The following is a 54,989-nucleotide window of genomic DNA, read 5'->3' as shown; positions in this document are numbered from 1 at the left end:
GCGGCTATCGCGCGGCGATGGAGGACGCGGGTATGGCCGTCGAGGAGTCCTGGGTGTCCCTGGGCCCGACGGATCCGGACCGGGTACGGGAGGCGGTCACCGCCATGGTGTCGGGGCCCGAGCCGGTCACCGCGCTCTTCGCGGGCAACAACCGGGTGACCGTCACCGCCGTCCGGGCCCTCGCCGGCCGCGAACGCCCGGTCGCCCTGGTCGGGTTCGACGACATCGAGCTGGCCGATCTGCTCGGGATCACCGTCATCGCCCAGGACGCGGCGGCGCTGGGCCGCACCGCGGCGGAACGGCTCTTCCGCCGTCTGGACGGCATCGACGACGCGCCCGCCCAGGTGGTCCTGGAGACCCGGCTGATCGCGCGCGGCTCGGGCGAGATCCCGCCCCCGCCCGCGTAGCCGGGGCGCGGGCGGTGTCCGGCGCCTGCGGTCAGCAGACGGGCAGGCCCGGCAACGGCGCGTCGTTGTCGCCGCCCTTGATGTACACGACGCTGACGTAGACGTTCGTGTTGCCACTGTCGTCGTCCGTCCTGGCCCACCAGACGTTCGTCCACTGCCCGTACGTCTCGCGTCGGCCGAGATCGACCTGGCAGTAGAAGTAGTTGGTGCCGGCGTTGAGGATCCCCATCTCACCGCCGTCGTGACGGTACGACTTCGCGGTGCGCCACACCTCGCAGTCGTACTTGCCCCCGCCGACGGCGTGGCAGGCGGGCGTGGGCTCGGCGGGCGAGCCGCCGCCGGTCGTGGAGGTCGATCCGCCGCCGGTCGCCGTACCGCCGCCGGTGCCCCCACCGGTGGTGCCGCCGGCGTCGGCGCCGGGCACGGGCGCCTTCGAGGGGGTCGACGGCGTCGGGGTGGCGGGCTTCTTCGTGGCCGGCTTCGAGGGCGTGGCCGACGCGCTCGTCGAGGCGCTCGGGTCCTCCGGGGTGCCCGGGGCGCCCTGGTCGAGGACACGGCCGGGGCCCGTGCCGGAGGCCGTCGGCGATCCGCCGTCGGCCAGCTGCTTCTGCTCCGAGCCACCGTCGCGGTCGGTCAGCGCGTACGTCACACCGCCGCCGACCAGCAGAACGCCGGCGACCGCCGCGGCGACCAGCGCCGGCGTACGGGACTTCCGCGGCGACCGCGGGCCCTGGGTCTGCGTCGGCGCCGGGGCGGCCTGCTGCCCGGCGGGCTGCGCGTAGGGGGAGGGCACCGCCGGATGACCGTCCGGCCCGGGTGTTGCGGCGAGTCGGCCGTCCGGCCCAGGTACGGCGGCGGGTCGGCCGTCCGGCGCGGGTGCGGCGGGTCCGAAGGCCCCGGCCGCATGCGGCTGCGCGGGCCCGAATCCGTCCGCCTGATGCACCCCCGCCGGCCCGTGGCCCTCGGCCGCGGGCCCGAATCCACCCACCGGGCCGAAGCCTCGGGGCGCGGAGCCCGGAGAGGCCGGCCCCTCGGACCCGAAGCCCTGAGCCGCGACACCGCCCGGCGTCCCCACGCCCGCCGGGCCGAAGCCCTGAGCCGTCGCCCCTTCGGATCCGAAGCCCTGCGAGACGGCGCCGGCTCCCGGCGCCACGCCCGCCGCGCCGACCGCGCCGCCCGCCGGACCGGTCCCCTCGGTGCCGAGTCCCCGCGTCGCGGCATCCGGGCCGTGCGGCACGGTGTCGCGTTCGGTCGGTGTGCCGAGGTGGGTCGGCGCGGCGCCCTGGGCCACGGCCGTCAGGAGGCGGGCCGCGGCGCGGGCGTCGGGGCGTCGGGTCGGGTCCTTCTCCATCAGCTGCCGGAGTACGGGACCGAGCGGGCCGGCCCTGTGGGACTCCGGGAGCGGTTCCACGACGATGGCGTTCAGCGTCGACCAGGTCGACGTGCGGCGGAAGGGTGAGGAACCCTCGACGGCCGCGTACAGCGTGGCGCCGAGCGCCCAGACGTCCGAGGCGGGGCCGGGCTGCCGCCCCTGGGCCCGCTCGGGCGCCAGGTAGTCCAGCGAGCCGACGATCTCCCCGCTGCGGGTGAGGTGCGTGGTGGAGCCGTCGCCGGGGTCGTCCATCGCGGCGATCCCGAAGTCGGTGAGGACGACCCGCCCTCCCTTGTCGAGGAGGATGTTGCCGGGCTTCACGTCACGGTGGAGCACACCGACGTCATGGGCGGCGGCGAGCGCCTCCAGGACAGCGGCGCCGATCGTGGCGGCCTCTCGCGGCTCCAGGACCCCGCGTTCACTCAGGACGCCGTCGAGCGACGGCCCGTCGACGAACTCCATGACGATGACGGGGCGGCCCTGATGTTCCGTCACGTCGTGGACGGCGATGACCCCGGGGTGGCGTACCCGGGCCGCCGCTCTGGCCTCACGCTGCATCCGCAGACGCAGATCGGCCAGTTCAGGGCCTGACGAGTCGTTGTACGTCCGCAGTTCCTTGACGGCCACCTCGCGGCCCAGGACCTCGTCGACGGCGCGCCAGACGACGCCCATCCCGCCCCGGCCCAGCCGGCGCACGACTCGATAGCGGCCGGCCAGCCGTTCGTTCTCCCCCGAAGACACCGCTGCCCCGTTCTCTGTCACGTGCGATGAACGCGTACAGAGTACGGGGCGGGGGTGTCGGCCGTTACTGAGCCGTGGCCGTGAGGTCGCCGCGGCGCGGGGCCGAGAAGCGGTCGAGGTCGGCGCGGGTCAGGCCGGTGAGGGCGTCGACCTCGGCGGTGTCGAGGGCGCCGCAGTCGATGCCGCGCAGCAGGTAGGAGCTGAGCGCCTTGGCGGTGGCGGGCTCGTCCATGACGTCGCCGCCCGCGTGGTTGGCGTAGGCGGAGAGGCGCTTGGCGGCGGCCTCGAAGCCCTCGCGGTAGAAGGCGAAGACGGCGGCGTAGCGGGTGGGGATGTGGCCCGGGTGCATGTCCCAGCCCTGGTAGTAGGCGCGGGCCAGGGCGCGGCGGGTGAGGCCGTAGTGCAGGCGCCAGGCCTCGTGGACGTGTTCGGTGGAGCCGACCGGGAGGACGTTGGTGGAGCCGTCGGAGACCCGTACGCCCGTACCGGCGGCGGCGACCTGCATGATCGCCTTGGCGTGGTCGGCGGCCGGGTGGTCGCTGGCCTGGTAGGCGGCGGAGACGCCCAGGCAGGCGCTGTAGTCGAAGGTGCCGTAGTGCAGTCCGGTCGCTCGGCCCTCGGCGGCGCCGATCATGCGGGCGACGGCGGCGGTGCCGTCGGTGGCGAGGATGGACTGGCTGGTCTCGATCTGGATCTCGAAGCCGAGGCGGCCGGCGTCCAGGCCGTGGGCCTTCTCGAAGGCTTCGAGGAGGCGGACGAAGGCCGAGACCTGCTCCGGGTAGGTGACCTTCGGAAGGGTGAGGACGAGGCCGTCGGGCAGGCCGCCGTTCTCGATGAGTCCGGTGAGGAAGATGTCGGTGGTGCGGATGCCGCGGTCGCGTACGGCGGCCTCCATGCACTTCATCCGGATGCCCATGTACGGAGCCGCGGTGCCCTTGTCGTACGCCTCCGAGATCAGCCGGGCGGCGCGGGCGGCGTCGTGGTCCTCGTCCTGGCCCGCGTAGCCGTCCTCGAAGTCGACGCGGAGGTCCTCGATGGGCTCGCGCTCCAGCTTGGCCCGTACGCGGCCGTAGACGTCCTGGGCGAGGTCGTCGGAGAGGCCGAGGACGGCGGCGAAGGAGTCGGCGTCGGGGGCGTGCTCGTCGAGGGCCGCGAGGGCCTGGTCGCCCCAGGAGCGGATCGTTCCGGCGTCGAAGACGTTGCCGGGGACGTAGACGGTATGGACGGGCTGGCGGGTGCCCGGGTCGCCGGGGTAGCGCCGGTCGAGCTCGGCGTCCACCGCTGCGAGGGAGGCGCTGATGCCCTCGCTGACCGCTCCGGCGAGGCTCGTCGACACCTTCTCCTGCTGACCCATCCCACATCCTCCTATTTTCCGCTTCACGGAATCAACAATCCGTATAGCGAAGTTAGTAGTCCGTCGGGACCTGCGTCAATGGTTGTCCGAAACGGCCGGGGGCCGCGCGGTGATCATCACCACGCGGCCCCCGGACCGTACAGATTCGCAGGTCAAGCCTGCGGAGGTCAGCCCTTGCGGGACTTGACCTCCTCGGTGAGCTGCGGGACGACGTCGAAGAGGTCGCCCACGACGCCGTAGTCGACGAGGTCGAAGATCGGAGCCTCGGCGTCCTTGTTGATCGCGACGATGGTCTTCGAGGTCTGCATACCCGCGCGGTGCTGGATCGCACCGGAGATACCGGAGGCGATGTACAGCTGCGGCGAGACCGACTTGCCGGTCTGGCCGACCTGGTTGGAGTGCGGGTACCAGCCGGCGTCCACGGCGGCGCGCGAGGCGCCGACGGCGGCACCGAGGGAGTCGGCGAGCGCCTCGATGATCGCGAAGTTCTCGGCGCCGTTGACGCCACGGCCACCGGAGACCACGATCGCGGCCTCGGTCAGCTCCGGACGGCCGGTCGACTCGCGCGGGGTGCGCGCGGTGACCTTGGTGCCGGTGGCCAGCGCACCGAAGGAGACCGCGAGGGCCTCGACGGCGCCGGCGGCCGGGGCGGCCTCGACGGGGGCCGAGTTCGGCTTGACCGTGATGACCGGGGTGCCCTTGGAGACACGGGACTTGGTGGTGAAGGAGGCGGCGAACGCGGACTGCGTCGCGACCGGGCCCTCGTCACCGACCTCCAGGTCGACGGCGTCGGTGATGATGCCGGAGCCGATGCGGACCGCGAGGCGGGCCGCGATCTCCTTGCCCTCGGCGGAGGACGGGACGAGCACGGCGGCCGGGGAGACGGCCTCGTACGCGGCCTGCAGCGCGTCGACCTTCGGGACGACGAGGTACTCGGCGAACTCGGGGGCGTCGGCGGTGAGGACCTTGACCGCGCCGTGCTCGGCGAGTGCGGCGGCGGTGTCGGCGGCGCCGTTGCCCAGCGCGACGGCGACGGGCTCGCCGATGCGGCGGGCCAGCGTCAGCAGCTCCAGGGTGGGCTTGCGGACGGCTCCGTCGACGTGGTCGACGTAGACGAGAATCTCAGCCATGGGGATTCAATCTCCTGCGAACGAAAAGGGGGCGGACTTCAGCGGCTCGCGCGAGCCCTTAGATGAACTTCTGGCTCGCGAGGAACTCGGCCAGCTGCTTGCCGCCCTCGCCCTCGTCCTTGACGATCGTGCCCGCGGTGCGCGCGGGGCGCTCGGCGGCGGAGTCGACCGCGGTCCAGGCACCCTCGAGGCCCACCTCGTCGGCCTCGATCTCGAGGTCGTCGAGGTCCAGGGACTCCACCGGCTTCTTCTTGGCGGCCATGATGCCCTTGAAGGACGGGTAGCGGGCCTCGCCCGACTGGTCCGTCACCGAGACGACGGCCGGAAGCGAGGCCTCCAGCTGCTCCGAAGCGGTGTCACCGTCGCGGCGGCCCTTGACGACGCCGCCCTCGATGGAGACCTCGGAGAGCAGCGTGACCTGCGGGACGCCCAGACGCTCGGCGAGGATCGCCGGGAGGACACCCATGGTGCCGTCGGTGGAGGCCATACCGGCGATGACGACGTCGTAGCCGGTCTTCTCGATGGCCTTGGCGAGCACGAGCGAGGTGCCCATGACGTCGGTGCCGTGCAGATCGTCGTCCTCGACGTGGACGGCCTTGTCGGCACCCATGGACAGCGCCTTGCGCAGCGCGTCCTTGGCGTCCTCGGGACCGACGGTGAGGACGGTGACCTCGGCGTCGTCGGCCTCTTCGGCGATCTGGAGCGCTTGCTCGACCGCGTACTCGTCGAGTTCCGACAGCAGGCCGTCGACGTCGTCGCGGTCGACGGTCAGGTCATCGGCGAAGTGCCGGTCGCCAGTGGCGTCGGGCACGTACTTCACACAGACAACGATCCTCAAGCTCACGCCGGCTCTCCTACTGCATCGTCATAACTGGGCTGCCTTGTTGCTCGCAGCATAGGCGCCTGAAGGGCGGGTTTCCGGTCGGGGCGCCCTACGCCCCGACCGAAATATTACTCGCCAGTACACCCAGTCCGTTACCAGTAAGCAAGCGCTCAGGCGTGTGACCTTGCCAACGCTCAGGTAAGGGAACCCTCAGTCACGCAGAGCGTTGAAGCGACCCTGGTGATAGAGGAGCGGCCGACCCACCCCGCTCGGGTCCCCGGCGACGACCTGGGCTATCACGATCCGATGATCCCCGGCCGGGACGCGGGCCACCACCCGGCAGACCAGCCAGGCCAGTACGTCGTCCAGGATCGGGACGCCCTCGGGTCCCACGCTCCAGCGCGTGGGACCGCCGAACCGGTCGGCGCCGCTGCGGGCGAAGGTGCCCGCCAGCTCCTGCTGGTGCTCACCGAGTATGTGGACGCCGATGTGCTCGGCCTCGGAGATCACGGGCCAGCTGGAGGAGGTGGTGCCCACGCCGAAGGAGATCAGCGGAGGTTCCGCGGCGACGGAGTTGAGGGAGGTGGCGGTGAAGCCGACGGGGCGTTCCCCGTGGGCGGTGATCACCGCGACACCGGCCGCGTGCTGCCGGAAGACGGAACGGAGGAGATCGGGAGAGGCCTGCCGCGGGGCGCCGACGGTGCGGAGCTCGGGCGAGATCGTCATGGAGTTGTCCTTCTGCGAGGGCATCGTGAGAGGGGTCCGTGGCTTCTCAGACGCCCGGACAGCGCGCGCTCGCGTTGCGGGCCAGGTCCACGTGGGCCCGCCCGTAGAGAAGGATTTCTGCAGGCACCTCGCCAGACTGACGATCGTTGGCGGGTGCAGTCAAGTGCGTACCGGGATGTGGGAGAAGTGTCACCGCGTCAGACGGCGCGCCCCAGCGCGGCGATGACGTCCGCGCGGCGGGGCTGTCCGGCCGCCCGGACGACGATCCGCCCGGTACCGTCGAGAACGAGCACGGTCGGGGTCCGTACGATCCCGATCTCGCGGACGAGGTCCAGCCGCTCCTCCGCGTCGATCTCCACATGGCCGACGCCCTCGATCATCTCCGCCACCTCGGACAGGGTCCGACGGGTGGCGCGGCAGGGCTGGCAGAAGGCCGTGGAGAACTGCACGAGGGTGGCCCGCTCCCCCAGTTCGGCCCCGAGCCGGTCGGCGCCCAGCCGCTGTTCCGTCATATCCCGCTCCCTGCTCTCCACTGCACCCTCCAGCGTTCCACGTCACCGTTCGATTCCCGCCACGGCCACCGGGCGTGACGAGAATCTCCCCGTACGAAGCCGTCAGGACTGGTCACCACGGCCCACATGGGGCACGATCTGCCCAAAGCCGAAAACCTACGGCTGCGTAACTTCCGCCGGGAGAACCCTCCCCAGGAACAGAAGAAGGGGTTCCTCTCAGATGGCAGAACTCGTGTATCGGCCGGTCATCGGCGCCGCACTCACCATGTTCAAGGCGCTGGACCTGAAGATCGACACGCAGGGTTCGGAGCACATCCCGCGCACGGGCGGGGCTGTGCTCGTCAGCAACCACATCAGCTATCTGGACTTCATCTTCACGGGCCTGGCCGCGCTGCCGCAGAAGCGCCTGGTGCGCTTCATGGCCAAGGACTCGGTCTTCCGGCACAAGGTGTCCGGTCCCCTGATGCGCGGCATGAAGCACATCCCGGTGGACCGCTCGCAGGGCGAGCACGCCTACAAGCATGCGCTGGAGTCGCTCAAGGCCGGGGAGATCATCGGCGTCTTCCCCGAGGCGACCATCTCGCAGTCGTTCACGCTCAAGAGCTTCAAGTCGGGTGCGGCGCGGCTCGCGCAGGAGGCCGGGGTCCCGCTGATCCCGATGGCGCTCTGGGGCACCCAGCGCGTCTGGACGAAGGGCCGGCCGCGGAACTTCAAGCGCAGCCACATCCCGGTGACGATCCGGGTGGGCGAGCCGGTGGAGGCCCCCGCGGACCAGTACGCGGGCGCCATCACCCGGCGGCTGCGCGAGCGCGTCCAGGAGCTTCTGGAGGCCGCGCAGCGCGCCTATCCCGTACGCCCCAAGGACGCGAGCGACACCTGGTGGGTGCCCGCGCACCTCGGGGGCACGGCCCCGACTCCGGCCGAGGTCAAGGACGCGGGCTGACCGGAAGGCCGGCCCCCCGGCAGGCCACCGGACGAAACGTCACTCCGGGTCGCGGACGGTGATCCGCGCCCCGGGGTTCAGCTTCTCCAGGGATTCGGCGAGCTCGTTGCCCGCGGCGACGAGCTCCTCGCGCGTCATGGGAGTCAGCGACTCCAGCAGGAAGACCGCGTTGACCGTGTCGTCGTCGATCCGCGTGCGCGGCCCCTGGCGCCAGTTCCAGCGCCGGCAGGTGACGCCCGCCTCGTCGCACCAGATGACCTCGCCCGGCTCGGGGTGCTCCACGGTCTCCTCGCCGCCCGCCGTGGTCACGAACGCCTCGTCACCGGTGGCCCGCACGAGCCGCATCTCGCCCTCGATCTTGTCGAGGTCCTCGCCGCCGACCGGGATGAGGTGCGCGACGCTGATCGCGTTGTAGGCGTCGACGAGTCGGTTGATCCGCGGCAGCCCGCCGTCCGCGAGCGCGCGCTTGGCCAGGGCCTCCGCGGAGTTGCGGGTACGGGAGGGCTTGGCGCCGAAGGCGGAGTACGCCGCGCGCCAGGCGGCGACGTGCGGGTCCTTGTCCGGCGCCTGCCCGGCGAGCCGCTCGGCCAGACGTCGGGCCGCGTCGTCCAGCAGAGCCGAACTGACCTCGTCGCTGGGGCCGTTGACGAGTCCGTGGGCTTCGATCGCCAGGTGGGTGAAGCCGGGTACGAGGGTGCGCACCTCGTCGGAGACTGTCAGGGTGAGGGGCATCGTCGTCCTTGCGTCAGAGGTCGGTCGGAAGGATCCGCAAGAGTTCCGGGCTGTCCCGCGCCGACCGCATGGCGCTCAGAACTCCCGCATGTGGTGCAGCATACAGCACCAGGTAGTCCACTTCATTGAACTCCGGATCAGGCAGGAAGGCCAACCGTTCCCCCTCCAGGGAGAACTCGGCCTCCCGGCCCGGTTCGCCACCGCGGGGATCCTGCCGATGCCAGGCTTCCGTTCCGGGCAGCCGGATCGCGACCAGCCCGTGGAGCACCTCGAACTTCTGATAGCAGAGCGCCGTCGGGATCGACTCGGCGCGCAGCAGCGCGGCGAGCGCGTGCGCCTTGGCATGACAGATCCCGGTGCGCCGCGCGAGGACGTCGGAGGCGCGCCAGGTGACACGGAGGTCGCCGGTGTCGCTCGAGTGCGGGATCTCGTCCCGTACGTACGCGTACGCCGCCCGGGCGTACGCGTACGGGTCCGGATGCAGGGCGCGCAGCCCGGCGGCGGTCTCGCGCACGACAGGGTGCTCGTGGTCGATCACCTCGTCCGCGGCGAGGTAGGCGGAGAGTTCGGGGTCCTGCTGGATCAGCTCCATAACCGGGGACCCTAGAAAGACGACCGACCGGAAGTCAATGACTTTCCGGTCGGCCGCATACTTATACCTTGTTCGGAGGGGCGCTAGCGCGCCATCTCCTCCTTCAGCGCCTGGAGGAAGGCGTCGACGTCGTCCTCCGTGGTGTCGAAGGAGCACATCCAGCGCACATCGCCGGCGGCCTCGTCCCAGAAGTAGAAGCGGAAGCGCTTCTGGAGCCGGGTGCTCACCTCGTGCGGCAGCCGTGCGAAGACCGCGTTGGCCTGCACCGGGTAGAGGATCTCCACCCCGTCCACCTCCCGCACGCCGGCCGCGAGGCGCTGCGCCATCGCGTTGGCGTGCGAGGCGTTGCGCAGCCACAGGTCCTTGGCGAGCAGCGCCTCCAACTGGACGGAGACGAAGCGCATCTTGGACGCGAGCTGCATGGACAGCTTGCGCAGATGCTTCATGTGGCTGACCGCGTCCGGATTGAGGACGACCACGGCCTCACCGAACAGCATGCCGTTCTTGGTGCCGCCGTAGGAGATGACGTCCACGCCGACCGCGTTGGTGAACGCGCGCATCGGCACGTTCAGGGAAGCGGCGGCGTTGGCTATCCGAGCGCCGTCGAGGTGCACCTTCATGCCCTTGGCGTGGGCGTGCTCCACGATGGCCCGGATCTCGTCCACGGTGTAGACGGTGCCCAGTTCGGTGTTCTGGGTGATCGAGACGACCTGCGGCATGGCCCGGTGCTCGTCCTCCCAGCCCCAGGCCTGCCGGTCGATCAGCTCGGGGGTGAGCTTGCCGTCCGGGGTCGGGACGGTGAGCAGCTTGAGGCCGCCCATCCGTTCCGGCGCACCGCCCTCGTCCACGTTGATGTGCGCGGACTCGGCGCAGATCACGGCGCCCCAGCGGTCGGTCAGCGCCTGCAGGGCGGTGACGTTCGCGCCGGTGCCGTTGAAGACCGGGAAGGCCTCGGCGTTCGGGCCGAAGTGGCTGTGCATGATCCGCTGGAGGTGCTCGGTGTAGTCGTCCTCGCCGTAGGCGATCTGATGACCGTCGTTGGCGAGCGCGATGGCCGCGAGCACTTCCGGGTGGGCTCCGGCGTAGTTGTCGCTGGCGAAGCCCCGGACCGACGGGTCGTGGTGACGACGCGCGTCGGTCCTCGTGGGCAGAGCCGGGGTCACGGCTTGGGGGTCAGCCACAGACGCTGTCCATTCACTTCCTGTGCGGGTCGCTCCCAGACGCCGGCGATCTCGTCGGCCAGATCCGTGACGTCGGTGAAGCCCGCGAACTTCGCATTCGGGCGCTCGGCGCGCATGGCGTCGTGCACCAGTGCCTTGACCACAAGGATGGCAGCCGCGGCCCGGGGTCCCTCGTCGCCCCCCGCCTTGCGGAAGTCGTCGCCCATGGCGAGCGTCCACGCCTCGGCCGCCGCCTTGGCGGCGGAGTAGGCCGCGTTGCCGGCGGTGGGCTTCGAGGCGCCCGCGGCGCTGATCAGCACGTAACGGCCGCGGTCGCTGCGCAGCAGCGGCTCGTGGAAGGCCAGCGAGGTGGACTGGACCGTGCGGATGAGGAGCTTCTCCAGGAAGTTCCAGTCGGCGAGGTCGGTCTCGCCGAAGGAGGCGCTGCCGCGCCAGCCGCCGACGAGGTGCACGAGCCCGTCGATCCGGCCGAACTCCTTCTCCGTCTTGTCGGCCCATTCGCGCGCCGCGCCCAGGTCGAACAGGTCGACCGTGTCGCCGACGACCGTGGCGCCACCGTGGGCGTACCGGGCGGCGTCGACGGCCTCGGCCAGGCGGGCCGGGTCGGCGTCGGCTCCGACGACGATGGCGCCGGCTTCGGCGAGGCGCATCAGCGTCGCCCGCCCGGCCGGACCGGCCGCTCCCGCGACCGCGATGACGGCACCCTCCAGCGGCCCGCCGTTCCCGTTGCCGTTCATGGTCGTCCCCTCCTCCTCCGTGACTGGGTTCACGCGGCAGCCTGCTCGGTCCGCGAAGCGTTCGCGGCGGTGATGCCCTTGGTGGAGGCGATCACGTCCTTGAGCTTCTTGGACAGGGCCTCATAGAACATGCTGAGCGGAAACTCGTCCGGAAGCACGTCGTCGACGAGCTTGCGGGGCGGCAGGGAGAGGTCCAGGGCGTCCGGACCCTTGGCCCACTTCGATCCCGGGTGCGGGGCGAGGTAGGTGGAGACGAGCTCGTACGCCTTGAACCAGTGGACGAGCTTGGGGCGGTCGATGCCCTCGCGGTACAGCTTCTCGATCTCGGCGCAGAGCTGGTTGGTGACCTCGGGGGCACGCTCCCAGTCGATCTTGAGCGTGTTGTCCGTCCAGCGCACCACGTCGTGCTTGTGGAGGTACGCGAAGAGGAGCTGGCCGCCCAGACCGTCGTAGTTGCGGTTGCGGTCACCGGTGACGGGGAAGCGGAACATCCGGTCGAACAGGACGGCGTACTGCACGTCCCGGCCGTGGGTGTTGCCCTCGCCCTCCAGCTTCACGGCCTCCTTGAAGGCGGTGAGGTCGCAGCGCAGCTCCTCCAGGCCGTACATCCAGAACGGCTGGCGCTGCTTGATCATGAACGGGTCGAACGGCAGGTCGCCGTGGCTGTGGGTGCGGTCGTGGACCATGTCCCAGAGCACGAAGGCGGACTCGCAGCGCTTCTGGTCCTCGACCATGGCGGCGATGTCCTCGGGCAGCTCGATGCCGAGGATGTCCACGGCGGCCTCGGTGACCTTGCGGAAACGGGCGGCCTCGCGGTCGCAGAAGATGCCGCCCCAGCTGAAGCGCTCGGGGGCCTGGCGCACGGCGATGGTCTCGGGGAAGAGGACGGCCGAGTTGGTGTCGTAACCGGCGGTGAAGTCCTCGAAGGTGATGCCGCAGAACAGCGGGTTGTCGTAGCGGGTGCGCTCCAGCTCGGAGAGCCACTCCGGCCAGACCATCCGCAGCACGACGGCCTCGAGGTTGCGGTCCGGGTTGCCGTTCTGCGTGTACATCGGGAAGAGCGCCAGGTGCTGGAGCCCGTCCTGGCGGTCGGCGGCCGGCTGGAAGGCCAGCAGGGAGTCCAGGAAGTCCGGCACGCCGAAGCCGCCCTCGACCCACTTGCGCAGGTCGGCGACGAGCGCGCGGTGGTACGCCGCGTCGTGCGGGAGCAGCGGGGAGAGCTGCTCGACCGCGGTCACGACGCGCTCGACCGCACCCTCGGCGAGGGCGCGGGACGGCGCGCCCTCGGTCTCGAAGTCGATGGACCCGTCCTTGCTCTGCCAGGGACGGATCTCCTCCACGGCATTCTTGAGCTCGGGCCAGGCAGGGTGCTCGATCACCGGAGCAGTGGCGAATATCCCCCCACCGGTCACGTCCTGCACAAGAATTTCCGTCATGTCACTTCCTCCACAGGAGAACCTCGCGTCAAGACACCGTATCCGTCCGCGGTTCCTCCAGACAAGAGGAGCAAGAGAAATTATCCTGCGACACCCCCATGGTCACCGCTGATTTTCCTGTCGGAAAGCGTTGAGGCGATCGCATCCCCCGCGCCCGCGAAGGCCCGCGAAGCCGCGCCGAGGTATTCGTGCAGGGCCAGGAAGCCGTGGAACATCCCCGGGTGGTGGTCCTCCGTGACCTCGACTCCCGCCGCGGCCAGGGCGGCGACGAAGGCCCGCCCCTCGTCGCACAGCGGGTCGCAGCCGGCCGTGACCACATGGGCGGGCGGCAGACCGGCGAGCCGGGCGCGCAGCGGGGAGGCGAGCGGATGGCCGGGGTCGCCGTCCGGGCCGAGGTAGTGGTCGCGGTACCAGCGCATATGGGCGGCGGTGAGGTAGTAGCCCTCGCCGTTCGTCCGGTACGAGGCGTGGGTGCCGGCCATGTCGGTGGCCGGGTAGATGAGCACCTGGCGGGCGATCGCGGGGCCGCGGCGGTCGCGGGCGAGCAGCGCGGCCGCGGCGGCGAGGTTGCCTCCGGCGCTGTCCCCCGCGACGACGAGGGCCGCGGGCTCACCGCCCAGCTCGTCGATGTGCGCGGCGGCCCACAGGAGCGCCGCGTAGGCGTCCTCGACGGGGGCGGGGAAGCGGGCCTCGGGGGCGAGCCGGTAGTCGACGGAGACGACGACGGCCCCGGACTCCCGGCACAGGGTCCGGCAGGTGCGGTCATGGGTGTCCAGGCCGCAGAGCACCCAGCCGCCGCCGTGGAAGAAGACCGTGGTCGGGCGGGGCCTCGCGTCGCCCTCGGGGCGGTAGACGCGTATCGGGAGCGGCGGGGCGCCCTGGGGGCCGGGGACCGTCCGGTCCTCCACCGAGCCGACGGCGGGCGGCTCACCGGGCTGCGCGGGGGCGGCGGCGAGCAGCCGGCGGGCCTCGACGGCGTCGGTGACGGCTCCGCCGATGTCCGGGAAGACGGCGGTGAGCAGGTCGACGAAGGGACGGGCCTCGGGGTCGAGCCGGTCGACGGGCGGGCCGTCGGGTGCGGTCTCCGTCATCGTGCGCCCGCCCCCTCGGTGAAGTGCGGGATGACCTTCTCGCCCCACTGACGCAGGGTCTCCAGACACGCCTCCTGCGGCACGGTCCCCATCTGCATCAGACACATGATCTCGTCGGCGCCCGCGTCCCGGAGCCGTTCCACGTAGGCGATGGCGTCCTCGGCGGTGCCGTAGGCGTGGTCGGCGTGGAAGGTGGCCGTGGCGGAGGGGCGCACCGGTATGCGCTGTTCGTGCAGCCGGGCGACGACCTGCTCGGCGGCGCGGCGCATGTCGGCGGCCTCGTCGGCGCCGTCCACCACCGCCTCGTCGGGGATGCCCGCCCCTCCGTACCAGTGGCCGATCGACTGGGCGAAGAAGCGCTGCCCCCGGATGCCGATGCGCCGGGCCTCGGCGCGGTCGTCGAGGACGATCGTGGGGCAGAGGACGGAGAAGTGGTCGTTGACGACGGTGGAGACGTACCGGTCGCCGGTGCGTGCGGCGCGGGCCGCGTCGTAGGCGCGGCGCATCTCGGCGATCGACTCGGGCCCGGCGAAGCCCATCACCAGCGCGCCGATGCCGAGCTCGGCGGCCTGGGTGAGGGTCTCCGTACGGCTGCAGGCGAGGAAGAGCGGTGGATGCGGGGTCTGCCGGGGGCGGGGCAGGATCGGATGCGGATCGATCCTGATCAGTTCGGAGCTGTACTCCAGCTCGTCCTTCTGCCAGGCCCTGCCGATGATTCGCAGCGCGTCCTCGACCTCCTGGGTCGTACGGTCCCGGTCGACCCCGCAGAGCGAGGTCTCCTGCTCGGTGCCGCCTCGCCCGGCGCCGAGGTCGAGGCGTCCGCCGGAGAGCAGGTCGAGCATCGCGGCGCGCTCGGCGACCCGGGCGGGGTGGTTGAAGTTGAACGGCATGCAGACCACGCCGTGGCCGATGCGGATACGGCTCGTCCGGGCGGCGACGTAACTGAGGAAGACCTCGGGGGCGGACATGTGGGCGTACCACTTCAGGGAATGGTGCTCGACGGCCCAGATCCGGTGGAAGCCCATCTCCTCCGCCAGGACGGCCTGTTCGACGCAGTCGTGGATGACCTGGTGCTCGTGCTCCACGGTGGGGTCGGCCAGCTGTGCCTCGAAGATCACGGAGAACTTCACATGCCCTCCAGGGGGTTGTGTCAGGGAGCTGTCCTTGCTTCGATCAGTCATATGACTAGTCGTCAGATCGCGAAGAGGCAAGACACGGAACACGGATTGCCGCAGACCGCCTGGGCGGTGCTCGGGCTGCTCTCCTTCCCCGGCGGGCGCACCGGCTACGAGCTGAAGAAGTGGGCGGACGCGTCCCTGCGCTTCTTCCACTGGTCGCCGGCGATCAGCCAGATCTACGCGGAGCTGCGCCGGCTGGAGTCGCGGGGATACGTGATGTCGGAACGGTCGGGTCCTGAGGAGCCGCGGACCAAGCGGCGGTACGCGATCACGGACGCGGGCCGGGCGGCGCTGGCCGACTGGGCCGACGGCGACGGCGGGCCCGTGGTGCTCAAGCATCCGCTGGTGCTGCGGGTCTGGCTGGGGCATCTCGCCGCCCCGGAGCGGCTGCGGACGCTCGTCGAGGAGCACATCGCCCGCACAGAGGGCGAGCTCAAGGAGGTCCGGGACGCGCTCGCCCGGGCCGAGGCCGAGCCGGAGTGGCGCCATCCGGCCGTGGCCCTGCGCTGGAGCGAACGGCAGCACCTGGCGGAGCTGGAACTCGCCGAGTCGATGCTGACGGACCTTGAGGCGCTGGTGGAGGCTCCCGCCAGGGGCGAGGCGGGGCCCTGAGGGGCCCGCGGGTGTGACGCCCGGAGTGGCACCTTCCGACGCCCCGCGCGCGTGCGCTTCCTTCTTGCGGTGAAGTCATTAGGCTGCGCCCCGAGCCGCACCGGGAGCCCGGAGGGACCTGGGCCCGGACATCGACGGAAGCGAGAAGATCTTGAGTTTCCTCACCATCGGTCATCGCGGAGTCATGGGCGTCGAGCCCGAGAACACCCTGCGCTCCTTCGTCCGGGCCGAGCAGGCCGGCATGGACGTCATCGAACTGGATCTCCATCTGAGCAAGGACGGCGCCCTCGTCGTCATGCACGACGCCGATGTCGGCAGGACCACCGACGGCAGCGGCGCGATCGCCGAGAAGACCCTCGCGGAGCTGCGCGAGCTGGACGCGGGCGGCGGGGAGCGCGTCCCCGTCTTCGAGGAGGTCCTGGACGCGGTGCGTTCCCCGCTGCAGGCCGAGATCAAGGACGTCGCCGCCGCCCGTGCCCTCGCCGAGGTGATGAAGCGGCGTGACCTGGTTGGCCGGGTGGAGGTCCTCTCCTTCCACGACGAGGCCCTCGCCGAGGTCTCCCGGCTGGTCCCCGGCGTCCGTACCGCGCTCGTGGCGGACCTGTGGGACGCCGACGTCGTGGACCGGGCCAAGGCGGTCGGCGCCGGCGCCCTGGTCCTGAACATCCGGCACCTCACGCTGGAGACCGTCGAGCGCGCGCACGGCGAGGGCCTGCGAGTGATCGGCTGGGTCGTGAACACCCAGGACCACCTGCGGCTGGTGCGGGCCCTGGAGCTCGACGGCGCGACGACCGACTATCCGGAGATCCGCCGCACCGGCCGCTTCACGGCCTGATCCGCCGGCCCGGGGCTCAGACCAGCGGCTTCACCAGGAGCTCGAACTGCAGGTCGTCCCGCTGCGGGACACCGAAGCGCTCGTCGCCGTACGGGAAGGGGGTCATCCTTCCCGTACGGCGGTAGCCGCGCCGCTCGTACCAGGCGATGAGTTCCTCGCGCACGGAGATCACCGTCATGTGCATCTCGCGCACGCCCCAGATCTCCCGCACCCGGCGCTCCGCCTCGGCGATGATCAGGCGGCCCAGACCGGCGCCCTGGAGTTCGGGGCGGACCGCGAACATGCCGAAGTAGGCGGCGTCGCCGCGGTGTTCGAGCTGGCAGCAGGCGACGACCTCGCCGTCGCGCTCCACGACCATCAGCCGGCTGCCCGGGGTGGTGATGACGGCGCGCACGCCCTCGGCGTCGGTCCGCTGCCCCTGGAGGATGTCCGCCTCGGTGGTCCAGCCGGTCCGGCTCGAGTCGCCGCGGTAGGCCGACTCCACGAGCGGCACGAGGACCGGGACGTCGTCCTCGACGGCGTCGCGGTAGCCGATCCGACCGGTGTCCTGCGGCGTGACGGTGTCCATGCTGTTCGGGTCTCCCCTCGGGGCGCTGACGATCCCCCCGAGCGTATCGCCCCGTCCCCGTGCTCCCCCGCGTACGCCTGTGCGCTCGCGTAGGCCGGGCCGGGCGCGGGCATCGACCCGGGGGAAGACCCACGGGGAGGTGTGACGTGCACGGACCGGCGTTGTCGGCCTGGCTGTTGCTGACGCTGTGCGGGGCCAGCGGGGTGTACTGCCTGCTGCGGATGCGCCGATGCGTGGGCGAGGAGCGCAGGACGGCGGGGAGCGAGGCCGTGATGGGCTTCGGGATGGCGGCGATGGCGCTGCCCCCGGCCGTGCTCACGCCTCCCCCCTGGTCGTGGGTCGTGTACGCGGCCGTGTTCGGGGCGGCGGCCCTCCACGCGCTGTCGACGGTGCGGCGCGGCGGGCATCATCTGCACCATCTGCTGGGCTCCTTGGCGATGGTCTACATGGCGGTGGTCATGGCGTCCCCGGCACAGGGAGCGCACGGGGGGCACGGCGTCGGGAGCACCGCGGGCGTACCGCTCGTGACGGGTGCGCTCCTCGCGTACTACGTCGTGTACGTGCTCCGCACGGGAACGCGGCTCGTCCCGGTGGCGGTGTCGGCGGGCGGTCCGCCGGTGGCCTGGGCCACCCGGCCGGAGTTCGCGCTGGTGTGCCGGCTGTCGATGGCGCTCGCGATGCTGGCGATGCTCGTGACCCTCTGACGCCGGCCGCGCCGAAACCGTGGCGTACGTCACTTGGCGTGCGAGGCCATACCCCCGAGTAGTACGGCCCTCATAGGCTGGACGCCATGTTGGTCTCCCTCGCGCTGCTCTCGCTCGGCGTCCTGACCGCCGCCGTGGCCCCACGGCTGTTGTCACGGTCCGACTGGGCGGAACGCGAGCCCGTGGTGGCCCTGTGGGTGTGGCAGTGCGTGGTGGCTGCGGTGCTGCTGAGCTTCGCGCTGTCGATGACGTTCAGCGCCGCGGCCGCATGGCAGGTGGTGCGGGGCCAGGTCTTCGCGGGTGCGCCGCACGGAGTGCTGGAGGCGTACGAACTGGGCGCCCACCGGCCCTGGTCGGCGGCGCTCGCCGTGCTCCTGGCCTGTGGCGGACTGTGGACCGGCGCGATGCTCGGCCGCGAGATCCGCCGGGCTCGGGCGCGCCGTCGGCAGCGCCGCTGCGAACTGCTCGTCCGTGCCCCTCTGTTGCCGGGCGAGGAGCCGGGCAGCGAGCGCCTCGTGGTGCTGGAGGGCGAGCGGCCGGACGCCTGGTGGCTGCCGGGGACCGCGCCGCAGCTGGTCATCACGACGGCGGCGCTGCGCCGCCTCAAGGGACGCCAGCTCGATGCCGTGCTCGCGCACGAGCAGGGACACGCCCGGGCGCGCCACGACTGGCTGCTGCACTGCTCGGGGGCGCTGGCGGGAGGGTTCCCTGGGATTCCGGTCTTCGCGGCCTTCCGGGGCGAGATGCACCGCCTGGTGGAGCTGGCGGCCGACGATGTGGCCTCGCGGCGGTTCGGGCGGCTGACGATCGCGCTGGCGCTGGTGGAACTGAACGAGGAGCGCGGGGTGTTCGGCCCGGGTACCGCACCGGACGCGGACCTGCCGCAGCGGGTCAACCGCCTCCTCACGGCCGCTCCGCGGCTCACGGCCGGGCGGCGGCTGGGACTGACGGCGTCCGCGGCCCTCGTGCCGGTCGTGCCGGTCCTGGTGGCGTTCGTCCCCGCTCTCAAGGCGCTCGGATAACCGGGGATTCCGGCGCGTAGCCGGGGTTGACGGCGATCCGGCGCGCGGGTCGGGGAAGATCGGGCCATGCGCTCCTCCGCCGTGGTCTCCGCCGCCCTGGCCGTGCTGCTGCTCGTCCTGGTCGCTGTGGGCTGGCCCCCGCTGCTCTCCCTGGACCGCTCCATCACCGACGAGCTGCACCGCAGCGCCGTCGCCGAGCCGGGGTTCACCCAGCTCAACCGGATCCTGAGCGACTGGGTGTGGGATCCATGGACGATGCGCGCGCTGATCGCCGTCGCGGTGGTGGTGCTGTGGTGGCGGCGCGAGCGGCTGCTCGCCCTGTGGCTGACGGTCACCAGCCTGCTGACGGCGGCCGTCCAGCAGGGCATGAAGTGGGCGGTCGACAGGGAGCGGCCCGGCTGGCCCGATCCGGTGGACTCGGCTCAGTACGCGTCGTTCCCCTCGGGGCACGCCATGACGGCGACGGTGAGTTGCGGGCTGCTGCTCTGGGTGCTCGCACTGCACTGGCGGGAGAACTGGCGGGGCTGGAGCGTGATCACCGTGGCGGCCCTGGTGTCGGTGCTCGGTGTGGGGTGGACCCGCGTCTATCTGGGGGTGCACTGGCCGTCGGACGTGGTGGCCGGCTGGCTGCTCGGGATCTGCCTCGTGATTGTGTCGATCATCACGTTCCGCACGTACGGCCGGGGCGCCGGACGGGCCGGTCCGCCGGGGGCCGCACGGAGGAGAATGGGAGAAACGCGATGAAGCCGCCTGTCCTGGACGATCCCCCGCGTCGCCCAGAACAGACGGCAAACCCGCTGACCAGCCACGAAGGCGCGACAGCAAGCTGCGCTGAGTATATTGGCTGCGAGCCAGTCAACGCAGGAGTCAAGCATGTCCCCGCGTAGCCCATCGGTCAATGAAGAGCTTCGACGCCGCTCGCGGGAGCGCCTCCTGGAGGCGACCGTCGAGCTCGTGTCCGAGCGCGGTTACGAGGCGACGACGCTGGGCGACATCGCCGAGCGGGCCGGTTCGGCACGTGGTCTGATCTCGTACTACTTCCCGGGCAAGCGCCAGCTGCTGCAGTCGGCGGTGCACCGGCTGATGCACCTCACGCTGGAGGAGGCGCTGGAGCGCGAGCCGCGGACCGAGGACGGCCGGGAGCGGATGGCGCGGGCCATCGACGCGATCCTGGGCCTCGCGGTGGACCGCCCCGTGCTCATGCGGACGCACATGGCGGGCATCCTGCAGGCCGAGGGGTTCGTGCAGTGTCCGGAGCAGCAGCGGCTGGCCTTCCTGCTGCGGGACACGGTGACGCGGTACGGCTCCACGAACGTGGACGCGGACTATCCGCTGCTGCGGGCGCTGCTGATGGGCGCGGTCGTGGCGGTGCTGCTGCCCGGGGCGCCGATGCCGATGGCCCGGCTGCGGTCGGAGCTGTTCCAGCGCTACGGGCTGGACTGGGAGCAGGGAATGCCGCCGGACGGTGGTCCGCCCGACGGCATTCCCTTCACGGCCTCGGTGTTAGAGCTCCGGGTGCCGTGTCAGTCGTCCGGGACTCAGCCGTCGAAGGCTCAGTCCTCGAAGTCCTCGAAGTAGTCCGGCTGGGTCTGGACGTTGAGCGCGTCCATCCGGATCCGCTTCGCCGGGTCCGTACGACGGTCGTCGAGCTTCAGCACGTCGAAGCCCTTCGCGATGTCGTTGGAGTAGATGTAGCCGTTGTAGTAGTACGCGGACCACGAACCGCCGGTGCTGATCGTGGTGGCGGAGAGCGGACCGCGCTCGAAGTAGGCGATCTCCTTCGGCTTGCTGGAGTCGGTGAAGTCCCAGACGGAGACGCCGCCCTGGTACCACGCCTGGACCATGAGGTCCTTGCCCTTGACCGGGATCAGCGAGCCGTTGTGGGCGACGCAGTTCTCGGTGGCCGCCTGGTGGCGCGGGATCTTGAAGTAGCTGCGGAAGACGAGCTTGCGGTGCTTGCCCTTGCCGACGATGTCGTAGATGCCGTCCGCGCCGCGGTTCGGGCCGACGGCCGCGTTGCAGGTCGCGCCGGAGCCGCCGCCGAGCTCGTCCGTGAAGACGACCTTGTTCGCCTTCTGGTTGAAGGTCGCCGAGTGCCAGAACGCGAAGTTGACGTTGTCCTGGACCTGGTCGATGACCTTCGGGTGCTCCGGGTCCTCGATGTCGAAGAGGATGCCGTCACCCATGCAGGCGCCGGCCGCGAGGTCCTTGCCCGGCAGCACGGTGATGTCGTGGCAGCCGGTGGTCTTGGAGACACCCGGGTTGGTCGGACCGCCGGGGTTGCCGCCGCCGTCCGGACCCTCGCCCGGGAACAGGACGGGGAAGCTCACGATCGCGGCCTTCTCGGGCGCCTTGCGGGGCACCTTGATGACCGAGATGCCGTCGTGCGGGGGCTGGCAGTCCGGGAACGCGGCGTTGGGCGAGTAGGAGGAGACGTAGACGTACACGTCCTTCTTCTTCGGCACCAGCGTGTGGGTGTGCGAGCCGCACGCGGTCTCGACGGCGGCGACGTACTTCGGGTTGCGGATGTCGCTGATGTCGAAGATCTTCATGCCCTCCCAGGAGGACTTCTCCGTGGCCGGCTGACTGACGCTGGCACAGGAGTTGTCGCTGCGGGAGGAGTCGGTGGAGAGGAAGACGAGGTTGCCGGAGACGGAGATGTCGTTCTGGGAGCCCGGGCAGAGGACCTGGGCGACCGTCTTCGGCGCGCGCGGGTTGCTGATGTCGAAGATGCGGAAACCGTCGTAATTGCCCGCGAAGGCGTACTTGCCCTGGAAGGCCAGGTCGGAGTTGGTGCCCGCGAGCGCATCCTTGGGGATGTTCACGAGGTGCTGGATGTTGTCGCTGTGGACGATCTCGTCCACGCCGGGTATCTCGCCGCTCTGGATGGCGGACCGGGCCTCGGCCGCCTGTGCAGAGGAGACGGTGCCCTGCGCGGTGCTGTCACCCGGGTCGGGCGTGGCGGCCGCGGGGCCGGCCGCGAGCAGGCTGACCAGCAGTCCGGCCGCGGCGGTCGCCACACCCAGACCTCTGATCCGTGCGCGCGGGGTACGCGTGATGCGCGTGGTACGCAACGAAGTCACTCCGTCCTCCCTTGTATCCGTTCGTAGTTGAACGGGTGATGGACCCCGGCAGTATCGTCCTTAGCGTGCACATCTCAACAGATGGCAACACACATGTAATGAATGTTTTTGCTCGATGCCCCTGAGAAGCGTGCTAGGAACGGTGCCCGACGCTTGTCCCCCCGGTCCCTCGGAACCACCCCTGGAGGTCGCCTTGTTGAACCGCCGTATCCGTGGAGCTGTTGCCGTCGCGCTGAGCATCGCCGCGGTGTGGGCGCTGTCCGCCTGCGATTCGGCCCCGGACACGAAGGCGCCGCAGGGCCAGGGGGCTTCGGGTCCCGCGGTGGTTGCCCCCGGGAAGCCGGGCGAACCGGCGCGGAGGATATCGCCGGCCGAGGCGTCCCGGCTGCTGCCCGACGACAAGCCCAACGCGGCGGACTACACCTATGCGCAGATGATGATCGTGCACCACAGGCAGGCGCTCACGATGACCGCGCTCGCTCCGCAGCGGGCCGGGTCGGCGCAGGTCAAGAAGTTGGCGGACCGCATCACGGCGGCGCAGAAGCCGGAGATCGACGCCATGGAGGGCTGGCTGAAGAACAACGGCGGTCCGCGTGAGCAGAGCGGTCACGACCACCACACGATGCCGGGGATGGCGACCGAGGCGCAGTTGGCGCAGCTGCGGAAGGCGAAGGGCACGGCGTTCGACGATCTGTTCCTGAAGCTGATGGTCACCCACCACGAGGGCGCGGTGACGATGGCGGCCGAGGTGCTGGGCCAGGGGAACAACGTCCTCGTGGAGGAGATGGCGAACGACGTGATCGCGCAGCAGACGGCGGAGATCAACCGGATGCGCTCGATGTAGCGGAGCCCGCCCCGCGGCGGCCGGGCCTGTCGCGTGTCTCCCCTGCCGGGGCTTCCGGTGCCATGCTGGAAGCCTCTCGGCGGGAATCCCCGCGGCGGGAAGGAGTACGGCCGTGCTTCGTGTCGCTGTCGTCGGTTCCGGGCCCAGCGGGGTCTACACCGCCCAGTCGCTGGTCCAGCAGTCCGGTGTGCCCGGGGTGCGGGTCGACGTCCTGGACCGGCTGCCCTGCCCGTACGGCCTGGTCCGCTACGGCGTCGCGCCCGACCACGAGAAGATCAAGTCGCTCCAGCAGAACCTGCGGGCTGTCCTGGAGGACGAGCGGGTCGGGTTCGTCGGCAATGTCGAGGTGGGCGAGCGAGGACTGACCCCTGAGCGCCTCCTGGAGCTGTACCACGCGGTCGTGTACTGCGTGGGCGCGGCGCGGGACCGTCGGCTGGGGGTGCCGGGCGAGGACCTGGCGGGCAGCCACTCGGCGACGGACTTCGTCTCCTGGTACAGCGCGCACCCCGATGCCGCGGGCAACGGTTTCCGGCTCGACGGGCGCTCGGCGGTCGTGATCGGCGTGGGCAACGTGGCGGTGGACGTCACCCGGATCCTGGCCCGGGGCGCGGACGAACTGCGGCCCACGGACGTGCCGCAGGACGCCCTCGCCGCGCTGGAGGCCAGCCGGGTGCGCGAGGTGCACATGGTGGGGCGGCGGGGCCCCGGGCAGGCCAAGTTCACGACGAAGGAGCTACGGGAACTGGGCGGCCTGGGCGGCGCGCGGGTGAGCGTGGATCCGGCGGATCTGGCGCTGGACCCCACCTTCGCGGACTCCTCGGCGCTGCCGGCCGTGAACCGGCGGAATCTGGAGGTCGTCCGAGGGTGGGCGGCGGGCGCGGCACAGGACCCGGGCGCGGCGACACCGGACGGCGAGGCGGAGGCGGCGCGGAGCATCCGGCTGCGGTTCTTCCTGCGGCCGGTGGAGCTGCTGGGCGAGGACGGCCGGGTGGTCGCGGTCCGCTTCGAGCGCACGGAGCCGGACGGCGCCGGCGGCGTGCGGGGCACCGGGCGGTACGAGGAGATCGAGGCCCAGCTGGTCCTGCGGGCCGTCGGCTACAAGGGGGTCGCCCTGCCCGGGCTTCCCTTCGACCAGGCCCGGGGGACGGTCCCGAACGAGGCCGGCCGGGTGCTGCGGGACGGCGTGCCGTCACCGGGCGAGTACGTCGCCGGCTGGATCAAGCGTGGCCCCACGGGCGTCATCGGCACCAATCGCCCGTGTGCCAAGGAGACCGTGACGTCCCTGCTGGCCGACGCGGCGGAGCTGGCTCGGCGTCCCGTGGCGGCCGACCCGATCGCCGCACTGCGGGACCTGGGTCACGAGCCGGTGGCCTGGCGGGGCTGGCTCTCCATCGAACGCGCCGAGTCGGACCTGGGCCGCTCACTGGGCCGCGGCCGGGTGAAGATCCCGGACTGGCCGGGCCTCCGCGCGGCGGCACGGGAGGGTACGGGCGGGGAGGGCTAGCGGCACGGCCGGGAGGTGCGGCCGCGCGCGGACTGCCGAGGCGCGGGCGTCAGCAGCCCGGGCCACCCTTCGTTCGGCGGAGAGGTGGGGCCGCGCCGAGGCTGTGGGCGCCGACCGTCCGGCGACCACCCCGGAGGCGTGGGCCCGCCCAGGCCGCGGAGCCGGCCCGCGCGGGCCGCTCCGTTCCCGTGTGAACCCGTTACGCGTCGCCGTCGGCCCGTTGCCCCAGGCGCTCCGCCTGGGCCTCGGTCGCCCGCAGGACGCTGTCCAGGAGGCCGGGGAAAAGAGTGTCCAGGTCCTCGCGGCGCAGGGCGTTCAGCTTGGCGGTGCCCCGATAGATCTGCTGGATGACGCCGGCCTCGCGCAGCACGCGGAAATGGTGCGTCGTCGTCGACTTGGTCACCGGGAGGTCGAAGTAGGAGCAGCTCAACTCGGTGCCCTCGCGCGCCATGTCGCTCACGATCGTGAGCCTCACCGCGTCGGACAGCGCATGCAGCACCCCCTCCAGGCGGATCTCCTCCCGCGCGGGGTGGTCCAGGACCCGAGGGTTGGTCGCGGTCGTCACGGCGGCGGCTCCACTTCATCCGGGGTACGCGCCCATTGTACGAGAACTCTCGTAGTTTGACAGATGACGTACTACGATGAGTATCGTACGAGCATCCTTCGAGGCCCCCCGAAACGGAGTCCGTCATGAGCGTCGCCCTGTTCGAGCCCTACACCCTGCGGTCGCTGACCATCCCGAACCGGGTGTGGATGGCCCCGATGTGCCAGTACTCGGCAGAGGTGTTCGGTCCGAACGCGGGAGTCGCCAACGACTGGCACTTCGCCCACTACGCCTCCCGCGCCACCGGCGGGACCGGCCTCATCCTCGTCGAGGCGACCGCCGTCGCCCCCGAGGGCCGGATCAGCCCCGCCGACCTGGGCATCTGGAACGACGCCCAGGTCGAGGCGCTCCGGCGCGTCTCCGCGTTCCTCAAGGAGCACGGCACCGTCCCCGGCATCCAGATCGGACACGCGGGCCGCAAGGCGTCCACCAAGCGCCCCTGGAACGGCCGCGGTCCGGTCGGCACCGACGACCACGGCTGGCAGCCGGTCGCGCCGAGCCCCGTCGAGTTCGCCGAGGGCCACCCCGTCCCGACCGAGCTGACGACGGAGCAGATCGCCGAGATCACCGGACAGTTCGCCGACGCGGCCCGCCGCGCCCTGGCGGCCGGCTTCGAGGTGCTCGAAGTGCACGGCGCCCACGGCTACCTCATCGGCGAGTTCCTCTCCCCGCACAGCAACCACCGCACCGACGCCTACGGCGGCTCCTTCGAGAACCGCACCCGGCTGGCCCTCGAAGTCGTCGACGCCGTACGGGCGGTGTGGCCCGAGGAGCTCCCGCTCTTCTTCCGGATCTCGGCGACCGACTGGCTGGAGGACCAGGGGTGGACCCCGGACGAGACCGTCCGCTTCGCGCGCCTGCTGCGGGAGCACGGCGTCGACCTGCTCGACGTCTCCAGCGGCGGCAACGGCGGCCCCGCCCGGATCCCGGTCGGCCCCGGATACCAGGTGCCCTTCGCCGCCCGGGTGAAGGCGGAGACCGATCTGCCCGTGGCCGCGGTGGGGCTGATCACGGAGATCGACCAGGCGGAGAAGATCGTCGCCAACGGTGAGGCCGACGCCGTCCTGCTCGGGCGCGAACTGCTCCGCGACGCCTCGTGGGCCCGCCGGGCGGCGCGCGAGCTGGGCGCCGAGACCCATGCGCCGAGCCAGTACGCCTGGGCGATCTGAGCCCCCGCTCCTCCGCGCGGAACCCGCACGCCGCGATTCCGCGCTCCAGGCTCTCCCCAGGTTGACGCGGAACACGCCCGTGACCTGGGGAGACGCCCGTTCCGGGAGCCGCTGTCAGTAGCCGGGTGCAGACTGGCCCCTATCCGCGACAACGGCGTCCTGGAGGTGTCGGCCATGCCCGACGTAGTACTGACCGTAGGCACCCGCAAGGGTCTGTTCATCGGCCGAAGGCGCGACGGCCGGTGGGAGTTCGACGCACCCCACTTCAACGCGCAGGCGATCTACTCGGTCGCCATCGACAGCCGGCGCTCCACCCCGCGGCTCCTCGTCGGCGGCGACAGCTCCCACTGGGGCCCGTCCGTCTTCCGCTCCGACGACCTCGGCGCCAGTTGGACCGAGCCGCCGAAGCCTGCGGTCAAGTTCCCCAAGGACACCGGGGCTTCACTGGAGCGGGTCTGGCAGCTGCATCCCGCGCCCGCGCACTCCCCGGACGTCGTCTACGCGGGCACGGAGCCCGCCGCCCTGTTCAGATCGGAGGACGGCGGCACGTCGTTCGAGCTGGTCCGCCCGCTGTGGGAGCACCCGACCCGATCGCGGTGGGTGCCCGGCGGAGGCGGCGAGGCCGTGCACACGATCGTGACCGATCCACGCGATCCGGAGGCGGTGACGGTCGCGGTGTCGACGGCCGGCGTGTTCCGCTCCCGCGACGGCGGGGCGAGCTGGAACCCCTCCAACCAGGGGGTGTCCGCCGTCTTCCTGCCCGATCCGGACCCGGAGTTCGGCCAGTGCGTGCACAAGATCGCGCAGGACGCGGGGGACCGGGACCGGCTCTATCTGCAGAACCACTGGGGTGTGTACCGCAGTGACGACGCGGGCGGGAAGTGGACCGACATCGGCGCCGGCCTCCCCTCCGACTTCGGCTTCACGGTCGCCGCGCACCCCCATCGGCCCGACGTGGCCTATGTGTTCCCCATCAACGCCGACGAGGACCGGGTGCCGGCCGGACACCGTTGCCGTGTCTACCGTACGAGTGATGCCGGGGCCAGCTGGGACGCGCTGACGGCCGGGCTGCCGGAGGGCGACCACTACGGCACGGTCCTGCGCGACGCGATGTGCACCGACGACGGCGATCCGGCCGGCGTCTACTTCGGCAACCGCAACGGCGAGGTGTACGCCAGCGCGGACGACGGTGACAGCTGGCAGCTGCTCGCCGAGCACCTGCCGGACGTGCTCTGCGTGCGTGCGGCGGTGATCGGGTGAGCCCCGTGGCGCTGCGCCAGTAGAGTGACGCACGTGGCAGCACGACCGTTGAATGAGATCGTCGAACCGGGGTGGGCGCATGCGCTCGCGCCCGTGGCCGAACGCATCGCCGCTATGGGCGACTTCCTGCGTCAGGAGATCGCCGCAGGGCGGACCTACCTGCCCGCGGGAGCGAACGTCCTACGGGCGTTCCAGCAGCCCTTCGACGAGGTGAGGGTCCTGATCGTCGGCCAGGACCCGTACCCGACGCCGGGGCATGCGGTGGGCCTGAGCTTCTCCGTGGCACCGGAGGTGAGCCCCGTGCCGCCGAGCCTGGACAACATCTTCCGGGAGATGCACACCGACCTGGGCCTGCCCCGGCCGTCGAACGGCGATCTGACGCCCTGGACACGCCAGGGTGTGCTGCTGCTCAACAGGGCGCTCACCACCGCGCCCCGCAAGCCCGGCGCCCACCGTGACAAGGGGTGGGAGGCCGTCACCGAGCAGGCCATCCGGGCGCTGGCCGCCCGCGGGAAGCCACTGGTGTCCGTGCTGTGGGGCCGTGACGCGCGCAATCTGCGTCCGCTGCTGGGCAATCTGCCGGCGATCGAGTCCTCGCACCCCTCCCCGATGTCGGCAGACCGCGGGTTCTTCGGTTCGCGGCCGTTCAGCCGCACCAACGAACTTCTTCTGCGCCAAGGGGCGCAGGAGGTGGACTGGCGGCTGCCGTGACGGACGCGGGCTGGGTCGTCGGGGTCGACTCGGGGGGCTCGGGGCTGCGGATCGCCCTCGCCCGGGCGTACGACGCCCGCCCCGTGGAGACCGTGACGTCCGGCGAGCCGGTGCGGACCGGTCCCGGCGGGATCGAGGCGGCCCATCTCCTCGCGCAAGTGCTGCCCGCCGTCGAGGCGATGCTGGGCCGCGCCGGTGCGGCGGACGTGTCCGCTCTGGCGGTCGGGGCCGCCGGCATGGCGACGCTCGGCGACGAGCTGCGTGCCGTGCTGCCCGGCGCCCTGGACCGGGCGCTGGGCGTACGACGCCTGGCGCTGGCCGCCGACGCCGTCACCGCGTACGCGGGGGCTCTCGGACAGCGGCCCGGTGCGGTGGTGGCGGGCGGCACGGGCCTGATCGCGCTCGGCACGGATCTCACGTCCTGGCGCCGCGCCGACGGCTGGGGTCATCTGCTCGGCGACTGCGGCAGCGGTGCCTGGATCGGCCGGGCCGGTCTCGAGGCGGCGATGCGGGCCTTCGACGGGCGCCGGGGTGGTTCGCCGGCGCTGCTCGCCCGTGCCGAGGCGCGGTTCGGTCCCGCCACCGGGCTGCCGGGAGCGCTCTATCCACGGACCGACCGGCCCGCCGTGCTGGCCTCCTTCGCCCCCGAGGTGGCACACTGCGCCACGGTCGGCGACGAGGTGTCGACGGGGATCCTGCGGCGGGCCGCCGCGCATGTGGCCGAGGCCGCGGCCGCCGTGTGCCCGGTCACGGGAGCGTCCGAAGTGGCCCTGACGGGGGGCCTGTTCAAGATGGGCGACCCTCTCCTCGTACCGCTGCGCGCGCAGCTGGCGGAACAATTGCCGCATGCCCGCCCTACGTCGGCTGCCGGGGATCCGCTCGCCGGGTCGCTCGCCATCGCCGGTTGGCTGGCCACGGACACGCTGCGGCTGCCCACGGAGCCTCAGTTGCTGCAATTGGCCCGGTAAACGACGGTTCGGACAAAGAGGGGCAGATAACGCGCTGCTGCACCTCAGTGCCCTGCGCGGCGGACGAAACCAGTAACATGCGGCGCCATGAGCTCCCCCACTGGGCCTGCTTCCGGCCTGCCTGTACGAATGCCGCGACCCCGCCAGCCCGGACGGCACCGTCGCCCCGAACCCGTGGCGGCGCCCGAGGGTGCTCCCGCACTCGTTCTCGCCGTCCCCGGCGTGCCGTCGGCCGCCATACGCTCGCTGGCCGAAGAGGTCGTGAGCATCGCCCGTTCCGAGCTGCCCGGCCTGGAGGCCGTGATCGGCTACCTGGACGGTGACGACGCGGAGTACCCGACTCTCGGAACCGTGCTGACGCGGGCCGAGACGCTGCGCACCGAGCGGTACCAGCTGGCCCTGGCCGCCGGCCGCGAGGCCAGCGCCCCCGAGGGCCCGGCCGCGGTCGTGGTGCCGCTGCTCGCCGGCCCGGACAGCGCCCTGATGCGCCGGATCCGCCAGGCCGTGATGGACAGCGGCAACGTCGCCGAGCTGACGGACGTCCTCGGACCGCACCCGCTGCTCGCCGAGGCCCTGCACGTGCGCCTCTCGGAGGCCGGTCTGGCCCGCGCCGACCGCGCCCGGCTCTTCACGGTGGCCACGGCCGCCGACGGCATCGTCCTGGCCACGGTCGGCGGCGAGGAGGCCGTGCAGGCCGCCGGCATCACCGGCATGCTGCTGGCCGCCCGGCTGGCCGTCCCGGTCATGGCCGCCGCGCTGGACCAGGAGGGCTCGATCACCGCGATCGCCGAGCAGCTGCGCGGCTCCGGTTCGGTGCAGCTGGCGCTCGCCCCGTACCTGATCGGTCCCGAGCTGGCCGACGGCCTGCTCGACGCGGCCGCCAAGGAGGCGGGCTGCGCCGCCGCCGAGCCGCTGGGCGCCTACCCGGCGATCGGCAAGCTGGTGCTCTCGCAGTACACCGCCGCGCTGGGCATCGCCCCGCAGCAGCAGGGTGCCCCGGCCGTCTGATCGGTCCATGGCATACGGGAGGGCCCGCACCGGATACGTCCGGCGCGGGCCCTCCGTACGCCGGGGTCCGCGGGTTCAGCCGAAGACCACGCAGGAGGCGGACGGAGCCTCGACCGCGCCCGCGCGGCGCGGGATGCCGCTCTCCGCGTCGATGTCGAACCAGGTCACGTCGCCGGAGTGCTCGTTGGCCGCGTAGAGCCGCCGCCCTGAGGGATCGAGGGCCAGGTCGCGGGGCCAGCGCCCGCCGCAGGGCACGGAGGCGACCAGGGCGGCCTTCTCGCCGGTCCCGTCGAGAGCCAGGACGGCGATGGTGTCGTCCCCCCGCACGGCGGCCCACAGGAATCTGCCGTCGGGGGCGACGACCACCGAGGAGGGGTGGCTCGACCCCGTGGCACCCTCCGGCAGCACGGACGTCTCCGCGACCGGTTCGAGGGCCCCGGCCGCCGCGTCCCAGCGGCAGACCGTGAGGGTGGGCTCCAGCTCGTTCAGCACGTAGGCGTGGCCGCCGGCCGGGTGGAAGGCCAGGTGACGCGGGCCCGTGCCGGGGCGCAGGGCGGTCGCGCCGTGCGGCCGCAGGGCCCCGGAGGCGGGATCGAGACCGTAGATCCGTACGGAGTCCGTGCCCAGGTCCACCGCGGTCGCCCAGGACCCGCCGGGGGCGGGCAGGACCTGGTGGGCGTGCGGGCCGCGCTGGCGCTCGGCGACCGGTCCGGAGCCCTCGTGCCGGGCGACGTCGGTGGCGGAGCCGAGCGCGCCGTCCGGGCCGATGGGAAGGGCGGTGACGCTGCCGGAGCCGTAGTTGGCCGTGAGGACATGGCCCGCGGCGACGGCGAGGTGGGTGGGTCCGGAGCCCTGTACGGCCACGGGAGCGCCGAGCGGCCGGGGGACGGCTCCGGTCACGTCGAAGGCGGCCGCGGCGCCCTCATCGGCCTCCGAGACCGCGTACAGGACCGTGCCCGCGAGGGCGAGGAAGGACGGGTCCGCCAGAGCCGCGGTCTCGGCGGTGACGGTCAGGGCGCCGGTGGAGGCGTCCACGTCGGCGGTGAGGATGCCGCGGCCGCCGGCCGACGTGAACGATCCGATGAAGGCCCGTACCGGTTCCCGCGCGTCTGTGCCGCTCATGGCGTCTCCCCTCTCCGCCGGGCGGTCACGACCGACCGCCCGCGTCGTCGGGGCCGACGTTAGCAGGCGGTCTAGACCAACTTGGATCAAGTGGCCGGAAGGGTCCGTTCCTCAGGCCGCCGGGACGAGGGGGGCGCTCGGGGAGGTGCGCAGCGGCGCAGCCAGGTCGACCAGCGCACGCTCCAGGCCGTACAGGTGGCCGAGGGCCACCTCGGCGCCCGGGTGGTGCGGGGGCAGGGCGTCGCCCGCGACGGAGGCTGAGCGCGCGGGCCTCGTCGGCGGAACGAGGGCGTGGACGGCCGCCTCGACCCGCCAGGACGCGGCGGCGAGCCGGGCGTCGTGGGAGGCGTCGGGGTCGGCGGCGACCGCGGCGAGACCGCGGATCTCCCGGGCGCAGTCGTCGAGCAGGGCGAGGACGCGGCGGGCGCGGGCCTTGCGGGCCCGCAGCGGGCTCAGCGGGTGGACCAGCGGCGCCAGCGAGAGCCGCACCCGGCCGAGCAGGACCTCCAGGTCGGCGGCGAGCGGCGCGGGGTCGGCGTCCGGGTCGCCGGCGAGCCTTCGTGCCGCGACGGTGGTGCAGTCGTGCACACAGGTGACGGCTCGCTCGATCCAGGCGTTGGTGGCGGCGTGGGTGGTCACCGGCAGCAGGGCGACACCGATCGCCGCGCCGAGCGCGCCGACCGCGGTCTCCTCGAAGCGGAGCAGCAGCAGCCCGGGGTGCAGGACGCCGAGCAGTCCGTACAGCAGCCCGGCCATGACGGTCACGAAGAACATCATCCAGCTGTACGAGAGCGGGGCGGTGTAGAAGATCCCGAAGACGCACACGGCGACCAGGAGGGCGGTCGGGGCGGGCGCGCCGGCGAGCGGGATCGCGATCAGGAGTCCGGCGGCGATGCCGGTCACGGTGCCGACGACCCGGCGGAAGCCGCGGACGAGGGTCTCGCCGCGCGAGGCGGTGTTGACGAAGATCCACCACGCGGTGCCGACGGCCCAGTACCAGCGTTCGTGGGAGATGAACTGACCGGCGGCGAGCGCGACGGCGCAGGCGGCGGTGGCCTGGAACGCCTGCCGGGTGGTGACCCGGTGGAGGCCGCGGCCGGGCAGCGGGGCGGGTGCGGCGGGCGGCGGGACACGCCGCTCGATGCACCAGGCGACGAAGCGGACCGTGCCCGAGACGACGACGGCGAGCGCCACCGCCGCGTACAGCTCCGGCAGCTGCGCGGGCAGCGCGTGGAGGAACTGGGTGACGAAGAACATCATGAACGCGAAGATGCCGAGCGCGTGTCCGCGCGGGCCCCAGCGGCGGGCGTACACGCCCGCGAAGACGACGAGCAGCCAGGACGCGTCACGCAGCAGCGGGGCGCCGTGCAGGGCGGTCGCGAGGGCGAGGACCGGGAAGCCGGCCGCCGGCAGCAGGGCCGTGGTGGTCAGCTGCCGCCGCACGGTCGGGTCGCCGACGGTGAAGAGCACGAGCAGCGCGGCGAGACCGCCGGTGATCGAGGCGGTGAGGGAGAGTCCGGCGAGCTCGGCCGCGGCGACGGAGAGTCCGACGCCGAGGACGGCGCGCGAGGAGACCCTCAGCCGGACCCGGCCCGGGTCGGGTGCCACGAACACGAGTCGGACGAGCCGACGCCCGGCCGCCCGGAGCTGCTTCACGGCGGTTGTTCCGCGCTCGCTGCCGTACACACACCCTCTTCGCATGATCTCGTGTCCCGGCCTGCTTGTGGCGGCCCCTGGACATGGGAAAGGCGCCGCGGGTCGGTTCCCGGCCTCGTCGCCGGTCCGGCGCATGCGCGGCGCCATCTCTTCGTACTCTTCTCAGAGGAAAGCACCTGGTCACCCGATGGCTCAACTCAACCGGCCGGAGGTGTGCCGTTGGTACAGTCGTCGCGGGTAGAACTCGGCCAGAAGGAGGCCAACGGACCATGGCGGTGGACGAGCTCGACACACGCGTCCTGCGGCTGCTGATCGAGCAGCCGCGCACCAGCGTGCGCGAGTACGCGCGGATCCTGGGGGTGGCCCGGGGCACGGTGCAGGCCCGGATCGACAGGTTGGAGCGGGACGGGGTGATCACCGGCACCGGTCCGGTGCTCTCCCCCGCGGCGCTCGGCCACCCGGTGCTCGCGTTCGTGCACATCGAGGTCACGCAGGGGCATCTGGACGAGGTCGGCGACGCGCTCGCCGCCGTGCCGGAGATCGTCGAGGCGTTCTCGATCACGGGCGGCGGGGACCTGCTGACGCGGGTGGTGGCCCGGGACAACGGCCATCTCGAGGATGTGATCCAGCGGCTGATCCAGCTGCCGGGCGTGGTGCGCACCCGTACGGAGATGGCGCTGCGCGAGCGCGTTCCGCACCGGCTGCTGCCCCTGGTGGAGGCGATGGGGCGGGCGTCGGGCCGGGGCGCCTGATCCGGGGTTGAGATGCTGGGACGCATGAGCACACCGCGCCCTTCGGTCATCTTCGATCTCGACGGAACGCTGGTGGACAGCGAACCGAACTACTTCGAGGCCACCCGGCGGACGCTGGGCGCGTTCGCGGGGGACACGGACTTCGACTGGGAGCGGCACACGCGCTTCATCGGGATCGGGACGCGGGAGACGCTGGAGATCCTCGGGGAGCGGTACGGGATCGAGGCGCCCGTCGACGAGCTGCTCGCCGCCACCAACCGGGACTACCTGGAGCTGGCGCGGGCGTCGACCCCGGTCTATCCGCAGATGCGGGCCCTCGTGGAGCGCCTGTACGCGGAGGGGGTTCCGATGGCGGTGGCGTCCGGCTCGTCGCTCGCGGCGATCGAGGCGGTCCTCGGCGGGACGGGGCTCGACGCGTTGCTGACCACCCTGGTCTCCGCGGAGGAGGTGGAGCGCGGCAAGCCGGAGCCGGACGTCTTCCTGGAGGCGGCGCGCCGGCTCGGGGCGGAGCCGGCACGGTGCGTGGTGTTCGAGGACGCGGCCCCGGGCGCCGAGGCGGCGCGGGCGGCGGGGATGCGGTGCGTGGCACTGCCGTACGTGGCGGCGACGGTGGACGACCCGGCGTTCCGCGCGGCCGATCTGGTGTTCCGTGGCGGACAGGCGGAGTTCACCGCCGAGGCGGCACTGGCCTGGCTCGACGGTCTGGCATAGGGCTCCCGGCCGCCGCTCCGCCCCGACGCCGGACGGGAGGAAAACCGCGCGCCGTGCGGCGTGTTCGTGTGTCAGGGTACGGACGCCCCGTCCCGACGCGCCGAGGAGCACGTATGTCCCTACCGCCCCGACTGATCCCGCTGCTCGACCAGTTCGACTTCGCGCGGCTCAGGCTCCGGCAGCGCATGGCGGGGCCGTTCGTGGACAGCGGCAACGGCACGGACGTGGGGGTCGAGGCGCTCACCGACGAGGAGTACCTCTGGGAGCCGGTGCCGGGCTGCTGGTCGGTCCGTCGCCGCGCCGAAGGGCCGGGCCCCCGGGCGACCGTCCTGACCGGCGTGGGCGACTGGGGGCGCGACACCAGCCCGCCTCCGCACCCCACTCCCCCGCCGTTCACCACCATCGCCTGGCGGCTGAGCCATCTGAGCGAGCTCATGGCGCTGCGCGCGGACCACACCGACGGCACCCACAGTCTGACCCGTGACGACTACCTGATCAGCGGCGATGTCGCCGCGGCGATCGATGCCTTCGACGCCGGGGCGGAAGCCTGGCGCAAGGCCCTGCTCTCCGTCGACGACGAGGCACTCGACACGGTGGGCCTCAGCACCTACCCGCACGGCAGCGATCCCGAGGACCCTTTCCTGGAGATCGTCTGGTGGGTCAACCAGGAACTGCTGCACCACGGAGCCGAGATCGCGCTCCTGCGGGACCTGTACCGGGAACGCGCCGCCTGGAGTATGTCTCCTTGACGGGTCGGCTGACGGGCTGCGTCCGTCCGGTCAGTGATCACTGCTGCGACGTGGCACCGGATCGAGCCGTGAGCCTTCCGCCTGCTGCTCCGGTCGAGCGTCGCGGACCGGAGGGACAGGCCGGCGTCACGAGGGCTGGGCCCCGAGGCCGTCGAGGATGAGGTTGAGGCCGAAGTCCAGGGCGGGCCTGACATTGCCGTCGTCCTCCAGCGTGCCTGAGGTCGTCAGAGACGCGAGGGTGGGGAACCGGTCGGACTGGACGACCTCCGCGAGAAGGTTCCCGTAGTCGGATCCGGACGGGAGGATCTCGGTGGCGATCCGAGCCAGGTCGCGGACGGCGCTGGAGACGAACATGGCGGTGGCGACCAGGTTTTCGGCGGCGAGGCCCGACTGCGCCAGAGGGCGCAGAAGGGCCTCGAACCAGGCCAGCTCGTTCGGGCCGGTCGGCGCTCCGGTGGTTGCCACCCGCAGCGTCCAGGGATGAGCGAGGTAGAAGTCCCAGGCCGCGTCGGCCCAGTTCAGAATCTCGGCGCGCCACTCCTTGCCCGACTCGGCCGGGGGGCTGCCCTGCGCGCGGTCGACCATCAGGGCGACCAGCTGCTCCTTCCCGGGGACGTGCCGGTACAGGGCCATCGCGGTGTAGCCGAGTTCGCCGGCGACCCGCTGCATCGACACCGCACCCAGCCCCTCGGCGTCGGCCAGCGCGATGGCGGCCTCGACTATGCCGTCGACGCTGAGGGAGGACCGAGCGCTCTTCTTCGTCTCCCAGAGGAGTCGGAAGGTGGCCGCCGCGCTCTTGTCCACTGACACTGCTACCGCCGATTCTCCGAGGTCGATCCCGGTTGCCCAGCATAGTGGCGGGCTTTTCGGTGTCGGAGCAGCGCGATGCCGACCGAGAGGACCCAGTAGGCATAGAGGCTGGCGATGGTCGCTGTGGTGCCCCAGCCGTTGGCGCTGAAGAATTGTCCCGTGTCGTTGCCGAAGTACAGCGACGGGACGAACGCGATATTGATCAGGGCGATGACGTACGCCGATCGGGCGACCCACCGCGACAGCAGCCCTGAGCGCACCACGGCATACCCGGCGGCCGTCAGGAACACCGCTGTGAGGATGCGCCCGATCGAGCCGTACAGCAGGTACGAGCCCGCAGCGGTGATGGTCGGATCGACCGGCGCCTCGGCGGCTATGACTTCCCCCGCCTGCTGGGAGTGCGCGACGAAGGTGACGACGATGTAGGCGAGCGCCGCACCGTAGGCGAGGTCCGCGACCCAGCCACAGGCAGGTTCCGCCTGGCGGATGAGCTCACGAAGCCCGGTGGCGAAGCCCAGAAGCAGCACGAGGACGACGAGGCTGAGCATGATGCGGGTCAGCACATTGGAGTCGGGCGGCACCCCGTCATGAACGAAGTAGAGCGGCACTTCGATGACCTGCAGGAACGTGAACGCCGCGCCTGTGACTGCGGTGAACCCGCGCAGCGAAAGGCCGTCGATACGTAATGTTGTGTACGACATAAGCAAGAGTATATGCCGTACACCTCTGGCCCGTGGACGGCATGCGTACGGCCGCCAACTTCGTCACGATGGCGACGCATCCCCACCCGTGGGATCATTTGTATGAACCGACAACAGCCATGACGAAGACAGTCAAGAGGGCGAAATGTCTGCCATCAAGGAATCCATCGACATTTCCCGCAGCCCTGAGGAGGTCTTCACCTACGTGACCGACCCGACCCATCTGCCCGACTGGCAGGAGAGCGCCGTCTCGGTCCGTCTCCTGGGCTCCGGGCCCGTCGCCGTCGGCTCGAAGGTCGCCGTGACGCGCCGGATGGGGCGCCGTTCGATGGTCAGCATCATGCAGGTCATCGAGCTGGACCCACCGACGAGTTGGCATATCCACGGCATCGACGGACCGGTGCGCGGCGACGTCCAGGGCAGGATCGAGCCCATCGACGACGGCGAACACTCACGGGTGACGATCGCCCTCGACTTCGAGGGCCACGGCATCGGCAAGGCGCTGGTCCCGCTGGTCGTACGCCCGCACGTACGCAAGGAGATGCCCCGCAACGAGCAGACCCTCAAGGGCATTCTGGAGGCGGGAGCGGCTCGCTGATCATCCCGCGCGCATGCCGAGGAGTTCGGGCAGCTCCGGCAGGTCGGCGAAGGAGTCCAGCACGTGGTCCGGTTCGCCGTCCGCGGCCTCCTGTGTCTCGGGGAGGTACTTGCCGGTCCGGACCAGCACGCCGTTGATGCCGCATCGCTGGGCCGCGAGGACGTCGGACTCGATGTCGTCCCCCACCATGAGCGTCTCGCCCGCGTCGACGCCGAGGCGGGCGAGAGCGGTGGCGAAGAAGGTGGGCGAGGGTTTGCCGGTGATCTCCGCCTCGACGCCCGCGGCTCGCTCCAGCCCCAGGAGGAACGCTCCCGTGTCGAGGTCGAGCCCGTCGGCGGTACGCCAGTACAGGTTGCGGTGCATCGCCACGAGCAGCGCGCCGTCGCGTACGTGACGGAAGACGCGGTTGAGGGAGGCGTAGCCGAACGCGTCGCCCGCGCCACCGAGGACGACCACGTCGGGCGCCGGGCCGTCGGCGTCGACGAGCGTCAGGCCGCCGAGGTCGTCGGCGACGTCCCCGGTGTTGACCAGCAGCACGCGCGCCCCCGGATGGTGCTCGCGCAGATGGGCGGCGGTGGCGGCCGGCGCGGTGAGGATGTCGTCGACACCGACGGGAAAGCCCTCCCCCGCCAACCTCGCGGCCACGGATGCCCGGGTCCGCGAGGTGGTGTTGGTGACGAGCGCGAGCGGGACGTCGCCGGCGCGCAGCCGCTCCATGGCGGCGACGGCGCCTGGCAGCGCCTTCCAGGAGACGGTGAGCACGCCGTCGATGTCGATCAGTGCCGCTCGGATACGTGGCATGGGGAGGAGCCTCCACACATGCAGTCCCCGGTAGTCCGTCTCCGCACTCGGGCATCTCAGCCGTCGCTGATCGCCCTGAGATCCGGGAGGATCTGCCGGGGGCCTGGCCAGAGCCAGCGAGTGGGTCACGCGGGTCGGCGAACGTCTTCGCCGACGGGTGCGGCTCGCTCTGGTTTTCTGGTGTATTAGGGATTTTCCTCCTTATTTCCCCCTCGTCAAGACCCCCAGGCCTCGAACTCGTAGATCCGTGCGGCGGGATCGGTGGTCTGGGTGGGCCTGGTGATCTCCAGACGTACGTAGCGTGCCGCGGCGGCCACGGGGTGTGTGGTGGTGGCCGCCGTGTTGCCGGTGACGGTCGCCGCCGTGGTCCACGGGTCGGCGGTCGAGGCCCGGACCTTGAGGGTGAAGTCCCGGGTGTTCCAGGACGCGCTCTCGCCGCCGGAGGCCGCGTGCTTCAGCGTGAGGCGGTCCACCGAACGGACCGAACCGAGGTCGATCTCCAGCCACTTGGCGGTCGTGGTGGTGCACCACTTGTCGCCGTTGCCGCCGGAGACCGTGCCGTTGACGGCCTTGGCGGGTGTCTCGGTGCCGTTGCACTGGCCGGAGGCGGTCGCGGGGCGGTTCAGCGCGAGGTTGGACTCGGTCGTGCCGGACCAGCCGACGGTGGTGGTGGCGGCCGGCGAGCGGCCGTACTCGGTGGAGACGGCCTCGACGTCGAGCGTCGTGGTGGTCTCCGTGCCGGCTCGGTCGAGCTGCGGGACGAAGAGCGCGTCGTTGGGGGTGGCGCCGAGGAACGTACGGGTGCCGTCGGTGTTGCGACGGAACACCTCGTAGTGGTGCACGGAGCCCGCGGCCGAGGCCGTCCAGGACAGGCGCAGCGACTTGCGCGTGGGGCTCACGTCGGTGGTGCCGAGGACGGTGACCGCGGTCGGTGCGGCCGCCGTGTCCACGGCCCCGTCGTAGAGGGCGATCTGCCCGACCTTCACGTCGTACGAGGCGACGGACCCGGCGGCCTGCAGACCGATCTGGGCGACGGTCCGGCCGACGTGGGCGGACAGGTCGAGGGTCTTGCGCTCCCATCCGGTGGTGGCGTTGGAGCCGAGGTCGAGGGTGGTGAAGGTGGTCGGCGCGTCGGTGAAGGAGATCGCGGCCTTGAGACGGGTGGGTCCCGCGCCCGGGGTCTTCACGACGACGGACAGCTTGGTGTCGGCGGCGACCGGCAGCTTCGTCTGGTAGAGCCGGACGGTGTTCACGGCGTCGAGGGTGCCCGTCAGACGCAGCGAGGAGCCGCCCTCGTAGGCGTCGGTGAAGTCGATCGACGGGGTGAGCTTGGAGCCGGTGGAACCGACCAGCCAGCGGTAGGTCGGGGGGATGTCCTGGAGCGAGAGGTTGTTCCAGCCGGTCGACGCCACCCGTACGCCGTCGGAGTGGAAGAAGTCGCCCTGGCCCGCGCCGAACGAGGTGACGAAGGGCTTGTCGGTGACGGGTGAGGACTCGGGGACGTAGTGCGCGAGTCCCTTCCATGCCGACGTGGTCGTCGTGTCGGAGGGGTCGCCGTTGGCGCCGTCCCAGTAACGCGCCTCCCTGGCATGGGAGTCGGCACGGTTCGCCGACGAGGTGAAGGTCCACTCGGGCCGGTAGATGCCGAGGGAGGTGACGTGCGGCTGCCCGGCGGGGAAGACCGAGGCCCAGGGGACGGAGGTGCCGGAGCCGTTCGCCTCGGTGTCGATGCCGGAGTACAGCTCGTACTCGCTGCGACCCAGGCTCCGGGCGAGAGTGCGGGAGGAGCTCAGTCCCGAAGCGCTCCAGCCGAAGTCGAGGAACATCGAGTCGGAGGTCCGCAGCGAACCCTCCTGAAGGAAGGAGTCGTTGGCGGAGGTGAGCGAGTCCTGCCAGCTCACCGCCCCGGACTCGGTCATCGCGTCGTACCACATGAATTCGACCGGACCGAGGGAGCGGGCGTAGCGCATCTCGTTGCGCAGCTCGGTCGCGAGGGCCGCGTCGCCGCCCGCGGTCTCCTGGTTGATGAACCAGCCGTCGAAGCCGTAGTACTGCGCGACCTGCGCCAGCTTGTCCGCGACGGGGTAGGTGGATCCGGTCTTCTTCGCGAAGTCGCGTACCCACTGGATCTGGCCGCCGTAGGCGGTGGGCGGAAAGAAGACGGTGCCGTAGACCTTCACGCCGTTGCGGTGGGCGGCGTCGATGACGGTCGCGTTGGGGGCGAGGATCAGGCCCTCGCCGGCGGAGCCGCCCCAGAAGACCAGCTTGTCGATGTACTGCCAGTGGCCGAAGGCGTAGTAGTGCGGGTCGGTGGAGCCCTGGGAGGGGTTGTTCGAGGTGGGGCCGAAGGAGACCAGGGACGCGATCTTCCCTTCGCCGGAACGGGCGTTGGCGTTGGCCTTGAGCGCGGGGTCGGAGACGCGCGGCCGCAGGGGAACGCCGGAGCGGTTGAACCGCGCGTCGGGGTCGGTGGCCGGATCCCAGTCCAGGAGGGTGTTCGGGTGCCAGTACGAGGCGTAGGGCTGATCGCCCGCCGCCTGTGCCCGTACGGGGCTCTCGGCGGCGGCGCTCGCCGCGCTCGCGGCGGGAGTGAGGGGTGCGAAGCCGAGGAGGGCGGCGAAGAGCGCCGTGATCGGCAGAAGGGGCAGGTGTCGTCTCATCCGATACTCCGGTCCAGCGAAGGGTGGGGGTGCTGGGCGTACAGGAGGTACTGGTGGTGCGGATGACGCGTGACGGGTGGCGCGTGGGGCTCGGGCGTACGGAGCCGGACGCACGGCGCCGGGCGCGCTGTGCCCGGCGTGCTGTGCGGGCCGACCCGGCCCGGGACGTGCGGGGCCGGGCCGGCCGATGGCGTGGGGGCGATGTCCACGTGTGGTGCCACCGGCCCGTCTCGCCCCGGGAGGCTAAACGGCTTTAGTTCGCCGGGTCAAGAGCCGGTGGCGCGGTGCTCTCACGGACCGTCAGTCGCGGCGTCGGGTTCTTGACGTCCCGCGCCGCCGCCGGGTCGTCGACGAGGGCGAGCAGTTCCGTCGCGACCTGCTCGCCGAGGGCGAAGGTGTCGCGGGAGAGCGCGGTCAGGGCGGGGTGGACGATACGGGCGAGCGCGGAGTCGTCGAAGGAGACGATCGACAGTTCGCCGGGGACGGCCACGCCCATCTCGGCGGCCACGCCGAGCCCGGCGACCGCCATCACATCGCTGTCGTAGATGATCGCCGTCGGCCGCTGGGGCCGGGCGAGGAGCGCCCGGGTGGCGGCGGCGCCCTCCGCGTCGCTGAAGTCGGTGGGCAGCGACACCGCCTCGGTCAGACCGAGGCGCCGGGCACTGTCCCGTACGGCCCGGATGCGGCGCTGGGTGTGCTGGAAGGCCGGCAGACCGGCCAGATGCGCGATCCGACGGTGGCCGAGGGCCGCGAGGTAGTCGACGATCGACACCATCGCCTCGCGGTCGTCCGCCCAGACGCTGGGCAGGCTGCCGTGCCGGCCGGGACCGCCGATGACGGTCGTGGGGACACCGAGCTCCTCCAGGACGGGGATCCGGGGGTCGCGGACCTGGAGGTCGACCAGGACGAAGCCGTCCACCCGGTGCTCGGAGGTCCAGCGCCGGTAGACCTCGATCTCGGCCGCAGTGTCCTCGACGACCAGCAGGTTCAGCGCCGTGCCGCAGACCGAGAGTCCGGCCTGCAGTCCGCTCAGCAGATGGCCGAAGAACGGCTCCAGGCCGATGGTGCGGGCCGGCCGGGCGAGGACGAGGCCGACGGCGCCGGCCCGCGCCCCGCCGAGGGCGCGCGCGGCGCTGTGGGGCCGCCAGTTCATCTCCTCGGCCACCCGCAGGATGCGCTCCCGGGTCACCTCGCTCACTCCGGGCCTGCCGTTGAGCGCGAAGGACACCGCACCCTTGGACACCCCGGCCCGGCGGGCGATGTCGGCGATCGTCGGTCTGGCCACGCGGCGCCCCTTCGGTCCTCGCGCACTGTCTTGACAGCGGAGTGTAGCCGGAGCATAGTCCCCCATCGCTAGATCGGTTTAGTAACTCTGCATCCTCCGCCAGAACAGACCGGGAGACCTCTCACATGCGAACAAGCCACTGGGTGCGGGCGGCCGTTGCCGCGGTCGCCGCGGCCACGCTCGCCGGCTGCGGCCTCGGCGACCCGAACGGCTCCGACGACGCGGGCGCGGCGGCCGGCGGCGAGGTGAAGGGCAAGGTCTCGCTCCAGACCTGGGCCCTGAAGCCGAAGTTCACCGCGTACATGGAGGGCGTGATCGACGCCTTCGAGAAGAAGAACCCGGGCGTGGAGGTCGAATGGCTCGACCAGCCCGGCGAGGGCTACTCGGAGAAGGTGCTCAGCCAGGCGGCCGGCGGCACCCTCCCCGACGTGGTCAATCTGCCGCCGGACTTCGCTCTGCCGCTGGTGAAGCAGTCGATGCTGCTGGACGTGGCGAAGGCCGACCCGAAGCTGGACGCCGACTACGTCAAGGGCGGAACCGACGCCTACCGCTTCGCCGGACACGACGGCACGTACGGGTACCCCTGGTACCTCAACACCGACGTCAACTACTGGAACTCCGCGCTCCTCACCCAGTACGGGCTGGACCCGAAGAAGCCCCCGGCCTCCCTGGACGAGCTGATCACGGCGGCCAGGACCGTCAAGCAGAAGTCCGACGGCTCGGTCTACCTGATGAGCCGCAAGCCCGGCCTGATGGACTTCGCCAACGCCGGGGTGAAGCTCATGTCCGACGACGGCAGGCGCTTCACCTTCAACACCCCGCAGGCCGCCGCGGTCCTCGACACCTACCGCGCCGCCTTCAAGGAGGGGCTGCTGCCCAAGGACGTGCTGACCGAGACGTACGCGGGCAACACCAAGCTGTTCAGCTCCGGCACCGCCGCCTGGACCACCGCCGGCGGCAACTACATCACCTCGCTGGCCACCGACAACCCGAGCCTCGCCCCCAAGGTGGTCTCCTCCCCCGCCATCGGCACCCCGCCGCTGTACGTCCAGGGCCTCTCGGTCTCGAAGGGCACCAAGAACCGGGCCACCGCGCTGGCGCTCGCCCGCTGGGTGACCAACGCCGAGAACCAGGCCGCGTTCGCCCACCTCACGAGCATCTTCCCCTCGACGAAGGCCTCGGCCTCGGACCCCTTCTTCAGCAAGAGCGACGGAACCAACGCCGGCGATGCGAAGGTCACGGCCTTCGCCTCGCTCGCACAGGCCACGATGCTGGAGCCCGTCCAGGCGAACGACGCGATCAAAACGGTCGTCAACCAGCAGATCGCCCTCGCCCTGAGCGGCCAGGCCGGATCCAAGGAGGCCCTGGACACCGCGGTCGCCCGCGCCGACCAGCTGCTGAAGGACTGATCCGGCGAGCGGCGCCGCCTTCCCCCGGCGCCGCTCCCCCTTCCCGGAAGGCACCCCATGACTCACCGGCGCTGGTTCACCCCGTGGCTGCTCGCCGGGCCGGCCGTGGTCTGGCTCGTCGTCTTCAACCTGTGGCCCGCCCTCAACACGGTGATCCTGTCGTTCACCAACGCCAAGCCACTGGGCGGCGGCCACTTCACCGGCCTCGCCAACTACGAACGCGCGCTGACCGACGAGCAGTTGATCGACGCGCTGATCAACAGCATCGTCTATCTGCTCGTCTGTCTGCCACTGCTCACCCTGCTGCCACTGCTCCTCGCGCTCCTCGTGGAGAAGAAGCTCCCGGGCATCACCTTCTTCCGTACCGCCTTCTACACCCCGGTCGTCGCCTCCGCCGTCGTGGTCGCGCTGATCTGGGGGTGGGTCCTGGACGACCGCGGTCTGATCAACGGTCTGCTCGGACAGCTCGGCCTCGCCGACCGGCCCGTCGACTTCCTCACCGACCGCTGGCTGCTGCTCTTCAGCGCCATCGGACTCACGGTCTGGAAGGGGCTCGGCTACTACATGGTCATCTACCTGTCCGCGCTCGGGAACGTCGGCCGCGAGCTGCACGAGGCCGCGGCCGTCGACGGGGCCTCCGCCGTGCGCCGGTTCTGGCACGTCACCCTGCCCGGGGTGCGGACCACGATGATGCTGGTCTCCGTCCTGATCTCGGTCTCCGCCCTGCGGGTCTTCTCGGAGCTGTACGTCCTGTCCAACGGCACCGGCGGCCCCGGCGGTCGCGACATGTCGGTGGTGATGCTCATCCAGATGTACAGCCGCGGCTTCACCGGGCACATCGGCTACGCCTCCGCCCTCAGCCTGCTGCTCTTCGTCATCACCATCGGCCCGATGCTGCTCCTGGCCCGGCTCAACCGGAAGGCGGCCTGACCATGCCCGCGCAAGGATCACAGGGATCACGGGGATTCTCCACGCCCGCCCCGGCCGCGAAGGCGGCCCGCTATCTGCTCCTGACCGTGGTCCTGCTGCTCACGATCGGCCCGTTCCTGTGGCAGCTCTCCACCTCGCTGAAGGGGCCGGGCGAGGACGTGTACTCCCGTACGCCGGACTTCCTGCCGCGGGACTGGACGCTCTCCAACTACGCCCAGGTCGCCGACACCATCCCGGTGTGGACGTACGCCGTCAACTCGCTGACGGTGGCGGCGATCGCCGTGGCCGGCAACGTCGTGGGCGCCACCCTCGCCGGTTACGCGCTGTCCCGGCTGCGGTTCCGCGGGGCGCGCCTCGTGCTCGGCCTCTTCCTCGCCACGCTGGTGCTCCCCGGCGAGGTCACGATCGTCTCGCAGTACGTGACGGTCCGGAGCATGGGCCTGACGGACACCCTGCTCGGGGTGGCGCTGCCCGGGGCGATCGCCATGCTCAACGTGCTGCTGATGTACACCGCGTTCCAGGCCGTGCCGCCCGAACTCGACGCGGCGGCGCTCGTGGACGGCGCCACCGTGTGGCAGCGCCTCATCCATGTGGGCCTGCCGAACGTACGGGGGATGCTGAGCGTCGTCGTGATCTTCACCTTCATCGGCGCCTGGGACGACTTCCTGTGGCCGCTCATCGTCCTCAACGACCCCGAGCACTACACCCTGACCGTCGGGCTGCAGTACCTCGACGGCACGTTCACCGCCAACCCCCGGCTGATCGCGGCCGGCACCATGATCGCCTTCCTGCCGATCGTGGCCGTGTTCGCCGCGCTCCAGCGGTTCTTCTTCAAGGGCGTCGAGGAAGGCGCCATCAAGGGATGACCTCCGCACCGGACTCGGGAAGGAATCGACACCGCGCATGACCACCCCCCAGGACCTCCCTGCCGAGCATGGCCGCGCCCCTCGCTTCGGCGTCAACTACACCCCCAGCGAGGGCTGGTTCCACCACTGGCTCGACTTCGACCTCGACGCCGTCCGCGCCGACCTGGACTCCATCGCCGCCCTCGGCCTCGATCACGTCCGGGTCTTCCCGTTGTGGCCCGTCTTCCAGCCCAACCGCACACTGATCCGCCCACGCGCCGTCGAGCTGTTGGTGGGGCTCGTCGACGCGGCGGCCGAGCGCGGACTCGACGTGGCCGTCGACGGACTGCAGGGCCATCTGTCCAGCTTCGACTTCCGGCCCTCGTGGACCCTGACCTGGCACCGGCGCAACATGTTCACCGACCCCGATGTGCTCGACGGCCAGGCCGCCTATCTGCGCACCCTCGCCTCGGCGCTGGCCGACCGGCCCACCTTCCTCGGCATGACCCTCGGCAACGAGATCAACCAGTTCTCCGGCGATCCGCACCCCGACCCGGACCGGATCACGCCGGGTGAGGCGGAGAGCTGGCTGCGTCACATGCTGGCCGCCTGCGAGCGGGGAGCGCCGGGCCGGCTGCATCTGCACGCGGAGTACGACGCCGCCTGGTACCTCGACGACCATCCGTTCACGCCGGCACAGGCGGCCAGGATCGGCGCGGTGACGGCCGTGCACTCCTGGGTCTTCAACGGGACCGCGCAGCGCTACGGCCCTGACTCGGTCGCGACGGGACAACACGCCGCGTACCTCGTGGAGTTGTCGAAGGCATGGGCCGACGACCCGGGGCGGCCGGTGTGGCTGCAGGAGGTCGGCGCGCCCGCCCCGCACATCGCCGCCGACCGGGCCGCCGCCTTCACCCGTACGACGGTGGAGGCCGCGCTCGACTGCCAGGACCTCTGGGGCATCACCTGGTGGTGCTCCCACGACGTGGACCGCTCGCTCGCCGACTTCCCGGAACTGGAGTACAGCCTGGGTCTGTTGACCACCGAGCGCGCGGTCAAGCCGGCCGGGCGGGCGCTCGCCGAGGCCGTGGCGGAGGCCCGGGCGCGTGCTCACCGTCCCCGGCCGCGCTCCACGGCCCTGGTCCTCGACCTTCCCGACGACGCGCCGAAGCGTTCGACGTGCGCCCCCGGCGGGGCGTTCTTCGAGGCGTTCATGCGGCTGGCCGCGGACGGCGCGCGGCCGACCACCGTACTGGCGTCGCGGGCGTCGGACCGCGATCATCTCACCGCACGCGGGATCACCGAGACGGTCACCGTCGACGACGTCGGCCGGGACTGACCACCACCCTCTCTACGTGATGGAGCGACTGCCATGCATGACGACCGCACCCTGATCGAGTCCCGGCTCCGGCGCGTCCTCGACGAGCGCATCCGGCCGGCGATCCACCCGGAGTCGGTGCCTCTGGAGGTGGGGATCTGGACGGCGCCCGACGAACCGGTGCCGGTGGCGGAGGGGATCGCCGCCCCGCGGATCCCGATCGCCGTCGGCGACGCCTGGGGAGCGCCCTGGGGTACGAGCTGGCTCACCGTCTCCGGCACGGTTCCGGCGGGCTGGGCGGGCCGGACGGTCGAGGCGCTGATCGACCTCGGCTTCGACGCGAACATGCCCGGGTTCCAGTGCGAGGGCCTGGTCTACCGGCCGGACGGTTCGCCGGTGAAGGGGCTCAACCCGCGCAACCAGTGGGTCAGGATCGCCGCCCCGGCCGCGGGTGGCGAGGAGGTGCTGCTGCACGTCGAGGCGGCGTCCAACCCGGTGATCCTCGACTACCACCCCTTCCTGCCGACCGAGCTCGGCGACAAGGAGACGGCGGGCGACCGGCCGCAGTACCGGCTGGAGCGGATGGATCTGGCCGTCTTCGACGAGACCGTGTGGCAGCTGGTGATCGATCTGGAGGTGCTCGGCGAGCTGATGGCGGAGCTGCCCGTGGAGGGCGCCCGTCGCTGGGACATCCTGAGGGCGATCGACCGGGCCCTGGACGCGATCGACCTCCAGGACGTCAACGGGACCGCGGCGGCCGCCCGCGAGCGGCTGGTCGCGGTGCTGTCGTCGCCGGCCGAGCCGTCGGCGCACCGGATCAGCGCGGTCGGACACGCCCACATCGACTCGGCCTGGCTGTGGCCGCTGCGCGAGACGGTACGCAAGGTGGCGCGGACCACCGCCAACATGACGGCGCTCCTGGAGGACGAGCCGGACTTCGTCTACACGATGTCGCAGGCGCAGCAGTACGCGTGGATCAAGGAGCACCGGCCGGAGGTGTACGCGCGGGTCAAGAAGGCGGTCGCGGAGGGCCGGTTCGTGCCGGCCGGGGGCATGTGGGTGGAGTCGGACACGAACATGCCGGGCTCGGAGGCGATGGCCCGTCAGTTCGTCCACGGGAAGCGGTTCTTCCTCGACGAGTTCGGCGTCGAGAACGAGGAGGCGTGGCTGCCGGACACCTTCGGCTTCGCGGGCGGGCTGCCCCAGATCATCAAGGCGGCCGGGTCCAAGTGGCTGCTGACGCAGAAGATCTCGTGGAGCCAGGTCAACACCTTCCCTCACCACACGTTCTCGTGGGAGGGCATCGACGGGACGCGGATCTTCACGCACTTCCCGCCGATCGACACGTACAACTGCTCGATGAAGGGCAAGGAGATCGCCCATGCCGTCCGCAACTTCAAGGACAAGGGGCGGGCGCGGCACTCGATCGCGCCGACCGGCTGGGGCGACGGGGGCGGCGGCACCACGCGCGAGATGATCGCGAAGGCGGCGCGGCTGCGGGATCTGGAGGGATCGGCGCGGGTGCGCTGGGAGCGGCCCGCGGAGTTCTTCGCGAAGGCCGAGGCCGAGTATCCGCATCCACCGGTCTGGGTGGGCGAGTTGTACCTGGAGCTGCACCGGGCGACGCTGACGAGCCAGGCGCGGACCAAGCAGGGCAACCGGGCGAGCGAGAACCTGCTGCGCGAGGCGGAGCTGTGGGCGGCCACCGCCTCGGTGCGGACCGGAGTGCCGTATCCGTACGAGGCGTTGGACAGGATCTGGAAGACGGTGCTGCTGCACCAGTTCCACGACATCCTGCCCGGCTCCTCGATCGCGTGGGTCCACCGCGAGGCGGAGCGGACGTACGCGGCGGTCGCCGAGGAGCTGAACGGGATCATCGATCGGGCCCAGCGGGCGCTGGCCGGTGACGCGGCGGGCGACGGCGAGGTGGTCTTCAACGCGGCTCCGCACGAGCGGGCGGGCGTTCCGGCGGGCGGGGGTCGCAGGGCCGTCCTCTTGGCGGACGGCTCCCCCGGCGAGTGCACGGTGGAAGCCCGGCCCGGCGGCGGGTTCGTGCTCGCGAACGGGCTGCTGCGGGTGGTCGTGGACGAGCGCGGCCTGGTCGTGTCGGTGGTCGATCTCGCCGACGGGCGGGAGACCGTCGCGCCGGGCGCGGCCGCGAACCTCCTCCAGATCCACCCCGACTTCCCGAACATGTGGGACGCCTGGGACGTCGACCAGTTCTACCGCAACACCGTGACCGATCTGACCGACGCGGACGAGGTGGCCGTGGCCATGCAGACGGGGCGGGCCGTCTCGGTGCGGGTGACGCGCTCCTTCGGCTCCTCCCGTGCCGTCCAGACGCTGACGCTGGCCTCAGGGGCGAAGCGGCTCGATCTGGAGACCGAGGTCGACTGGCACGAGACGGAGAAGTTCCTCAAGGCCGCCTTCCCGCTGGACCTGCACACCGACCGGTACGCCGCCGAGACCCAGTTCGGCCATCTGCACCGCCCGACGCACACCAACACCAGCTGGGAGGCGGCCAAGTTCGAGGCGTGCAACCACCGCTTCGTCCACTTCGAGGAGCCCGGTTGGGGCGTCGCGCTGGTGACGGCGTCGACCTACGGGCACGACGTCACCCGTGCCGTACGGCCCGAGGACGGCGGCACCACGACGACGGTACGGGTGTCCCTGCTGCGCGCCCCGCGCTTCCCGGACCCGCACACCGACCAGGGTCCGCACCGCTTCCGCCACGCGCTGGTGCCCGGTGCGTCCGTCGGGGACGCGGTCCGTGAGGGCTACCGGGTCAATCTGCCGGAGCGCCGGGTTCCCGGGGACGCGGACGTGGTCCCGCTGGTCGCCGTGGACGACGACTCCGTCGTGGTCAGCGCGGTGAAGCTGGCCGACGACCGCACCGGCGACGTGGTCGTCCGGGTCTACGAGTCGCGGGGCGGCCGGGCCCGCGCCCGGCTCACCACCGAGCTCGGCCTCGACGGGGTCGCGGTGTGCGACCTGCTGGAGCGTCCGCTGGACGACGTGCCGGCCGGCGCGGTCGCCGTGACGGACGGCGCGGTCGAACTCGCCCTGCGCCCCTTCCAGCTGCTCACGCTGCGTTTCGCGGTCCCTGGGACGGCGCGGTGAGCACGGGGGCGGGCCAGCGGGGGTGGAGGGCGTCTATGCGGTAGTCGTGGGCGTGGCGTCGGCCCGTACCGGCCAGGTGCGGATGGTCCGGCGCCAGCTCGGCGTGGACGTGTTCCAGCTCGGCCGGGTCGGTGCGCGGCCAGAGCCGGACGGCGGCGACGGCCGCGAGGAGGGCGACGGCGCCCAGTGCGCCGGCCGCGAGCGGGAGGCCGGCGTGCGCGGCCGTCCAGCCGGCGAGGGGGTAGGTGAGCAGCCAGCAGCCGTGGGCGAGGGAGAACCGGGCGGCGAAGACGGCGGGCAGGTCTCCGCCACCCGCCGAGCGGCGCAGCAGCCGCCCGCCGGGGGTCAGGACCGCCGAGCAGGCCGCCCCGAGCAGCAGCCAGGCGGCGAGCAGGGCCGGCCAGGACCAGGTGCCGGGGCTCGCCGCCAGGCCGGCCGGAAGGAGGGCCAGCACCCCGGCCGTCACGAAGGCGGCGGGGAGCAGCACCGCGCGGTCGCCCACCCGGTCCAGGAGCCGTGGCAGCAGCAGCGCCACGGCCATGGAGCCCGCTCCGTACGCGCCGAGGGCGAGGGCGACGTCGCCGGCCGGGCGGCCCAGGACCTCGCGCACGAGCACGACGGTGTTGACGAGGACCATCGCACCGCCCGCGGCGACCACCAGGTCGAGCGCGAGGAGGGCCCGCAGCCGCGGGGTGGCGAGGAAGAGCCGGGTGCCGTAGGCCGCCTTGGCGTACACGCCGCCGGTCCGCTCCACCGGGTCGGGTTTCGGCAGCAGGACCGAGGCGACCAGGGCGGCGGAGCCGAGGAAGCCGGCGGCGGTGCCGGTGAAGAGCAGTCCGGAGGGGACGAGGGTCAGCAGGGCGGCGGCGAGAGCGGGGCTGAAGAGGTTCTCCAGGTCGTAGGCGAGCCGGGAGAGCGACAGGGCGCGGGTGTAGTCGCGCTCGTCCGGCAGGACGTCGGGGACGGTGGCCTGGAAGGTCGGGGTGAAGGCGGCCGAGGCGGCTTGGAGCAGCAGGATCAGGACGTAGATCTGCCAGACCTCGGTGACGAAGGGCAGCGCCAGGGCGGCCGCGGCGCGGGTGAGGTCCATGGCGACCAGCAGTGCGCGCCGGGATATGCGATCGGCCACCGCGCTGATGAGCGGGGCGATGGCCACGTACGCGACCATCTTGATCGCGAGGGCGGTCCCGAGGACGGCGGAGGCGTCGGCGCCCGCGAGGTCGTACGCGAGCAGGCTCAGCGCGACCGTCGCGAGTCCCGTGCCGGCGAGGGCGACGACCTGGGCGGTGAACAGACGGCGGTAGATGCGGTTGCGCAGCACGGACAGCATGAGGCACGCCCTCGTTCGGCTACCGGATGCTCACCACCGTAGCCGACATGTGCATGGTTGCGCACATGTTGAATCCATAACCGAGGGCGGCCGGTCAGTCGTGCCAGGGCTCCCCCGTCACCTGGTGATCGGCATGACTGATCGCTTCGACCACGAGACGCCGCATATGTCCGTCCGGGAGCGTGTACACGACCCGCCGGCCGTCCTTGCGGTGCTGGACGAGTCCGCCGAGCCGGAGCTTGGCCAGATGCTGACTCACCGCGGGCCGGGCCGCGCCGCACGCCTCGGCGAGGGCGCCGACGTCCGACTCGCCACGCGTCAGGAGCCACACCAGATGCAGGCGGGTCGGGTCCGCGAGCAGCGCGAACACACCGGCCGCGGCGGCGAGCTCGCGAGCGCCGGGGGTGCGCTGGTGCACAACACTCGCTGTTGAGGGTCCCTCGCGTTCTGGCATGGGGCCATCGTAGGCACGGCAAAGAGATCCGCCCCCGGCGCGAGGCACCGGGGGCGGATCCGAGGAAGCGAGCGGTCAGAGCTTGTGCATCCCCTTGTACGGGCTGAGGACGCGGACCTGGGTGGCTCCGAAGTCGACGAGAAGCGCACCCGTCGGCTCCTGGCCAATGATCTTCCCGAGGCCGTGACGATCGTGGGAGACGCGGTCACCGACAGCGAACTCCTTGATCACGGGATCGACGGGAGCCGCGAAGGGGCTGGTGGACAGGTGGCGCCGGGGCGCGGATCGGTTCGTCATCGTGATGCCAGTATGCCCCGCCAGATGACCCCCGCACAGACTCGAGAGCCCGCCCGGTGTGCGGCTCGCGCGTCCCGTGAGCCCCCCGCGGGGCACCTCCCGCCTCAAGTACGCCGATTTCGGGGCCGGTTCGACGGGTGGCGGCCGCTTCGCCGCGGCAGTCGAACGGATTGTCCCGGTCCGCTGCCGCCTGTACATCGGGGGCACCCATGTCGACACGGTGGCGGGAGGGCCCGGGGGCGGTCGGGAACGGGTCAGGTCGTCGTCGCCGGGGGTTCCGCGCCCGGCGGCGGGAGGCCGTCCGCCTTCCGGAGGGCGACGGTCATCGTGAGTCCGCCGCCGGGGGTGTCCTCGGCCGTCACGGTGCCGCCCATGGCCTCGACGAAGCCACGGGCGACGGCGAGTCCGAGGCCCACGCCGGCCCCGCGCGGCGCGTCGCCGTGGCGCTGGAACGCGCCGAAGATCCGGTCCTTGGCCGCGTCGGGGACGCCCGGGCCGCGGTCCACGACCCGGAGTTCGACCCGGTCCGCGAGCACGCTCGCCGCCACGAGGACGGATGCGCCCTCGGGGCTGTACTTGACCGCGTTCTCGACGATGTTGGCGACCGCCCGCTCCAGCAGGCCGCGGTCGACGGCGACCATCGGGAGGGTCTCGGGGATGTCCAGCTCCACGCTGTCCTCGTCCACCCCCACCAGCGCCATCGGGACGACCTCGTCGAGGTCGGTCTCGCGGACGACCGCGGTCACCGTCCCGGTCTCCAGCCGGGAGACGTCCAGCAGATTGCCGACGAGATGGTCCAGCCGGTCGGCGCCCTCCTCGATGCCCTCCAGGAGCTCGGCGCGGTCCTGCGCGGACCATTCGACGTCGTCGGCCCTGAGGGAGCTCACCGACGCCTTGATTCCGGCGAGCGGGGTACGGAGGTCATGGCTGACGGCCGCGAGCAGGGACGTACGGATCTTGTTGCCTTCTGCCAGCTTGCGGGCCTCCTCGGCCTCGCCGACGAGCCGCTGCCGGTCCAGCACCACCGCGGCCTGCGCCGCGAACGCGCCCAGCACCCGCCGGTCCTCCGCCGGCAGCACCCGACCGGTCAGGGCGAGTGCCAGATGCTCGCCGACGGGCATGTCCACGTCCGCGTCCTCGGGTCGGCCCGCCGGCCGGGGGCCGACCAGGGCGACACAGGCCCAGGGATCGGTCTCCTCACGGCGTTCCAGCAGGGCGACGGACTCCATGGCGAAGGTCTCCCTGACCCGTTCCAGCAGGGACTCCAGGCTCGTCTCGCCGCGCAGCACGCTGCCCGCGAGGAAGGAGAGCGTCTCGGCCTCGGCCCGCAGCCGGGCCGCCTGATGGGTGCGGCGGGCCGCCAGGTCCACCACGGAGGCGACGGAGATCGCCACGCCCACGAAGACGACCAGGGCGACCAGGTTCTTCGGGTCGGAGATCGTGAGCTCGTGGATCGGCGGGGTGAAGTAGTAGTTCAGCAGCACCGAGCCCACGGCCGCCGAGGCGAGCGCGGGCCGCAGCCCGCCCAGCAGGGCGGCGGCGACGGTGAGCGTGAGGAAGAGCAGGACGTCGTTGGCGAGGCCGAGGTCGGGGGCGGCCCCCAGGAGCAGGGTGAGCAGACCGGGTCCGACGATGCCGGTGAGCCAGCCCCAGATGGTCCGGGAGCGGCCGAGGCGGGCACCGCGGGCGACGGGCAGTCCACGGCCCTTCGCCGCCTCGTCGTGGGTGACGATGTGGACGTCGAGGTCGGGCCCCGACTCACGGGCGACCGTGGCGCTGACGCCAGGGCTGAAGGCGTACTGCCAGGAACGCCGACGGCTCACTCCCAGCACGATCTGCGTGGCGTTGACCCCGCGGGCGAATTCGAGCAGTCCGGAGGAGATGTCGTCGCCGATGACGTGATGGAACGTACCGCCGAGGTCCTCGACGAGCGTGCGCTGGACGGCGAGTTCCTTGGGTGACGCGGAGGTCAGGCCGTCGCTGCGGGCGATGTAGACGGCGAGGACCTCACCGCCGGCGCCCTTCTCGGCCAGCCGGGTGGCCCGCCGGATCAGGGTGCGGCCTTCGGGGCCGCCGGTGAGGCCGACGACGATCCGCTCGCGGGAGCCCCAGATCTTCGAGACGCGGTGCTCGGTCCGGTACTCCTGGAGGTACTCGTCGACCCGGTCGGCGGTCCAGAGCAGCGCGAGCTCGCGCAGTGCCGTCAGGTTGCCGGGACGGAAGTAGTTGGAGAGGGCCGCGTCGACCTTGTCCGGCTTGTAGATGTTGCCGTGGGCCATGCGGCGGCGCAGGGCCTGCGGCGACATGTCGACGAGCTCGATCTGGTCGGCGCGGCGGACGACCTCGTCCGGGACCGTCTCCTTCTGCCGTACGCCCGTGATGGACTCGACGACGTCGCCGAGCGATTCGAGGTGCTGGATGTTGACCGTGGAGACGACGTCGATGCCCGCGGCGAGCAGCTCCTCGATGTCCTGCCAGCGCTTGGAGTTCCGCGAGCCGGGGACGTTGGTGTGCGGTAGCTCGTCCACGAGCGCGACGGCGGGGCGGCGGGCCAGGACCGCGTCCACGTCCATCTCGGTGAAGGTGGTGTCGCGGTAGGCGAGTGTGCGGCGCGTGATCTGTTCCAGGCCGTGCAGCATGACCTCCGTACGCGGACGGTCGTGATGCTCGACGAAGGCGACGACGCAGTCCGTACCGCGCTCGACCCTCCGATGGCCTTCGGAGAGCATGGCGTACGTCTTGCCGACGCCCGGCGCCGCGCCGAGGTAGATCCGGAGCTTTCCGCGTCCCATGATGGTGTGATGCCGTTTCTTCGAGGAGGCAGCCGGGGCGTGATCGGACGGGTTCACGCCTCGAAGCGATAGCCCATGCCTGGTTCGGTGATCAGATGACGTGGGTGCGAGGGGTCGCGTTCGAGCTTGCGCCGCAACTGGGCCATGTAGACCCGGAGATAGTTGGTCCTGCCTCCGTAGCCGGGCCCCCACACCTCCTGGAGCAGTCGGCGCCGGCTCACGGACTTCCCGGGGTTGCGGATCAGGATCTCCAGCAGATGCCATTCCGTCGGCGTCAGCCGTACGTCGCGGTCCGCGCGCCGGACCTTCATCGCCACCAGGTCGACGGTGAACTCCTCGGTCGTGATCAGGTGGTCGGTGTGCGGGACCGGCGGTGGCTCCTCCGTGCGGCGGGTCGCGGCCCGCAGGCGGGCCAGCAGCTCGTCCATGCTGAACGGCTTGGTCATGTAGTCGTCGGCGCCCGCGTCGAGCGCGCGGATCTTGTCCTCGGAACCGCTGCGGGCGGAGAGCACCAGGACCGGGGAACGGCTCCGGCCCCGGAGGGCCCTGATGACGTCGATGCCGTCCATGTCGGGCAGTCCGAGATCGAGCAGGATCATGTCCGGTCGTCCGGCGGCGAGGAGCCTCAGTGCGGTGGCACCGTCGGGTGCCGCGTCCACCTCGTACCTGCGCGCCTGCAGATTGATCACCAGCGCACGGGCGAGCTGCGCGTCGTCCTCCACGACAAGCACCCGGGTCATCGGCGCGCTGCCTTCCTCTTGTCTTCCCCTGTACGGCGGGAGTCGGCGGGCCGGTACGTTCC

52 protein-coding genes (1 of these 52 running past the window's edge) are annotated in these 54,989 nt (G+C 71.7%); 24 read left to right on the top strand and 28 right to left on the bottom strand.

Features of this window, described 5'->3' with window-relative positions:
* Positions 1 to 407 carry the 3' portion of a LacI family DNA-binding transcriptional regulator gene (locus tag ACFQ7Q_RS20660; protein ID WP_383557171.1) on the top strand. 628 nt of this gene lie to the left of the window's left edge, so only the last 407 of its 1,035 coding nucleotides appear in the window; the start codon falls outside the window, past its left edge; the stop codon is at positions 405 to 407.
* 31 nt (positions 408 to 438) lie between these two features.
* Here the strand turns inward: ACFQ7Q_RS20660 and ACFQ7Q_RS20655 are convergent, their stop codons facing one another.
* The 6 genes from ACFQ7Q_RS20655 to ACFQ7Q_RS20630 form a co-directional block, all read right to left on the bottom strand.
* Positions 439 to 2,520, bottom strand: coding sequence for a protein kinase (locus tag ACFQ7Q_RS20655; RefSeq protein WP_383557168.1), 2,082 nt, complete (start codon positions 2,518 to 2,520; stop codon positions 439 to 441).
* A 64-nt stretch (positions 2,521 to 2,584) separates the two neighbouring features.
* Positions 2,585 to 3,874, bottom strand: a complete 1,290-nt coding sequence (locus ACFQ7Q_RS20650; RefSeq protein ID WP_383557165.1) for a DUF6986 family protein — start codon at positions 3,872 to 3,874, stop codon at positions 2,585 to 2,587.
* A 167-nt stretch (positions 3,875 to 4,041) separates the two neighbouring features.
* Positions 4,042 to 5,004: an electron transfer flavoprotein subunit alpha/FixB family protein gene (locus tag ACFQ7Q_RS20645; protein ID WP_383557163.1), complete on the bottom strand. Its 963-nt coding sequence runs from the start codon at positions 5,002 to 5,004 to the stop codon at positions 4,042 to 4,044.
* 58 nt (positions 5,005 to 5,062) lie between these two features.
* The gene (locus ACFQ7Q_RS20640) at positions 5,063 to 5,848 is read right to left on the bottom strand and encodes an electron transfer flavoprotein subunit beta/FixA family protein (RefSeq protein WP_383557161.1); all 786 of its coding nucleotides are present in this window, start codon (positions 5,846 to 5,848) and stop codon (positions 5,063 to 5,065) included.
* A 189-nt stretch (positions 5,849 to 6,037) separates the two neighbouring features.
* Entirely contained in the window at positions 6,038 to 6,553 is a 516-nt protein-coding gene (locus ACFQ7Q_RS20635) for a flavin reductase family protein (RefSeq protein ID WP_383557158.1), read from the bottom strand.
* A gap of 197 nt (positions 6,554 to 6,750) precedes the next feature.
* Positions 6,751 to 7,065: a TlpA family protein disulfide reductase gene (locus tag ACFQ7Q_RS20630; RefSeq protein ID WP_383557156.1), complete on the bottom strand. Its 315-nt coding sequence runs from the start codon at positions 7,063 to 7,065 to the stop codon at positions 6,751 to 6,753.
* Between the two features lie 220 nt (positions 7,066 to 7,285).
* Here ACFQ7Q_RS20630 and ACFQ7Q_RS20625 point away from each other — a divergent pair, with 220 nt between their 5' ends.
* Positions 7,286 to 8,008: a lysophospholipid acyltransferase family protein gene (locus tag ACFQ7Q_RS20625; RefSeq protein ID WP_383557154.1), complete on the top strand. Its 723-nt coding sequence runs from the start codon at positions 7,286 to 7,288 to the stop codon at positions 8,006 to 8,008.
* Between the two features lie 39 nt (positions 8,009 to 8,047).
* Here ACFQ7Q_RS20625 and ACFQ7Q_RS20620 read toward each other — a convergent pair whose 3' ends face one another.
* From ACFQ7Q_RS20620 to ACFQ7Q_RS20590, 7 genes are all read right to left on the bottom strand, one after another.
* Positions 8,048 to 8,740, bottom strand: a complete 693-nt coding sequence (locus tag ACFQ7Q_RS20620; RefSeq protein ID WP_383557152.1) for a B3/4 domain-containing protein — start codon at positions 8,738 to 8,740, stop codon at positions 8,048 to 8,050.
* A gap of 13 nt (positions 8,741 to 8,753) precedes the next feature.
* On the bottom strand, positions 8,754 to 9,332 hold the full coding sequence (locus ACFQ7Q_RS20615) for a transglutaminase domain-containing protein (RefSeq protein WP_383557149.1): 579 nt from the start codon (positions 9,330 to 9,332) through the stop codon (positions 8,754 to 8,756).
* A gap of 83 nt (positions 9,333 to 9,415) precedes the next feature.
* A complete protein-coding gene (locus ACFQ7Q_RS20610) occupies positions 9,416 to 10,495 on the bottom strand; it encodes a threonine aldolase family protein (protein ID WP_383557197.1) in 1,080 nt (359 codons plus the stop codon).
* Positions 10,492 to 11,250, bottom strand: a complete 759-nt coding sequence (locus ACFQ7Q_RS20605) for an SDR family NAD(P)-dependent oxidoreductase (protein WP_383557147.1) — start codon at positions 11,248 to 11,250, stop codon at positions 10,492 to 10,494. The genes ACFQ7Q_RS20610 and ACFQ7Q_RS20605 overlap by 4 nt, the downstream gene beginning before the upstream one ends.
* A 29-nt stretch (positions 11,251 to 11,279) precedes the next feature.
* Positions 11,280 to 12,686, bottom strand: coding sequence for a DUF6421 family protein (locus ACFQ7Q_RS20600; RefSeq protein WP_383557144.1), 1,407 nt, complete (start codon positions 12,684 to 12,686; stop codon positions 11,280 to 11,282).
* Positions 12,687 to 12,766: 80 nt separating this feature from the next.
* The gene (locus ACFQ7Q_RS20595) at positions 12,767 to 13,777 is read right to left on the bottom strand and encodes an alpha/beta hydrolase (protein ID WP_383557142.1); all 1,011 of its coding nucleotides are present in this window, start codon (positions 13,775 to 13,777) and stop codon (positions 12,767 to 12,769) included.
* On the bottom strand, positions 13,774 to 14,907 hold the full coding sequence (locus ACFQ7Q_RS20590; RefSeq protein WP_383557139.1) for an LLM class flavin-dependent oxidoreductase: 1,134 nt from the start codon (positions 14,905 to 14,907) through the stop codon (positions 13,774 to 13,776). Before ACFQ7Q_RS20590 ends, ACFQ7Q_RS20595 begins: the two co-directional genes overlap by 4 nt.
* 117 nt (positions 14,908 to 15,024) lie before the next feature.
* On the opposite strand from ACFQ7Q_RS20590, the gene ACFQ7Q_RS20585 reads away from it, so the two are divergent.
* Positions 15,025 to 15,567, top strand: a complete 543-nt coding sequence (locus ACFQ7Q_RS20585) for a helix-turn-helix transcriptional regulator (RefSeq protein ID WP_383557194.1) — start codon at positions 15,025 to 15,027, stop codon at positions 15,565 to 15,567.
* A gap of 151 nt (positions 15,568 to 15,718) precedes the next feature.
* On the top strand, positions 15,719 to 16,402 hold the full coding sequence (locus ACFQ7Q_RS20580) for a glycerophosphodiester phosphodiesterase (protein WP_383557136.1): 684 nt from the start codon (positions 15,719 to 15,721) through the stop codon (positions 16,400 to 16,402).
* Positions 16,403 to 16,418: 16 nt separating this feature from the next.
* Here the strand turns inward: ACFQ7Q_RS20580 and ACFQ7Q_RS20575 are convergent, their stop codons facing one another.
* Positions 16,419 to 16,970 carry a GNAT family N-acetyltransferase gene (locus tag ACFQ7Q_RS20575; protein WP_383557134.1) on the bottom strand — a complete coding sequence of 184 codons (552 nt, stop codon included), beginning with the start codon at positions 16,968 to 16,970 and terminating at the stop codon, positions 16,419 to 16,421.
* Positions 16,971 to 17,116: 146 nt separating this feature from the next.
* Between ACFQ7Q_RS20575 and ACFQ7Q_RS20570 the strand changes: the two genes are divergently transcribed.
* The 4 genes from ACFQ7Q_RS20570 (at position 17,117) to ACFQ7Q_RS20555 (ending at position 20,274) form a co-directional block, all read left to right on the top strand.
* Entirely contained in the window at positions 17,117 to 17,674 is a 558-nt protein-coding gene (locus tag ACFQ7Q_RS20570) for a DUF5134 domain-containing protein (protein WP_383557131.1), read from the top strand.
* 86 nt (positions 17,675 to 17,760) lie between these two features.
* On the top strand, positions 17,761 to 18,696 hold the full coding sequence (locus ACFQ7Q_RS20565) for a M56 family metallopeptidase (protein ID WP_383557127.1): 936 nt from the start codon (positions 17,761 to 17,763) through the stop codon (positions 18,694 to 18,696).
* A gap of 66 nt (positions 18,697 to 18,762) precedes the next feature.
* Positions 18,763 to 19,440, top strand: coding sequence for a phosphatase PAP2 family protein (locus ACFQ7Q_RS20560; RefSeq protein ID WP_383557124.1), 678 nt, complete (start codon positions 18,763 to 18,765; stop codon positions 19,438 to 19,440).
* Positions 19,441 to 19,569: 129 nt separating this feature from the next.
* Positions 19,570 to 20,274, top strand: coding sequence for a TetR/AcrR family transcriptional regulator (locus ACFQ7Q_RS20555; RefSeq protein ID WP_383557121.1), 705 nt, complete (start codon positions 19,570 to 19,572; stop codon positions 20,272 to 20,274).
* On the opposite strand, the gene ACFQ7Q_RS20550 is transcribed toward ACFQ7Q_RS20555, so the two are convergent.
* Complete coding sequence (locus tag ACFQ7Q_RS20550) at positions 20,250 to 21,779, bottom strand: LVIVD repeat-containing protein (RefSeq protein WP_383557120.1); 1,530 nt, start codon at positions 21,777 to 21,779, stop codon at positions 20,250 to 20,252. The two genes, ACFQ7Q_RS20555 and ACFQ7Q_RS20550, sit on opposite strands and share 25 nt — an antisense overlap.
* Positions 21,780 to 21,972: 193 nt before the next feature.
* On the opposite strand from ACFQ7Q_RS20550, the gene ACFQ7Q_RS20545 reads away from it, so the two are divergent.
* Both ACFQ7Q_RS20545 and ACFQ7Q_RS20540 read left to right on the top strand, forming a co-directional pair.
* Positions 21,973 to 22,623: a DUF305 domain-containing protein gene (locus tag ACFQ7Q_RS20545; protein WP_383557118.1), complete on the top strand. Its 651-nt coding sequence runs from the start codon at positions 21,973 to 21,975 to the stop codon at positions 22,621 to 22,623.
* A 112-nt stretch (positions 22,624 to 22,735) separates the two neighbouring features.
* Positions 22,736 to 24,127, top strand: a complete 1,392-nt coding sequence (locus ACFQ7Q_RS20540) for an FAD-dependent oxidoreductase (RefSeq protein ID WP_383557114.1) — start codon at positions 22,736 to 22,738, stop codon at positions 24,125 to 24,127.
* 199 nt (positions 24,128 to 24,326) lie between these two features.
* Here the strand turns inward: ACFQ7Q_RS20540 and ACFQ7Q_RS20535 are convergent, their stop codons facing one another.
* Positions 24,327 to 24,692 (bottom strand): ArsR/SmtB family transcription factor, encoded by a 366-nt coding sequence (locus ACFQ7Q_RS20535; RefSeq protein ID WP_383557111.1) that lies wholly within the window; start codon positions 24,690 to 24,692, stop codon positions 24,327 to 24,329.
* 125 nt (positions 24,693 to 24,817) lie between these two features.
* On the opposite strand from ACFQ7Q_RS20535, the gene ACFQ7Q_RS20530 reads away from it, so the two are divergent.
* The 5 genes from ACFQ7Q_RS20530 to ACFQ7Q_RS20510 all read left to right on the top strand — a co-directional run bounded on the left by ACFQ7Q_RS20530 (position 24,818) and on the right by ACFQ7Q_RS20510 (position 29,847).
* Positions 24,818 to 25,900 carry an NADH:flavin oxidoreductase/NADH oxidase gene (locus ACFQ7Q_RS20530; RefSeq protein ID WP_383557108.1) on the top strand — a complete coding sequence of 361 codons (1,083 nt, stop codon included), beginning with the start codon at positions 24,818 to 24,820 and terminating at the stop codon, positions 25,898 to 25,900.
* A gap of 174 nt (positions 25,901 to 26,074) precedes the next feature.
* Positions 26,075 to 27,160 (top strand): WD40/YVTN/BNR-like repeat-containing protein, encoded by a 1,086-nt coding sequence (locus tag ACFQ7Q_RS20525; RefSeq protein WP_383557105.1) that lies wholly within the window; start codon positions 26,075 to 26,077, stop codon positions 27,158 to 27,160.
* Between the two features lie 33 nt (positions 27,161 to 27,193).
* Positions 27,194 to 27,871 (top strand): uracil-DNA glycosylase, encoded by a 678-nt coding sequence (locus ACFQ7Q_RS20520; protein WP_383557103.1) that lies wholly within the window; start codon positions 27,194 to 27,196, stop codon positions 27,869 to 27,871.
* On the top strand, positions 27,868 to 28,839 hold the full coding sequence (locus ACFQ7Q_RS20515) for an N-acetylglucosamine kinase (protein ID WP_383557100.1): 972 nt from the start codon (positions 27,868 to 27,870) through the stop codon (positions 28,837 to 28,839). The genes ACFQ7Q_RS20520 and ACFQ7Q_RS20515 overlap by 4 nt, the downstream gene beginning before the upstream one ends.
* Positions 28,840 to 28,926: 87 nt before the next feature.
* Positions 28,927 to 29,847 carry a sirohydrochlorin chelatase gene (locus tag ACFQ7Q_RS20510; protein WP_383557097.1) on the top strand — a complete coding sequence of 307 codons (921 nt, stop codon included), beginning with the start codon at positions 28,927 to 28,929 and terminating at the stop codon, positions 29,845 to 29,847.
* 75 nt (positions 29,848 to 29,922) lie between these two features.
* On the opposite strand, the gene ACFQ7Q_RS20505 is transcribed toward ACFQ7Q_RS20510, so the two are convergent.
* A complete protein-coding gene (locus ACFQ7Q_RS20505; protein WP_383557094.1) occupies positions 29,923 to 30,969 on the bottom strand; it encodes a lactonase family protein in 1,047 nt (348 codons plus the stop codon).
* Positions 30,970 to 31,080: 111 nt separating this feature from the next.
* Positions 31,081 to 32,583 (bottom strand): FUSC family protein, encoded by a 1,503-nt coding sequence (locus ACFQ7Q_RS20500; RefSeq protein WP_383557191.1) that lies wholly within the window; start codon positions 32,581 to 32,583, stop codon positions 31,081 to 31,083.
* A 311-nt stretch (positions 32,584 to 32,894) separates the two neighbouring features.
* Between ACFQ7Q_RS20500 and ACFQ7Q_RS20495 the strand changes: the two genes are divergently transcribed.
* From ACFQ7Q_RS20495 to ACFQ7Q_RS20485, 3 genes are all read left to right on the top strand, one after another.
* Positions 32,895 to 33,377, top strand: a complete 483-nt coding sequence (locus ACFQ7Q_RS20495; protein ID WP_383557091.1) for an Lrp/AsnC family transcriptional regulator — start codon at positions 32,895 to 32,897, stop codon at positions 33,375 to 33,377.
* Positions 33,378 to 33,401: 24 nt separating this feature from the next.
* On the top strand, positions 33,402 to 34,088 hold the full coding sequence (locus tag ACFQ7Q_RS20490) for an HAD family hydrolase (RefSeq protein ID WP_383557088.1): 687 nt from the start codon (positions 33,402 to 33,404) through the stop codon (positions 34,086 to 34,088).
* Between the two features lie 113 nt (positions 34,089 to 34,201).
* Positions 34,202 to 34,837, top strand: coding sequence for a DinB family protein (locus ACFQ7Q_RS20485; RefSeq protein WP_383557085.1), 636 nt, complete (start codon positions 34,202 to 34,204; stop codon positions 34,835 to 34,837).
* 126 nt (positions 34,838 to 34,963) lie between these two features.
* On the opposite strand, the gene ACFQ7Q_RS20480 is transcribed toward ACFQ7Q_RS20485, so the two are convergent.
* Together ACFQ7Q_RS20480 and ACFQ7Q_RS20475 are read right to left on the bottom strand one after the other, a co-directional pair.
* Positions 34,964 to 35,647 (bottom strand): TetR/AcrR family transcriptional regulator, encoded by a 684-nt coding sequence (locus ACFQ7Q_RS20480; RefSeq protein ID WP_383557082.1) that lies wholly within the window; start codon positions 35,645 to 35,647, stop codon positions 34,964 to 34,966.
* Positions 35,648 to 35,649: 2 nt separating this feature from the next.
* Complete coding sequence (locus tag ACFQ7Q_RS20475) at positions 35,650 to 36,348, bottom strand: hypothetical protein (protein WP_383557079.1); 699 nt, start codon at positions 36,346 to 36,348, stop codon at positions 35,650 to 35,652.
* Positions 36,349 to 36,493: 145 nt separating this feature from the next.
* On the opposite strand from ACFQ7Q_RS20475, the gene ACFQ7Q_RS20470 reads away from it, so the two are divergent.
* Entirely contained in the window at positions 36,494 to 36,946 is a 453-nt protein-coding gene (locus ACFQ7Q_RS20470; RefSeq protein ID WP_383557076.1) for an SRPBCC family protein, read from the top strand.
* Here the strand turns inward: ACFQ7Q_RS20470 and ACFQ7Q_RS20465 are convergent, their stop codons facing one another.
* The 3 genes from ACFQ7Q_RS20465 to ACFQ7Q_RS20455 all read right to left on the bottom strand — a co-directional run bounded on the left by ACFQ7Q_RS20465 (position 36,947) and on the right by ACFQ7Q_RS20455 (position 41,692).
* Positions 36,947 to 37,747 (bottom strand): TIGR01458 family HAD-type hydrolase, encoded by an 801-nt coding sequence (locus tag ACFQ7Q_RS20465; RefSeq protein ID WP_383557073.1) that lies wholly within the window; start codon positions 37,745 to 37,747, stop codon positions 36,947 to 36,949.
* Between the two features lie 215 nt (positions 37,748 to 37,962).
* Complete coding sequence (locus tag ACFQ7Q_RS20460) at positions 37,963 to 40,407, bottom strand: discoidin domain-containing protein (RefSeq protein WP_383557069.1); 2,445 nt, start codon at positions 40,405 to 40,407, stop codon at positions 37,963 to 37,965.
* Positions 40,408 to 40,660: 253 nt separating this feature from the next.
* Positions 40,661 to 41,692 carry a LacI family DNA-binding transcriptional regulator gene (locus ACFQ7Q_RS20455; protein ID WP_383557064.1) on the bottom strand — a complete coding sequence of 344 codons (1,032 nt, stop codon included), beginning with the start codon at positions 41,690 to 41,692 and terminating at the stop codon, positions 40,661 to 40,663.
* Positions 41,693 to 41,817: 125 nt separating this feature from the next.
* Between ACFQ7Q_RS20455 and ACFQ7Q_RS20450 the strand changes: the two genes are divergently transcribed.
* The 5 genes from ACFQ7Q_RS20450 to ACFQ7Q_RS20430 are packed head-to-tail and all read left to right on the top strand — an operon-like array spanning position 41,818 to position 49,314.
* Complete coding sequence (locus tag ACFQ7Q_RS20450) at positions 41,818 to 43,101, top strand: ABC transporter substrate-binding protein (protein WP_383557061.1); 1,284 nt, start codon at positions 41,818 to 41,820, stop codon at positions 43,099 to 43,101.
* A 57-nt stretch (positions 43,102 to 43,158) separates the two neighbouring features.
* Positions 43,159 to 44,031 (top strand): carbohydrate ABC transporter permease, encoded by an 873-nt coding sequence (locus ACFQ7Q_RS20445; protein ID WP_383557058.1) that lies wholly within the window; start codon positions 43,159 to 43,161, stop codon positions 44,029 to 44,031.
* A gap of 2 nt (positions 44,032 to 44,033) precedes the next feature.
* Positions 44,034 to 44,897 (top strand): carbohydrate ABC transporter permease, encoded by an 864-nt coding sequence (locus ACFQ7Q_RS20440; RefSeq protein WP_383557055.1) that lies wholly within the window; start codon positions 44,034 to 44,036, stop codon positions 44,895 to 44,897.
* Positions 44,898 to 44,934: 37 nt separating this feature from the next.
* On the top strand, positions 44,935 to 46,215 hold the full coding sequence (locus ACFQ7Q_RS20435) for a glycosyl hydrolase (protein ID WP_383557052.1): 1,281 nt from the start codon (positions 44,935 to 44,937) through the stop codon (positions 46,213 to 46,215).
* A gap of 33 nt (positions 46,216 to 46,248) precedes the next feature.
* Positions 46,249 to 49,314 carry an alpha-mannosidase gene (locus ACFQ7Q_RS20430; RefSeq protein ID WP_383557049.1) on the top strand — a complete coding sequence of 1,022 codons (3,066 nt, stop codon included), beginning with the start codon at positions 46,249 to 46,251 and terminating at the stop codon, positions 49,312 to 49,314.
* On the opposite strand, the gene ACFQ7Q_RS20425 is transcribed toward ACFQ7Q_RS20430, so the two are convergent.
* The 5 genes from ACFQ7Q_RS20425 to ACFQ7Q_RS20405 form a co-directional block, all read right to left on the bottom strand.
* Positions 49,277 to 50,644 carry an MFS transporter gene (locus ACFQ7Q_RS20425; RefSeq protein WP_383557046.1) on the bottom strand — a complete coding sequence of 456 codons (1,368 nt, stop codon included), beginning with the start codon at positions 50,642 to 50,644 and terminating at the stop codon, positions 49,277 to 49,279. The two genes, ACFQ7Q_RS20430 and ACFQ7Q_RS20425, sit on opposite strands and share 38 nt — an antisense overlap.
* A gap of 94 nt (positions 50,645 to 50,738) precedes the next feature.
* Positions 50,739 to 51,098, bottom strand: coding sequence for an ArsR/SmtB family transcription factor (locus ACFQ7Q_RS20420; protein WP_383557043.1), 360 nt, complete (start codon positions 51,096 to 51,098; stop codon positions 50,739 to 50,741).
* Positions 51,099 to 51,173: 75 nt separating this feature from the next.
* A complete protein-coding gene (locus tag ACFQ7Q_RS20415) occupies positions 51,174 to 51,395 on the bottom strand; it encodes a hypothetical protein (protein WP_329123581.1) in 222 nt (73 codons plus the stop codon).
* Positions 51,396 to 51,649: 254 nt separating this feature from the next.
* Positions 51,650 to 54,187 (bottom strand): DUF4118 domain-containing protein, encoded by a 2,538-nt coding sequence (locus tag ACFQ7Q_RS20410; protein ID WP_383557041.1) that lies wholly within the window; start codon positions 54,185 to 54,187, stop codon positions 51,650 to 51,652.
* Positions 54,188 to 54,240: 53 nt separating this feature from the next.
* Positions 54,241 to 54,927 (bottom strand): response regulator, encoded by a 687-nt coding sequence (locus ACFQ7Q_RS20405; RefSeq protein ID WP_383557038.1) that lies wholly within the window; start codon positions 54,925 to 54,927, stop codon positions 54,241 to 54,243.
* Between the last annotated feature and the right edge of the window lie 62 nt (positions 54,928 to 54,989).

The organism is Streptomyces sp. NPDC056527 (assembly GCF_042794475.1).
GTDB lineage: Bacteria > Actinomycetota > Actinomycetes > Streptomycetales > Streptomycetaceae > Streptomyces.
This window is presented reverse-complemented; position numbering and strand designations above follow the sequence as displayed.

Excerpts from the sequence above, each read along its gene's own strand:
- ACFQ7Q_RS20465 (WP_383557073.1), bottom strand. The coding sequence starts at position 37,747 with ATGCCACGTATCCGAGCGGCACTGATCGACATCGACGGCGTGCTCACC.
- ACFQ7Q_RS20415 (WP_329123581.1), bottom strand. The coding sequence starts at position 51,395 with ATGACGAACCGATCCGCGCCCCGGCGCCACCTGTCCACCAGCCCCTTC.
- ACFQ7Q_RS20620 (WP_383557152.1), bottom strand. The coding sequence starts at position 8,740 with ATGCCCCTCACCCTGACAGTCTCCGACGAGGTGCGCACCCTCGTACCC.
- ACFQ7Q_RS20645 (WP_383557163.1), bottom strand. The coding sequence starts at position 5,004 with ATGGCTGAGATTCTCGTCTACGTCGACCACGTCGACGGAGCCGTCCGC.
- ACFQ7Q_RS20445 (WP_383557058.1), top strand. The coding sequence starts at position 43,159 with ATGACTCACCGGCGCTGGTTCACCCCGTGGCTGCTCGCCGGGCCGGCC.
- ACFQ7Q_RS20405 (WP_383557038.1), bottom strand. The coding sequence starts at position 54,927 with ATGACCCGGGTGCTTGTCGTGGAGGACGACGCGCAGCTCGCCCGTGCG.
- ACFQ7Q_RS20425 (WP_383557046.1), bottom strand. The coding sequence starts at position 50,644 with ATGCTGTCCGTGCTGCGCAACCGCATCTACCGCCGTCTGTTCACCGCC.
- ACFQ7Q_RS20435 (WP_383557052.1), top strand. The coding sequence starts at position 44,935 with ATGACCACCCCCCAGGACCTCCCTGCCGAGCATGGCCGCGCCCCTCGC.
- ACFQ7Q_RS20470 (WP_383557076.1), top strand. The coding sequence starts at position 36,494 with ATGTCTGCCATCAAGGAATCCATCGACATTTCCCGCAGCCCTGAGGAG.
- ACFQ7Q_RS20410 (WP_383557041.1), bottom strand. The coding sequence starts at position 54,187 with ATGGGACGCGGAAAGCTCCGGATCTACCTCGGCGCGGCGCCGGGCGTC.
- ACFQ7Q_RS20605 (WP_383557147.1), bottom strand. The coding sequence starts at position 11,250 with ATGAACGGCAACGGGAACGGCGGGCCGCTGGAGGGTGCCGTCATCGCG.
- ACFQ7Q_RS20475 (WP_383557079.1), bottom strand. The coding sequence starts at position 36,348 with ATGTCGTACACAACATTACGTATCGACGGCCTTTCGCTGCGCGGGTTC.
- ACFQ7Q_RS20510 (WP_383557097.1), top strand. The coding sequence starts at position 28,927 with ATGAGCTCCCCCACTGGGCCTGCTTCCGGCCTGCCTGTACGAATGCCG.
- ACFQ7Q_RS20560 (WP_383557124.1), top strand. The coding sequence starts at position 18,763 with ATGCGCTCCTCCGCCGTGGTCTCCGCCGCCCTGGCCGTGCTGCTGCTC.
- ACFQ7Q_RS20630 (WP_383557156.1), bottom strand. The coding sequence starts at position 7,065 with ATGACGGAACAGCGGCTGGGCGCCGACCGGCTCGGGGCCGAACTGGGG.
- ACFQ7Q_RS20555 (WP_383557121.1), top strand. The coding sequence starts at position 19,570 with ATGTCCCCGCGTAGCCCATCGGTCAATGAAGAGCTTCGACGCCGCTCG.
- ACFQ7Q_RS20600 (WP_383557144.1), bottom strand. The coding sequence starts at position 12,686 with ATGACGGAAATTCTTGTGCAGGACGTGACCGGTGGGGGGATATTCGCC.
- ACFQ7Q_RS20495 (WP_383557091.1), top strand. The coding sequence starts at position 32,895 with ATGGCGGTGGACGAGCTCGACACACGCGTCCTGCGGCTGCTGATCGAG.
- ACFQ7Q_RS20485 (WP_383557085.1), top strand. The coding sequence starts at position 34,202 with ATGTCCCTACCGCCCCGACTGATCCCGCTGCTCGACCAGTTCGACTTC.
- ACFQ7Q_RS20530 (WP_383557108.1), top strand. The coding sequence starts at position 24,818 with ATGAGCGTCGCCCTGTTCGAGCCCTACACCCTGCGGTCGCTGACCATC.
- ACFQ7Q_RS20440 (WP_383557055.1), top strand. The coding sequence starts at position 44,034 with ATGCCCGCGCAAGGATCACAGGGATCACGGGGATTCTCCACGCCCGCC.
- ACFQ7Q_RS20460 (WP_383557069.1), bottom strand. The coding sequence starts at position 40,407 with ATGAGACGACACCTGCCCCTTCTGCCGATCACGGCGCTCTTCGCCGCC.
- ACFQ7Q_RS20650 (WP_383557165.1), bottom strand. The coding sequence starts at position 3,874 with ATGGGTCAGCAGGAGAAGGTGTCGACGAGCCTCGCCGGAGCGGTCAGC.
- ACFQ7Q_RS20505 (WP_383557094.1), bottom strand. The coding sequence starts at position 30,969 with ATGAGCGGCACAGACGCGCGGGAACCGGTACGGGCCTTCATCGGATCG.
- ACFQ7Q_RS20450 (WP_383557061.1), top strand. The coding sequence starts at position 41,818 with ATGCGAACAAGCCACTGGGTGCGGGCGGCCGTTGCCGCGGTCGCCGCG.
- ACFQ7Q_RS20420 (WP_383557043.1), bottom strand. The coding sequence starts at position 51,098 with ATGCCAGAACGCGAGGGACCCTCAACAGCGAGTGTTGTGCACCAGCGC.
- ACFQ7Q_RS20625 (WP_383557154.1), top strand. The coding sequence starts at position 7,286 with ATGGCAGAACTCGTGTATCGGCCGGTCATCGGCGCCGCACTCACCATG.
- ACFQ7Q_RS20565 (WP_383557127.1), top strand. The coding sequence starts at position 17,761 with ATGTTGGTCTCCCTCGCGCTGCTCTCGCTCGGCGTCCTGACCGCCGCC.
- ACFQ7Q_RS20575 (WP_383557134.1), bottom strand. The coding sequence starts at position 16,970 with ATGGACACCGTCACGCCGCAGGACACCGGTCGGATCGGCTACCGCGAC.
- ACFQ7Q_RS20430 (WP_383557049.1), top strand. The coding sequence starts at position 46,249 with ATGCATGACGACCGCACCCTGATCGAGTCCCGGCTCCGGCGCGTCCTC.
- ACFQ7Q_RS20615 (WP_383557149.1), bottom strand. The coding sequence starts at position 9,332 with ATGGAGCTGATCCAGCAGGACCCCGAACTCTCCGCCTACCTCGCCGCG.
- ACFQ7Q_RS20525 (WP_383557105.1), top strand. The coding sequence starts at position 26,075 with ATGCCCGACGTAGTACTGACCGTAGGCACCCGCAAGGGTCTGTTCATC.
- ACFQ7Q_RS20595 (WP_383557142.1), bottom strand. The coding sequence starts at position 13,777 with ATGACGGAGACCGCACCCGACGGCCCGCCCGTCGACCGGCTCGACCCC.
- ACFQ7Q_RS20635 (WP_383557158.1), bottom strand. The coding sequence starts at position 6,553 with ATGACGATCTCGCCCGAGCTCCGCACCGTCGGCGCCCCGCGGCAGGCC.
- ACFQ7Q_RS20490 (WP_383557088.1), top strand. The coding sequence starts at position 33,402 with ATGAGCACACCGCGCCCTTCGGTCATCTTCGATCTCGACGGAACGCTG.